This window comes from Streptomyces malaysiensis subsp. malaysiensis, assembly GCF_040653035.1.
Lineage (GTDB): Bacteria > Actinomycetota > Actinomycetes > Streptomycetales > Streptomycetaceae > Streptomyces > Streptomyces malaysiensis.
In genome coordinates this window covers 114,177-169,760 of sequence record NZ_JBEZNG010000022.1, presented here as the reverse complement: position 1 = coordinate 169,760, position 55,584 = coordinate 114,177, and the positions used below count along the sequence as shown (strand labels likewise).

The following is a 55,584-nucleotide window of genomic DNA, read 5'->3' as shown; positions in this document are numbered from 1 at the left end:
CTGCCCTACGGGTGACGATCTTCATCGGCGAGAACGACACCTGGCACCACAAGCCCCACTTCTCCGAGATCGTGCACCGGGCACACCAAGCGGGCCTTGCCGGGGCCAGCGTGTTCCGCGGCGTCGAGGGCGACAAGAAGGAGGGCGCGTGAACTGGCTGCTCGTCATGGTCGGCGCGGCCGTCGGGGCCCCGCTGCGCTACCTCACCGACCGCACCGTGCAGTCAAGGCACGACACCGTCTTCCCGTGGGGCACCTTTACCGTCAACGTGGTCGGCTGCCTCATCCTCGGCCTGGTCACCGGGGCGGTCGTCGCCGGCGGGCTCTCCTCCGACGTCCAGCTGCTGATCGGCACCGGGCTGTGCGGAGCGCTGACCACGTACTCCACACTCTCCTACGAGACGCTGCGGCTCACGGAGGAAGGCGCCCGATTCTTCGCCGCGGCCAACACGATCGCCGGCATCGCCGCCGGGCTCGGAGCGGCCTTCACCGGAGCGGCGCTCGCCCAGGCCATTTGGTCCTGAGGGCCCGCGGTTCCCGCTGGTCTTGTTGTCCGCTTCGGAGCGGGCCAGACGACGCCGGTGGGCCGCGAACGTCTCCACGGCCAAACGCCCCGAGACCATCCCTCAACGCAAGCAATCAGCTCAGGTCGGCTCGGCGATCACACATAGTCGGCCAGGACCTGGCCCTGCAAGCGTGTGGCGTCCTGGCCGGGCGGCACGCCGAACAGCCGACGGTACTCCCGGCTGAACTGGGACGGGCTGGAGTAGCCGACGGCGTGTCCCACCTCCGCGATGTCCCGGGCACCGGCCACCAGCCGCATCCGGGCCTGCTGGAGCCGCAGTTGCTTCTGGTATTGCAGCGGGCTCATGGCGGTGGCCGCCCGGAAGTGCCGGTTGAGCGCCGGAGCGCTGAGCCCGACGTGGTCGGCGAGGTCGCTGATCCGGATCGGCTGGTCGTAGCGGGCCTGGAGCCATTCGACGGCGCGCGCGACGAGCGCGAGGCCGCTGTTGGCGAGGCCGACCTGCCGGACGGTGGCACCGTGCGGTCCGGTCAGCAGCCGCCAGTGGATCTCCCGCTCGACGGCCGCGCCCAGAACCCTGACGTCGTCGGGGCGGTCCATGAGCCTGAGCAGGCGCACGATCGGATCGAGCAACAGCTCGTCGGCGTCGCTCATCACGACCCCGGCGCCGCCACCCTGCCGGGACCTGCGCGAAGGCACCTGGAGCAGGAGTTCGACGATCACCGACGGCTTGAGCGCGAGCCCGAACGCGAGGAACGGCTCGGCGGTGCTCGCCCGGGTGATCTGGCTGGTCACCGGCACATCGACGGTGACCACGAGGTACTGCCCGGCGCGGTAGTCGAAGACGCGGTCCCCGACCACGGTGCGTTTGGCCCCCTGGGCGACGACCGCGAGCGCCGGGCGGACGATGTCGCCGAGCGGCCGTGTCGTGCGGTCGGCCGAGAACACCTTGGCGCCTTCGACCGGCAGGGACCCGGGCCCGCGTGCGGTCAGCCGCGTGATCTCGGAACACAGGTCGTCCAGCGTGGCCATGGTCCCAGTCGAGCACGCGGGGCAACCGGGGGCAACCGATCCGCGCCGGCGGGAGCGGATCGTGCAAGGGTGGGATCGCATCGGTCTAGGTGTGCGGTGATCGCCGGTGTGGGATGAAGGAGTCCTTGAGAACGACGCGCCCGACGGCGCACGACACACATGAGGAGCCACCGCCGTGCCTCTCGATTCCTACGTGACACTCCCCCGCTGCGGACTGCGTGTCAGCCCGCTGACCCTCGGCACGATGACCTTCGGCGACGACGCCGGCTGGGGCACCGGCGAGGAGGAGTCCACCGCGATCCTGGCGAACTACCTGGAACTGGGCGGGAACTCGGTCGACACCGCCAACATCTACACCAACGGCCACTCCGAGAAGATCATCGGTGACTTCTTCGCCGGCCGGAACGCCCTGCGCGACCGCACCGTGATCGGCACCAAATTCTTCGGCAACCTCCACCTCGGCGACCCCAACGGTGGCGGCACCGGCCGGAAGGCGCTGCACCGGCAGCTCGAAGAGTCGCTGCGGCGGCTGCGCATGGACTACGTCGACATCCTCTGGATCCACAACTGGGACCAGGGCACCCCGGTCGAGGAGACGCTGCGCGCCCTCGACGACCTGGTGAGCGCCGGGAAGATCCGCTACGTCGGCTTCTCCGACCTGCCCGCGTGGAAGGCCGCCGAAGCACAGACCATCGCCCTGCTGCGCGGCTGGTCGCCCGCCGTGGCGCTGCAAATCGAGTACTCGCTCATCGAACGAACCGGCGAAGGCGAGTTGCTCCCGTTCGCCCGGTCCGCCGGGCTCGCCGTCATGCCGTGGAGCCCGCTGCGCCGCGGCGTACTGAGCGGTAAATACACCCGCGACAACCGTGACCGGCCCCGCGACGACGGCCTTCCCGCCCCTGACGACAGGGAACTCGACATCGTCGAAACGCTCATCCGCGTGGCCGCCGAGACCGGCGCGACCCCCGCGGCGACCGCGCTGGCCTGGGTGGCGTCCCGGCCCGGTGTGTCCTCCACCATCATCGGCGCCCGCCGCCCCTCACAGTTCGAGGACAACATCGCCGCCCTCGACGTCCAACTCACCGACGACCAGCTCGCCGCCCTGGACCGGGCATCGGCCCCGTCGTTGAACTTCCCCGCCGAGAACAACACGATGCTGGCCCCGATGCTCCAGTACGCCGGAGCCACCGTCGACGGACAGGACCACGTCCCGTTTCCCCAGCTGACGGCCAGCAGCACACGCTACTGACCCCGGCGGCGCCGGGCGCGCGCGGTGACGGCGCCCCATGGCCGGGCGAGCCTCTCACGCCGTGATGGGTTCCTCTCTCAGAGCGCCCGCAGTCCGTGTTCCCGGAACCGCTCGCGCACCCGCTCCGTCAGGTCCGGGTGCGGCGTGGGTGTGTCGCGCAGGGGGAAGGGAATCCCCAGTGCGTCGTACTTGTGGGCCCCCAGCTTGTGGAACGGCAGGATGTCCACCCGGTCGACGTTGCCCAGACCGGCGAGGAACCCGCCGAGCCCGTCGACGGCCAACGGGTCGTCGGTCCAGCCGGGCACGAGGACGTAGCACCCTCACTCCGTCCGCGGAACTCCGCCGCTTCGCATGCTCGTCGCTCGCGATGCCCGTCCGGAGGGCCTCGCGGCGCACCTGTGGGGCGCCACCCGTCCCTCTCGTGCCGGGCCGTAGGTCCCTGTCAGGACGGCCCCCTTCCCGACGCCTGTCCCAAGGACACGCCCATGGGCTGCCCTGGCCCATGCCGACGCCACGCGCGCGCGGTGGACGTCGGCCTGTTTCCCTGGACGGCCGGCGGTGCCCGCATCAGGCCGTCGGCACCAGGACCACCGGGCAGTGGGAGTGGTGCAACAGGGTGTGCGCGACCAGACCGAGCCGTCCCGCGCGGTGGTGCGCGCCGATGACCACGACACCGGCCCCACGGGTAGCCGCCAGCAGGGCGTGGGCCAGACCGGTGCGGACCGTGCGGCTGTCGACGTCGACCTCGGGGTACTCCTGCCGCGGTCGGGCGATGCCGAACCGCGCGACGGCTTCATCCGCCCGGTCGTCGCGCGCCTTGCGCTGCCGATCGAGACTCGTCACGGCTACCGGCGAGGTCGGTTCGGGTGTGATGTGCCGGTGCGTTGCCGAGTGCAGGACGCGCAGCCGGGTCCCGCGACGCCCGGCCTCCTCGAAGGCGTAGGCGGCCGCGGCCGCGTCGGCGTCGGCGTCGCCCTCCAGGCCGAGCAGTACCTCGCGCCCGCCGGCGCAGGGGTGGTCCCCGCGGACGACGAGCAGCGGGCCGTGCGTGTGCGCGGCCAGCCGCAGACTCACCGAGCCGACCAGCAGGCCGGTGACACCGCCGAGCCCCCTGGTGCCCACGACGGTGAGGACGGCCCGCTCGCTCTCCCGCGCCATCGCCCGCACGGTGCCGTCCTCCACGGCCCGGGTCTCCACCGGAAGACCGGGACGACGCTCGTGGACCCGTGCGGCGGCCGATGCCAGAACCGGCCCGGCCTCGTCGCGGTCAGTCACGGCGTACACGATGCGCAACGCGGTGCCGCGGCGCAACGCTTCCTCGGTGGCCCAGTCCAGCGCCCGTACAGCGACTACCGAGCCGTCGACACCGACGGCCACATGACGGAGAGTCACGGTCTTGCTCCCTTCGAGCGTCAGTCGTGCGCGACCACGGCGACGGGTGCGGTGACGTGGTGCGGCACCGCGTGGGTGACAGCGCCGATGTGGGCGCCGAAGGGGTTGCGGCGCACCACGGACTGTCCTACGGATCCGACGCGGAATCCGCCGAGCCCGCTCGGCGCGCGGGAGCCGAGCACCAGCAGATCGGCGTCGCGGGCGGCCTCCACGAGGACGTCGGCCGGGGCTCCGGCCCGCTGTTCGGTGGACACCTCGACTCCCGGATGACGCTGTATCAGGTCCTCGGCGGCCTCGCGGGGGACCCGCTCGGTCCAGTGCCGGTAGGTCCGCCGCACGGCGGTGTTCGGCGCAGCCATCCGTTGCCACGGACGAACGGGAGCCGGGCCCAAAGCCGTCCGGTTCCGGCGGAAAGCTGGCAGATGGGTGCCCGCGCCGCGGTGGGAGTGCCCGTGCACGGCCATGATGGTGATCCCTTCAGGGACTGTCCGGGGTGGTTCCCGACACCACTCACTCTGGTACAGGAACCGATCGCGCGCCGGGGGCCGGCGGGCCGCGATCGCTGGCCGAACAGGCCCTTCGCAGAGGGACGTTCGGCCACACCCGGGGGCCGTGGCCGTCCGGACCCTCGCCAGGCCGTGGAGCCCCTCGTAGACGCACCGGTGCTTGCCTCGTCCGGACGGGCTCACAACTCCCCCAGGGGGTCGTCCAGCCGCAGCAGGCTCAGTCGTGGGGGACGACGGCGACGGGGCAGCCGACGTGGTGCAGGACCGCGTGCACGACGGGACCGGCGTGGGCACCGATCCCGTGCCCGTTCCTGCGACGGCCCACCACGAGCAGCCCGGCGTCCCGCGCCGCGTGCACCAGCGTGGCGGCGGCCCGGCCCTCGGTGACCGTCTCGGTCACGGGGACGGTCGGATACCGCTCCCGCCAGGGGCGCAGCACCGCTGTCAGGATGCCCTTCACGTCGGCAGGCGCCCGCGCCGGCGGCTGCGGGTCGGATGCCGGAGCTTCGGGGGCCGCGAGCCGAAGGGGCACCGACGGACCGGGGGTGGGCCGGAGCGGTGTCCGGACGGCATGGATCACCCGCAGACCGGTACCGCGCCGCCGGGCGGTGTCGAAGGCGAACTCGATCAGTTCGTCGCAGGGATGCCCGATGTGCAGCCCCAGGACGACCTCACGGTAAGGCGTTCCGGGGATCTCCTCCGGAGCGATGCCGTCCACGGCCGGCAAGTGCTCGTCGGCGGCGCTCCGCCCCGCCCGTACCAGGACCACGGGGTGGGCGGACCGGGCGACAACGCGCTGGGACACGGACCCCGTCACAAACCCGCCCACCGGCCCCAGCCCGAGTGAGCCGAGGACCAGCATGTCGGCATCGGCCGCGGCGGCGACCAGCGCGGCAACCGTCGCCTCGCGCACAAGGCGCTCGGTGATTCGCAGACCGGGATGGGCCGAGCGAACGCTGCGCACGGCCTCCGCGAGGGTCAGCTCGGCCCAGTCGTGCTCGGTGCGGTGCGAAGGAACGTATGGGGCGGGGCGGGCGGGGCGGTGCCAGGCGCGCACCACACTGAGCCCGGTGCCCCGCCGTTGGGCTTCCTGGGCCGCCCAGTGGGCGGCCGCGAGGCTCGTGGGCGATCCGTCGACCCCCACCGCGATGGCATGCGGCATGACGCGTCCCCTCCCGAGTCCGTGGACTTCCAGATGTCTTCGAGCATCCCGTCGGCATGCGGGAAGGCACAGGGGCCGTCCAGCTCAGGTACGAGGCCCTCCGGCCCCGCGGGTACGGAGGGCACACACCAGGGCCGACCGGGACCCCGGGAGCGACTGGCGACGCTACAGCCCCCCGTGGCCGGGCCCCGTGGCCCCTGCTGTCAGGGCCGGATGGGTCCTGGAAGCAGGGCAGTGCGCACAGCAGCCTTGAGGCATCGTCGGAACGATCACAAGGAGTCGGACACATGACCGCCGAGGACATCGACATCGAGGGTGTCGGCGCAGCCGTGCGGGTGCGGACCGAGGGCGATGTGGAAGAGGAGTCGCTCGCGTACCTGCGAGAGAAGGTCGGCGCCGTACTCGGCCGTCCCGGACTTCCGCCCGTCAGCGGTGAGGTGCACCTCACCAGGGCGGCAGCCCACCACGTCGAGTTTCCCTGGGCCGCCGTCGCCGAGATCCAGATGGGCGCCGACCTCGTCGTCGTGCACGCCCGCGAGGCGAGCGCCCGGGAACTCGCCGACCGGCTGCACGACCGGCTGCGCGGCCGCATGGAACGCGCTCGGCGCCGCCGGAACACTGCCCACAGGACGGCCGCGCCACCCCCGTGGCGCGGCGGCCCGCAGCAGTAGTGGAAGCGCCCGGTCTCCGCACCCGATCCGGCGGGGAGCGGGGCCGGTCCGATCCCCGTTCCCCACCGCACTGGTGAAGTGACCCACTCGACGGCGGGACGCGGCAAGTTGCCGGCGTCCGGCGTGGGCCCAACGGCCCGACCCCGGTGGTGAGTCGGTCCCCGGTCGGCCTTCCCCCGATGGCTGGTCGACCCATGTGAGAACTCACTCCCGACTGTCACCTTCGTGAACGTCACGACGAGGACGGAGGGCGGATCGATGGACGGCGGCAGACCTGCGACGAAGCGGCTCTGGAGATGGCGCGACAACCCGCTGCGACGGCGCGACGACATCCTCGAAGCCTGGATCATGCTGGCCGTGTGGGCGGTTATCGCGGTGGGCGGTACCGTCATCGGACTGGTGACGGCGCACGCGGCCGACGAGGTGTTCGCCCGGCAGCGCGCCGAGCGCCATTCCGTGCGCGCTGTCCTCCTCGACGACGTACCCCGGAATGTCACGGGAGACGGCGCCGCCGGTGACCGGATCACGGCGCGAGTTCGCTGAACAGGCCCCGAAGGCTCCACCCACACCGACGAGGCCCTGGTGGAATCCGGGCTGAAAGCCGGCACCAGGACCGTCATCTGGACGGATGGCCGGGACGAGATCACCGCCGAGCCACTGACTCCGATGGAAGCGTCCATCGAGGCCGGCGCCCTGGCCACCGTGGCCGCTCTCGCCTTCGCCGGCATCGCCTTCGGCGCCGGAACCCTCGCACGGTGGAGGCTCGACCGGCGGCGCATCGACCAGTGGGGCACGGACTGGGACCTGGTCGGCCCGCGATGGGGGCACAGGACCGGGTGACACCCGCGCGTTGCGGCGCCAAGCCGTTCGAGCACCCCGCTGGTTCCGCCTCCATGGTCGTGTCCGCCGACTCCACGGCGATCCGTGTGGCAAGGGGTTTGCCGTCCAGGGTTCGACACGACGCCGCTGCTTCCGTCGCGCGAGCGTTTTCGTGGGCCCCGGACGTCGTGCCGGGCGGCCCGGCCACGGGGCCGGGTGGCCCATCGCCCGGCACGGGGCACCGGAGCACGTTGGACGTGGCAGATTCGTACGCCCTGACTGGAGGCACGTCATGAACGCTCCCGCCACGGCCGGCATGCTCCAGGCGCTGCCGGCCGAGCACCGCCACCGGCTGATGCGTTTCGCCCGAGAGGTGTCGTTCCCGCAGGGCACCCGGCTCTTCGAGGAAGGCGGCAAGGCGGATCGATTCTGGATCATCCGTACCGGCAGCGTCACCCTCGACATGCACGTGCCCGGCCGCCGGGCCGCCGTCATCGAAACCCTCCGGCACAACGAACTCATCGGATGTTCCTGGTTGTTCACCCCGCACAGCTGGCACATGGGCGCCGAGACGACGAGCCCGCTACGTGCCTACGAGTTCGACGCCACCGCGATCCGCTCGATGTGCCGGGACGACCCCGCGCTCGGCGCGAGCGTCACCCAGTGGGTGGGCGATGTCCTCGCCCACCGCCTGCGCTCGGCCCGGACCCGGCTGCTCGCCCTCTACGCCCCGCATGGCGGCGGCCTCCTGTGACCGAGCCGGCGTCGAGCCGGGAGGGCGGGCCTTCACCACCATGCCCTGCCCCGTACCGCCCGCGATGTCACCGCGCGGCCTCGCCGGGACGGCACGGTGAAGGGCGAACAGCAACGGCCGTGCGATCAGCGCCACGGACGCGCAGATCGCGGCGGCCGCCGGCGCCGCCGCCCTCCCCCGAGATGAAACCCATTGCCGGAACTTGACCCGAGCGCCGACGCTCACGAGGCAACACCCGGGCACCCATCCCCCCTTCCCCGGCGGCGACTTGACAGGGAGGCCACATCTCGGAAAACCTCATCAAGCGAACATGACATTCACATTCACCTGGAGGTGATGCACGGCCATGCGCATCGCGTTCGTCGGCAAGGGCGGGAGCGGAAAGACCACCCTCTCCGGCCTCTTCGCCCGGCATCTGGCTCGTTCCGGCGCCCCGGTCGTCGCCATAGACGCCGATATCAATCAGCATCTGGGGACCGCCCTCGGGCTGGACGAGGACGAGCTGCGCGAGACCGTCCCGCTCAGCACACGCCTCACCGAGATCAAGGAGTACCTGCGCGGCGACAACCCCCGCATCCCCTCCGCCGAGGCCATGGTCAAGACCACTCCGCCGGGCACCGGCTCCCGTCTGCTGCGCCCGCTCGGCACCGATCCGGTGCACACCCGCCACATCCGGGAAGTCGCCGGAGTCGGGCTGCTGACCACCGGTGTGTTCACCGAGGAGGATCTCGGCGTCGCGTGCTATCACTCCAAGCTCGGTGCCGTCGAGCTGTATTTGAACCATCTGGTGGACGACGCCGGGGAGTACGTCGTCGTCGACATGACCGCCGGGGCCGACTCCTTCGCCTCCGGGCTCTTCACACGCTTCGACATGACCTTCCTGGTCGCCGAGCCCACCCGCAAGGGCGTGTCCGTCTACCACCAGTACAGGGATCACGCCACCGAGTTCGGCGTGCCCTTGGCCGTGGTCGGCAACAAGGTGACCGGCGAGGACGACCGGCTCTTCCTCAAGGAGCACATCGGCGACGACCTGCTGGTCTGCTTCGGCCACTCCGACTGGGTCCGCGCCCGCGAGCAAGGCCGCCACACCGGCGTCCTCGAGCCCGAACACCGCCTGGCGCTCGATGAGCTGCGGACCGCCGTGGACTCGCGCACCAAGGACTGGGAGACCTTCCAGCGGCAGGCGATCGAGTTCCACCTGCGCAACGCTCACGCCTGGGCGAACCGCTCCACGGGCCAGGACCTGAGCACCCAGATCGACCCGGACTTCCGGCACGGGCCGACCGCACTGCCCGGAAATCACACACCAGGGGCCCACGCCGGGACCCCCGGCTGAGCACCACGCTTCATCACCCCGTAACCGACCGATGGGACACCGATCCGCCATGTCGCTGAACGTCACGCCGGAACTCCTCGCCCAGGCCGAGCAGGGCGAGATCCGTGAACAGGACTTCGTCGCCACCGTCCGGGAATCGCTGCCGTACGCCTACGAGCTCATCGCCGGACTGGCGGGCTCGCTCCGCGAGGGTGACGCCGAGTTCGCGGACAACCAGACGCCGCCCCCGTCCGAGGCCGAGCGTGGCCAGCTACTGCGCGCGCTCGCCAGCGACGCCATCCGCGGCAGCCTGGAACGCCACTTCGGCGTCACCCTGGCCTTCATGAACTGCCACCGGGTGGCCGTCTTCCGTCCGGGCACCGAGGAAGGTCCGACCTACACGAGGTTCACCTCGACACGGTCCCAGATCCTCAACCAGTCCCCCGAGTTCCGCGACTGCTGACCTGCATGACGAGACGACCGGCACCCCGGTGGAGCGTGACCCCGCCGAGGTCACGCTGCACGTGGGCGTTCGAGGCCAAGGGCGACTACACACTCACCTTCCAGGCCACCGGGACGCTCACGGATGGCACGACGGTGAACTCCGGGGCCGTGGACCACCACTTCACCGTCGGCTGACAGCCGCATCCCCGGCCCGCACCGTTCCACCCCGGGGGTGATCGCGGCAGCCGCTCGTCCTATCGCCTCCCCGCGGCTGCCGCACATGGGGCCGGGTCACGAAGTACTCACGTGACCCGGCCCCACCATGCGCTCGGTCGAGCGCCCGCACAGAGCAGGGGCCGGCGGCGGGTCGGAGGGCCGAGCCCGTCAGCCGCGCCGCCCGCCCGCAGCGGTCATCGATCCTGTGCGTTCGCGTTCTCAGCGGCGGAAGCCGCCGGACGGCCCTTGCGCTGCCGCGCCGCAACGACGGCCAGGAGGGCCAGCACGACCACCGCGATGCCCCCGCCCACCGACCAGGCCACCACCGACAACGAGCCGGACCCCTTCTCGTCCGCGGCAGCGGCCCTCTCCGCGCCTGCCACCTTCAGCACGGGAACGCCTCCTTCGGCAATCACCTCTCCGCGGGCGTCAGTGACAGAGGCCATGATCTGGGCGCCATTCCATTCAGCGGGTACGGTGCGCTCCATCGTCACCCCGCGGGCATGGGCGACCTTGGTGAAGGGGTTCTCCGCGTTCTGGCGGACGTACCACGAGATGGAGTAGTCCTTCCCCGCGCCCTTCACCTTCGCGGTGAACTCCGCCTTTTCACCGGCCCTGAGCGTGTCGGCGCCCTGGACCTCGACAGCGGCCGACGAGTCACCGCTCTCCTGCCCCACGGACAGGGTGACCGGCGCGGACTCCGCGAGTACCGCGTGGTCCGCGTTGAAGAGGCGGGCGACGATCTGCGCGCCGTCGAGGTCGGCCGTCACGGGCAGTTCCTGGTCCGCGAGCCGGGATTCCTCGATCCACTCGAAGGCGCTCTCGCCCCGCCGCTTCAGGTACCAGTGGTAGTGCTCGTCGTCAGTCTCAGGGCTCTGCTCGGACACAAAGCGAGCGGTGTCTCCCACCTCATACGTCCCGCGGTCCGACTTGACACCGAGCCGCGTAGTGGGCTCGAGGGCCCGTACGTGCACAGTGGTCGGCTTCGAGGTCTGGACGGCCTTACCGCCCCGCAGGAGTTGCGCGTACACCCGCGCACCGTCGAGCGCGCGGTCCGGCTTCGTGGTGTAGGTCGCGGTGTCCTGCTCGGGATCCTGGGCGAAGGCCCTTTCGCCCTTCTTCTTCAGGAACCAGCGGTAGCGGGTGTCCTCGTCGGCCATGCCCGAGGCGGCCGTGACGTTGATCGTCTGTCCTACGAAGTACTCCCCGTCCACCTTGTCCGGCGTCAGCAGAAGGCCATCCGCGTCCTTGCTGTAGTGCCTGACCTTCTGAGGAGTGGGCGCGTTCTGTTCCGCGGGGACCGGGCCGACGATGAAGCGTACGGTGGCGGTGTCTTCGAGAGCTTTGCCGTTGGCGAGGGTGACGTGGACGGTGAAGTCGATGTCGTACGTCCCCTGGTCAGTGAAGATCCAGTTGGCGTGAGTATGCGACCCGACCTCCCCCGACACATGTGTGAACGCCGAGCCGGGCACGATCAGTTGGCTGACCTTCTTGTTCCCGAACCCCCCGGGCTGAGTGACGGCGAACGTCGGGGATTTCGCGTCGCCCGCGTAGGAGAAGCCCGCGAAATCCATGCCGACCGTCCCCTTGAGCGTTCCCTGAGGAATGCCCTCGAAGGACCAGCCGGGCCAGACCACGGACATGTCCTGGGTCTGTGAACTCATCCACGCGTCCGAGCCCGGCTCATCGAGGAAGGCGTACTCCTCCGGCAAGGTGATGCGCGAGGTCTTGGTGTCGGGTATGTGCAGGGCCAGCTCGTCGGGATCGGCTTCGCCGTCATCCGTCAGCGAACGGATGTCCAGGTCACCGTCCTTGATGACGGGGTAGACGGCGTCGACATGTTCACCGGCGCCCAGCAGGCCGCGATGGTCGGCCGGCCCGGATGCCGCGTGGGCCGGCGCGGCGACCGCGAGAGCGAGCACACCCCCCAACGAGAGCAGTGAAAGAGCATGACGGGCGCGTAGAGCGATGCGCCCCGGAGACAGTGCCATGGGTTCCTTCCGAAAGGCGGTCCCTCCACACGAACGGACCGCAGCGATGGAGTAATGGTGATCGTTTTCAATAATTGACGGCGGACAGGACCATGAGCAGGCCCGGCGTCACCGCGATATCGCTCATCGCGGGCCCAAGTCGGTGCACCGGCGTCATCCGGCCGGAGTCCGCTCGACCAGCGCCGTATTGTCCGTCGGCTGCGCCGTGGCCGCCGCCACGTCGTCGGGTGCCAGTGCGTGTCCGCGGCGATGTGTCCTGGCCGTGAGGAGACCGTGTCGCGGAGCGAGAAGCCAGCACACGATGAACACCCCGGTGACGACGAGGACGATGAGCCCGCCCGCGGCGAGGTTGTAGGCGTACGACAGGTAGAGGCCCAGCACCGCGGAGCCGGCGCCGATGGCCGGTGCGAGGGCCATCATGACGCCGATCCTGTCGGTGAGCAGTCGCGCACACGCCGCAGGGGTGATCAGCAGGGCCAGGACCAGGATGTTCCCGACCGCTTGGAGGGAGATCACCACCGTGACCGTGACGAGTGCGTAGAGCACGACGTCCAGGGCGAAGACCGGCAGACCCATCGCCGTCGCCGTCTCCCGGTCCAGGCTCACTGTGACCAGTTCCTTGTGTACCGCCCCGGCGATCAGCAAAAGGATCAGGCCCATGACGGCTACGGTGACGACATCGCCGTCGCTGATGCCGAGGATCTGTCCGAACAGGAACGACTCGAGCGAACCGCTGTAGCCGGGCGCGGTGCTGAGGATGACGATGCCCAGCCCGAACGCGGCGGCGAAGAACACGCCGATGACGGTGTCCTCTTTCAGCCGTCGGTTCTGGGAGAACACCGCGACCGCGAGTGCGGTGAGGAGCCCGGCGACGGCACCGCCGAGGACCAGGTTGAACTGGAACACGAAGGCGATCGCCACTCCGGGGAAGACCGAATGGGAGACGGCGTCCCCGATGAAGGCCATCCCCCGCAGAACGACATGCGCACCGACGACACCCGAGACGATGCCGCACATGACGGCCACCGCGAAGGCCCGCCGCATGAACAGGTGCTCCCATGGGCCGGTCAGGAAGTCCACGACACTGTTCATCGGGTCACCCCCAAAGAGGTCAACAGCTGGTCGGACTTGGCCACGCCGAACGCGCGCAGCCAGACGGCGGGGTCTCGCAAGGTGTCCGGAGGCCCCTCGGCGATGACGGTCTTGTTGAGCAGACACAGCCGGGTGGCCAAGTCCGCGGCTGCGGGCAGGTCATGGGTGGTCATCAGCAGCGCCTTGCCTTCGTCGCTCAGCTGTGAGAAGAGGGAGGTCAGAAGCTCCTGGGTGGGGACGTCCAGGCCCGTGAACGGCTCGTCGAGCAGGAGCAGCCTCGGCCGCAGGGCCAGGGCGCGGGCGACCAGGACACGCTGGCGCTGTCCCCCGGACAGCTCGCCGATGGGCCGGTGGCGCAACTCGGTCATGGCCACGCGTTCCAGCGCCTCGTCGACGGCCTCGCGGTCGGCCGCGCGGGGGCGGCGCAGCCATCCGATGCGGTGGGTGCGGCCGGTCAGTACGGCCTTGGCCACCGGGAGCGGGAAGTCCCAGGCGAACTCATGACGCTGGGGGACGTAGCCGACCGTGCCACGGCTGCGGTCGGCGGGCTGTCCGTCGAGGTGGATGGAGCCGGTGCGGGGGGTGAGGAGGCCCAGGATCGCGCGCAGCAGCGTGGTTTTCCCGGCGCCGTTGGGCCCGATCAGTCCTACGAGATCGCCGACACGCACCGTGAGGTCGATGTCCTTCAGGGCGAGACGGCCGCCCAGATCAACGGCGACGGAGCGTACGTCCAGCACCGGGGTTTCGCTCGTGGCCGTGTCGGTCACTGCCCCTCCCCTTCCTCGCGGGCGGCGTTCTCGGCTCGGGAGGGTGCGGTCCGTCCTCTGTTTCGGCCGCGACGCCACGTCAGGGTGGCGGCGACAGCCACCACCGCGGCGGCGGCGGCGCCCGCACCCCACCACAGGGGCGCGGCTGAATCGTTGGTGTCCGATGGCTCCGCCGTGTCGGCGTCGATCGGCGGTGTGGTCCTCTTCTCCGCGGGCGACTTGGCGACGAATGCCCGCCGCGGGTCCTGAGGTCCGACGGAGAACCGCAGCGTGCGCTCGCTCCGGTGGCTCTTTCCGTCCTTCGTCTTCGCCGACATCCTCACGCCGAGGAGATATGTGCCGGGCTCGGTGAAGGCCCAGTTGCCGTGGACGTGGCTGTTGGCCTCGATGCCGGTCTCTTGCGGGAGTTCCTTCCGTCCATCGAAGAGGATCTTCGGGGTGCCGAAGCTGCCGTTGAGGAACAGCACGAAGTCCCCGGGCCCCTTGACGCTGGTGAGCCGCCAGTTCACCTCCCGGTCGACGGAGGCGGCGACCTCGGGTTCCTGGCTGTTCCAGCCGGGCCACAGCACGCCGGCCTGTTGAACCTGCGGCAGGAGCCACACCGGGTCACCCGGTGCGCCGAGGAAGCCGAACTCCTTGCTCTCGGGGACTTCGATCTTCGCCGTGTCCTTGACATGAAGAACGACATCAGCGGCCTCCCGCCACGTCGCGGGCTTGGTCGTGTCGTCGCGGATCTGCACGGTCCAGCGACCGTGGTCGAATCGCGGGCCGATATCGACGTGGCCGTCCGCGATGACCGTCCGCCCCGTGCCGGTGTCCGGCATGGCCTCGGCCCCCGCCCCCGGGGCCGGAGACTCGGCGGCCGCGGAAAGTGCCGGGGTCCATGCCACCAGGAGCGCCAGAGCCGAGGCCCTGGCACCCGTGCGCATCGTGGTGGTGTTCACTTCTTCGTGCCTCCGAGGCAGGAGCGAAGCTCGTCGGCGTTGTGCCGCATCATGTCGGTGTAGTGCCGGATGTCCTTGTCGAAGGCGTCGCCGTAGAGTGTGCAGACCCTCACGTGCTGGTCCCGGGCCACCTGAGTGAGCACTGTCGCGCGCTGGACCAGGTTGGGTTCCATGAACACGGCGGGGACCTTGAGGTTCTTGATCGTGCGGGACAGCTTCTCCACATCGTCCGCGCTGGGTTCCTGCGCCGGGTTGGGCACGACGAACCCCGCCACCTTCATGCCGTAGGCGTCGGCGAGGTATCCGAAGGCGTCGTGGGTGGTGATCAACTGCCGTTTGTGCGCGGGGATCTGCCCTATCCGAGCGCGGACGTAGTCATCCAGCCGATCCAGTTCCTGCTCATAGACCCGGCTGTTGCGGTCATAGATCCGCGCGCCCTTGGGATCCTCCTTTTTCAGGGTGTCACGGATCAACTGCGTGTATGCCTTGGCGTTCTGTACGTCCTGCCACAGGTGCGGGTCGATCTCACCGTGCACATGCTTGCCCAGGACGGCCTGCGGCAGTTGATAGATCTCCGACCCCGGTTCGCCGAGGAAGGCGAACCGCTTCCCGGCAGGGACCTTCTCCAGGGCCCGGTTCGGCACGTCGATGACGACATCGCCGGAAGGTATCTCCTCCTGCTTCCCGCCCTTGGCGCGCAGGTCGGTGAATGCCGATATCTCGCCGGAGTCGATGTTGACCGTCAGGTCGGTGTGTCCGTCGTCGAGGATGGTGTCCCCGGGACCGGCCGCGGTGTGCGGGTCGACGCCCACGGCGAAGGTGAACGTGCCCGTGCCGATCGGCTGGGGGGCTTTGCCGCCGGGATTCCGCAGTTTCGCCTCAAGGCTCAGCTTGTACACACCGGGCTTGGTGAACGCCCAGTTCAGATGGGTGTGCGCGGCCGGCGGCAGACTGGTGGTGTCCTTGGTGGTGAGGCCGTCCGCCGAATTGAAGTAGACGTTCGGCTGGCCGAGGGACTCCGTCAGATAGGCCACCAGCTCACCGGGTCCCTGCACATCGGTGGCCGACATCAGGATGTCCGAGGAACGGGTAGCGCCCCGCGCTTCACCTTCACCGCGCACGCGCAGACCCAGCCAGAGCACGTCCAGGCCGACGTCCTCGACCAGGGGAATGACGTTGGCACCGTAGGTTTCCGACGCTTCGGCGAGTGAGACGTTCGGGGTGCCCTTACGGGCGTTGGAATCCACCGTCTTGATCAGCGCGTGCTCTTCGAGAAGCAGATGGTTGGTGAACGTGACGTCGGCCTTGGAGACCGCGTTCGCATCCGCCGGGGTGGGCTCGTAGGAATGCGGGTCGCCGCCGGGTGGCACGATCGAGTTGACTTGTACGCGGTCGCCACCGACCTCTCGTACCAGGTCGGCGAGGACTTCTGTGGTGGTCACCACTCGCAGTGCCGCGTCCGGGTTCTCGGGTTCGGCGGCGGGGCGGGCGTTGCCCTTGCACCCTGCCACCGCTACACCGAGAACAGCGGTGGCGGCCAGCGTCCGTAGGGCGGATCCGGCTGTACGCATGATGAAGAAACTCCCAGCGAGCAGGGGGCGGCGCCGGGCCGGAGAACCCGGCCCGGCGGAGGGAACGGAGTGTTCGCGCCGCGAGACACGGCACCGCGAACGCTCCGTTCCGTTACCGGTGGTCTTTGCCGGCGGGCGCCATACGGCGCCTGCCGCGGCTGATCCCGACCGCGGCCGCGCCGCCCAGTACGAGGACACCGGCGCTCAGGGCAAGAGGAATCGCCGCCGCGCCGCCGGTGTGGGCGAGGCTGCCGCCGGGACGGTCACCGCCGCCAGTCGCCGCCGAGCCGCCACCGCTGCTGCCCGAACCGGTCGAACCACTGTCCGCGCGAGACCCGGAGTCACTTCCACCATCGGCATCGCCGGTCCCACCGGGAGAACCGCCATCGCGGTCACCGCCTCCCGGAGTGACGGCCCCCGGATCGATGTCACCGACCGCGAACGTGTACGTCCGCGTGTCGGACGTGGTCCGCCCGTTCGGCAAAGTACCGCTGAGCTGGAAGGTCACCGAGTAGACACCCTCCGCTCCGAAGCCCCAGTTGGCGTGGGCGTGCACACCGAGGTCGACCTTCCGGGTGTCGGGCAGCCCGTCCTCGCTGCTGTAGAGGACATGCGCGCCGCCCAGTCCGGCGGTCTCCCAGATCGCCAGCGGACCCGGGCCATCGACCTTGGTGAGCTTCATATCGACCGGCCCCTTGAGGTCACCGGAACCCAGAGCCTCGGTGTTCCATCCTGCCCAGACCACACCCTGCTTCTGTACCTGAGGGATGAGCCAGAAGTCGCTTCCCGTCTTCCCCAGGAAGGAGTAGGCACGGCCGGCGGGGACCTTCTCCTTCGCCTTCGGATTGACGTGCAGCACGACGGAGGACGGTTCGCGCCAGATGACGTCGGCCGGGTTGCGGCTGTCCTTGAACAGGGTTCGTAGCTTGCCGCTCACCATCTTCCCGGCGATCGCGTCAACATGACCACCATCGATGACGATGCGCTCGTCGAGTACGTCACCGGCCGCGGCTTCCGCCGCCGAGGCGGGTCCACTTTCGGCGACGGCCCCCACCGAGACGAGCCCGGTCGCAACCAGGGCCAGCACCCCCACCACACCCGCAGATCGCGTAACTGATCTCATTGCCCCTCATCCGCTGTTGTGGCCGCCCTCATCGGTCGGGCGCCAAGAATCGGCCTTTCCTCCGTCCCCCGCACGCGGCCACGTGATCGTCGGCGGAACGCTCATACGCAGCGCCGCGGGTAGGGCAACACGACCCCTGGCCTCGGCATGACCACGGCAACCCTAGATGAGATGGTAATCATTTTCAATAGTGATGGCCCGCGGGTGGCGACCGTGGCCGATACGCCGGGCCGATGGCGTTCACCGCCGGGGCAGCGGGGCCAGGCGCACGTCCGGTCTGCCGTCCGGCCCTTGGGTCACGGTGGCGTGGACTCGGTAGACGCGTTCCAGGAGGCGCGGGGTGAGCACCGTGGTGGGAGGGCCGGCCGCGACCACGCGGCCGGCGTCGAGAAGTACCAAGTGGTCGCAGTAGCGGGCGGCCAGGTCGAGTTCGTGGAGCGCCGCGACGACCGTGGCATCGGTGCGCGAGAGCATCTGCATGAGGTCGAGCCGGTGGCTGATGTCCAGGTGGTTGGTGGGTTCGTCGAGCAGCAGGGCGGGGGTCCGCTGGGCCAATGCCCGGGCGATGTTCACCCGTTGCCGTTCGCCGCCGGAGAGGGTGCCCCACGACCGTTCGGCGAGCGCCGTGACGTCCATCGCCGCCATGGCCTGTCCGACCGCCCGGACGTCCTCCTCGGTCGTGGCCGAGCGTCCGCGGTGCGGGGCCCGGCCCAGCATGACGACCTGCGACACGGTCGTGTCGAGGTCCGGGGCGGTCTCCTGGGTGACGAAGGCCAGTCGGCGGGCGACGTCGCGCCGTTTCAGGGCCGTGACGTCGGACCCGTCCAGCAGCGCCTGCCCGGACGAGGGGCGGCGCAGACCGGCGAGGAGGCGCAGCACGGTGGACTTGCCCGAGCCGTTCGGCCCGATCAGAGCGGTGAAGCGCCCGGGCGGCACGGCGAAGGTGACGCCGTCGACGACCGCGCGGCCGCTTGCCGTCCACTCCAGGGAGCGGGCGGCGTGCGCGGTGCCGGGGCCCGTCATGGCGTGGCCGTTCGTCTGCGCAGCAGCACCGCGAAGGCCGGAACGCCGATGAGCGCGGTGAGCACGCCGACCGGCATCTCCTGGGCGCCGAAGGCGCTGCGGGCGGCCGTGTCCGCCCATATCAGGAAGACCGCGCCGAGCAGGGCCGAGGACGGCAGCAGTATCCGGTGGGACGCTCGCGTGAGCATCCGTGCCGCGTGCGGGACCAGCAGGCCGACGAAGCCGATGGCGCCGCTCGCCGCGACGAGTGCGCCGGTGACGACGGCGGTCGTCCCGTACAGCGCCATCTCGGTGCGGCGCGGCGAGAAGCCCAGGGTCGAGGCGGTCTCCCGGTCGAAGGCGAGTGCGTCGAGATGGCGGGCGTACCGCAGGCAGACCAGCAGACCGGCGGCGGTGGTGGCGGCGCACACTCCCACCGAGGTCCAGTCGGCCGAGGCGAGCGAGCCGAGCAGCCAGAAGGTCACCGCCCTGGTGCGTTCGGCGTCGCCGGAGCGGACGACGACGAGGCTGGTGAGCGCGCTGAACAGCTGGGACGCGACGACACCCGACAGCACCACCTTGGTCGCCGAGCCGAGCGAGCGGCCGAGCAGGAGCAGGACACAGCCGAAGGCCGCCATCGCACCGGTGAAGGCTCCGAGGGGCAGGCCGAGGGAGCCGACGCCGAGCACCAGGACCAGGACCGCTCCGGTGGACGCTCCGGCCGAAACGCCGAGGAGATAGGGGTCGGCCAGCGGGTTGCGGGTCACGGCTTGAAGGACCGTGCCGCTCACCGCGAGTCCCGCCCCCACCAGCGCGGCCAACAGGACGCGCGGCAGCCGCAGGTTCCACACGATGCTGTCGCGCAGCGGCGGCATCGCCTCCCATGGCGCCCCGAGGTGGGCGCCTATGGTGCGGGCCACGTCCAGCGGCGGTATGTCGGCGCTGCCCGTGCCGACGGCGACGAGCACGGACAAGGGCAGCAGAGCGGCGCAGCAGACGAGGACGAGCGTGCTCCGGGCGAGCATGCCCCGCCGATCCCCTGCCCTCGTGGTGGCAGTTGTCATCGGCGGGCGAAAACCACGTAGTCGTCGAGGTACTGCCATACCGTCCCCACCTCGGCGAAGCCCGCGGTGCGCAGGGCCGAGAGGTGGAAGTGGAGCGGGGCCAGCGGCTGCGGCGGGCGGTCCGTGAACCGCCGCTCGCGTTCGGCGGCGAGCGGGGGCATGCCCGGCTGGGCCACCGCGAGTTCGTACCAGGCGTCCCAGGTGTCGGCCCCGGCGGCGAACGCCGTGCGCCGCACCTCGGCGTCGTGCCGGTCGGACAGGGCGCCCAGGGTCTCGTTCCCGGGCCCGTAGCGCAGGTGGTCGGCGTTGAGGAAGATCGCGCCCGGCGGCAGCAGGCCGGCCAGCGCGGTGTGGACACGCAGCAGTTGGGACGGGGACAGCCAGTGCAGGGCCGTCGAGGAGACGACGGCGTCGATCCTCTCCCCGGCCAGCGGGTCGGCCCAGTCGGCCCGTACGAGGTCGGTGTCCACGACGGTGGCCCGGTCGCCGTACTCCGCGAGCACGTCACCGGCGAGCCGTAGCAGCACGGGGTCGTAGTCGACGGCCGTCACCCGCGCCTGGGGGAAGGCACGCAGGACGCGGTCGGCCAGGGAACCGGGGCCGCAGGCGAGGTCGAGCACATGGAACGACTCGGGCAGGCCGAGGCGCAGTACGTCCAGCATCGCCTGGAAGCGCAGCTCCCGGTGGGCGACGTAGGCGCTTTGCTGGGCGTCCCAGCGCTCCAGGAGAGCGCGCGGGGGCAGAGCGGCGGTGTCGGTCATGCGGGTGTCCTTCGATCGGTGGGAGTGGGTGGCGTCAGCCGTAGAGTGCGGTCAGTCCCTTGCTGAGCGCCTCCGCCAGGCCGACGCTGCGAATGGAAGGGTCCATGGCCGAACCGGGGACCACGATGAAGCGGTTGTTGCGCACGGCGTCGAGCCGTGAGGTGACCGGGTTGGCGCGCAGGAACCGCTTCTTCGCCTCGGCGCTGTCCCCGTCCCCTCCACGGGTCAGATCCGCCAGCACGATGACGTCGGGGTCGCGCTCGGCTATCTTCTCCCAGTTGCCCGCCGGCCACTTCTGGTGGATGTCGTCGAAGGCGTTGTCCACCCCTGCCAGCTCGCTGACCGTCGAGGGCAGTCCGCCGTGTCCGGCGATGTAGGGCGTGGCGGTGCCGGAGTAGTACCACATCAGCTTCGCGCCGGTGTTCTTCGGTGCCTCGCGCACCGCTCGGTCGAGCCGGGCGCGCAGGTCCTTGACGGTCTTCTCCCCGCGCGGCCCGACGCCGAAGACGGCGGCGATGTCCTTGATCTCGTCGAAGACGGCGTCGAAACGCACCTCGTCGGGTGTCAGTCCGGGGGATTCGCAGTCGTGGGCGGAGAGGTAGGCCGGCACGCCGAGCTTCTTCCAGTCGGCCCGGGGGCCCGCCGCCTCGTCGGCGTATGCCGAGGAGAGCGTGGAGTAGAGGAAGTCCGGCTCCTTGGCGAGGACGGCCTCGTGGTCGGGGTATTGCTTCGCGAGCACCGGGACCTTCCTGTACTCCCTGGCCAGCGAGGGGAGCACGGGATCCGTCTGGTAGGAGGTGCCGATCATCCGGTCGGCCAGCCCCAGGCTGAGCATGATCTCCGTCGCGTTCTGTTCCAGGGAGATCGCCCGCTCGGGGGGAGCGTGCACTCTCGTCTCCAGGCCGCAGCTGGTCACGACCGCGCCGGACGGCCGCGCCGTGTCCCGGGCCCCGGACGCGGCCGTTCCGCTCGCGCCGCAGGCGGCGAGGCCGGGGAGCAGCAGGCAGACACCCAGCAGCCCCTTGATGCGAATGGTTTTCATATTCAGGACGATACCCGCGGCAAGGAGCCACCGGATCACCCGGGCGGCCCACCCGTACGGGCGTCACAGGTCTCCCCGACGTGCCGTCAGCTGCCCTCTCCCATCGGAGCGTTGACGGACCCGCGCCCCTGGGACTGGAGCCTCCGGAGCCGGAGCCGCCGACCGGAATGTGTGCAACATCACTCAGCTTCGACGCGATGAAACGGTGTCCCGCCAAGTGGTGTCGCGGCGCTCTCCGGATGGCCCCTGCCATGGGGCGGCCATCGCGCAACTCTCCGAGTGGCGAAGCTCGTTGCGGTCCGCGCCCGCCGCCTCTCACCGTTCGAGGACGACATCACCGCGCTCGACGCCCATCCCACGGACGCCCGGCACGCCGACCTCGTCCATCCAGTGCCGCGACTGTTGACGTACCCAGGCCGTAGCCGGTAACTGTTTACGAGTCATCTTCAAACCGGTTTAGACGTCGGCGTGCACCAAGCCGAAGCCGTGACCGAATCAGCACCCGGAAGACCTCGTCAACCGACACACACCCCCCACGGCAACGTTGTCAGGATCTGAGTGCGCCCAAAGGAGTCCGCATGACAGAAAACGGAGTCGTACCCCTCCCCGATCGACGTCGCGTCCTGCTGGGGGGCCTCGGGCTCGCCGCCGGTGTCGCCGGGCTGACGCTGTCAGTGCCGGCTCTCGCGCGGGCTGCCGAAGCCGGTGGGAGTCAAGCGGTGACGGATGACATTCAGCTCATCATCGAACGCCTGCAACAGCGGTTCCTTGCCCAGGGTGACCAGGTGAGGATCGCCAATGGCATCTTCCTCGCCCGTACGTCCGAGGCCCTGGCCTATGTCGAGTCCCTGCGCGCCGACGGCTCGTGGCCCAATGTGGACTACGCCGACACCACCAGTTCCGCCAACGGCCGGGTCTGGTCGCCGTATCACGCGCTGTACCGCATGATCGCCATGGCTCATGCCTACCGTGATCCGAATGCCGCGGGCTACGGCAAACCGGAGCTGATCGAGGCCCTGAACCGCGCGCTTCTCTACTGGGACAGTGTCAAACCGACCAGCACGAACTGGTGGGAAGTCGAGATCGGCAAGTCGATGGCCATGGGCCGGGTGTCGATCTTCGTCGGCGACGAACTCAGCGCCGAGGCGCGGGAGGTGACCTACGCCCACAACACCGGCCGTCTGGACCCGGTCGGGGCGAACGGCTCCTGGAGAACCGAGAACTACCTCTATGAGGCCGTCGCGAAGCACGCGACCGCCGACATCGAGCAGGGCTACGCCACCATGTCGCGGACGATCGCCGTCGACAGCAGCGGTGAGGTCACCGAGTCCGTGCAGGTCGACTCGTCCTTCTGGGCACATGGGGCGCAGCTCTACAGCGAGGGCTACGGCATGGCCCTGTTCACCATCGTCGCGGCCTGGGCCGATGTCGCGCGCGGCACCGGCTTCGCCTTCTCGTCCAAGGACATCGACGCCATCGCCTTCTACATCCTCGGCGGGACCCGCTGGCTGATCCGCGGGGAGATCGGGATGATGTACCTCGGGTACCGTCCCCCCAACACCATCGATGGCATTACGAGTTACGCGGCCGACTTCCTCGAGCCGCTCGACCGGATGGTCCGGGCCGATGAGAGAAACTCGGCGGCGTATCAGCGGCTCGCCGACAATATCCGCGGGAAGAGCCGGGAGAACGGCGTCACCGGGCATAAGTACTTCTGGCGCTCGGAGTTCTCCTCGCATCTGCGGGACGAGTACGGAATCTTCACCAGGGTCAATTCCCCTCGGATGAAGGGCAGCGAGTACCGCTCCACCTTCCGGCCCGAAGTCGGCAACGAGATCGACTGGAACGCCGCGGGAGCCACTTCGATCCAGGTCACGAACCGGGAATACGACGACCTCGTGCCCGCCTTCGACTGGTTCCACTACCCGGGTGTCACCGCGCCTTACACCAAGGTGACGACGCAGTCGAGCCCCGCCAACCGCGGCAGCTTCACCGGCGGTGTCTCCGACGGGCGCTACGGGGCGAGCGTCTTCACCCTCGACCGGTTCTCGACCACCGGGCGCAAGAGCTACTTCTACTTCGACGATGAGGTGGTCGCGCTCGGTGCCGGGATCAGTTCCACCTCACAGCATGCCGTCCATACGACGGTCAATCAGGGAGCGGCCAGGTCCAATGCCTCCGTCGGCGGCAAGGCCGTACGCCCGGGGACGGATTCCGCCGCCACCGGCGCCTCATGGGCGTACAACGACGAGATCGGCTATGTCTTCCCGGAGGGCGGGCCGTTGAAGGTCTCGAACAAGGAGCAGACCGGGAACTGGCTCGACCGTGATCCGGTGAAGCGAAATGCCTTCACCCTCTTCTTCGACCACGGCATCACCCCGGACGGAGCCAAATATGCCTACGTCCTCCTGCCCGGCGCGGCGCCCGAGAAGGTCCGCTCTTACGCGGCCGAGCCGGTCGTCCGGATCCTGCGCAACGACGAGCAGGTCCAAGCGGTCCGCCACCCGCGGCTGCGGCTGACGATGGCGACCTTCCACGCCGCGGGCTCCCTCGACCTGGGGTCGGGCCGCACGCTGCGGGTCGATCAGCCCTCCATCGTCATGCTCAAGGAGGACGGCGGTTCCGCCGTGGTGAGCGTCGCCAACCCCGACCAGCCCGGTCTGACGGTCTCCGTCACCCTCGCCGCACCCGGCCGCACCCGTCGCGCCGCCTTCCCGCTGGGCTCCGGCCCGAACCTCGGCAAGACGGTGACACAGCCCCTCAGATGACAGCACAGGCGTGAACCGGCTTGCGGCCGGCGGCTTCTCGCCGCCGGCCGCAAGCCGTGCCGTGCGTGGGGACCGTACACCCGCGACTGCGAAGAGCCGGTTCAGGTCGGAGGCGTCAGTCCGCGGTCCGCTCCAGAGCGGCCACGCCGATCGCGCTGTCCGCCATCCCGTAGAACACATGGACGGTCCCCGCGATGCGCTCGATGGCGGTCGGGAAGACAACGTTGCCAAGCGTTCCTACGGTCTCCTCGCGGATCTCCGGAGACAGCCACGGCTCCTGCGAGCGCGCCAGCACCCGCGCCGGATCGTCCAGGTCCAGCAGCATGCCCCCGGCCCGATAGACGGCGCCATGGCTGAGCTCGAAGCCCCTCGCGACCGGGCCCGTCACCCCGTGGTGGATGAGCAGCCAGCCCTCGGGCACCCGCAGCGGCGGCGGACCCGCACCGATCTTCGCCGCCTCGAACGGCATCTCCGGAGCGGCCACCGGAGCGGAGTGCCGCAGCGAGGTCAGCGCCGAAAGATCGCGGCGGGCCGCCTCGGCGTCCACGTACGCGATCCAGATCGACGGGCGGCCGTCGGCCACCCCGGCCGGGGCCGGGGCGCCCTCGCCCGGGCGCAGCCAGTCCAGGTCCCACATCGGCCGGTGCAGCATCGCGAAGCTCGGACGGCCGTCGGGGCCGGGCACGATCTCGGGGAAGAAGACCAGGTCCTTATTGGGGAAGAAGTTCAAGTCGGTGGACAGGTGTGACTGATAGGTGAAGTGCAGTGGGCCCAGACGGCGCCAGCTGACCGTGTCCGTGGAGACGGCCAACGCGGGCCGCGGGCCGAGCGGACCGTAGGCGACGTACGTCATGACGTGCACGCCCAGGTCGGGGATGAAGGTGATGCGGGGGTCCTCCACGCCGGCATTGTGCGCACCCCGCTCGAAGCCCTCGTCCGGGGACAGCACCACACCCTGGCGCTCGACGCCGACCGGTACGCCGTCCTCGATCACGACACGGGCGCGGCCGATCCGGGAGACATTGCCGGCCGCGACCATGCGGGGAAAGAGATAGAGCTCGCCGTCGGGTCCCCAGGCGGTGGCCGGATTGAGGACGCCCTCGGCCTCCAGGGGGTCGGTGGGATCGGCGTTCATGAGCACGCCGACCCGCTTGAGTGCGTACGGGAGCGCGGTTTCGGTGTTGCGCTGGGTCATACCTAGCCTTTGATCGCGGATCCGAGGTTGGCAGAGGTGAAGTGGCGCTGGAAGAGCAGGAAGAGGACGACGGCCGGCACCGCCAGCACGCAGGCACCGGCGAGCACAGCGCCCATGGGGTTGGCCTGGAAGGTGGAGTTGGCCTGGGAGTAGTTCGCCAGGCTGACCGCGAGGGGCTGCATCCCCTGGTCCTTGGTCACCAGGAACGGCCAGAGGAACTCGTTCCACGGGCCGATGAAGGTCACCAGCATGGCCGTGAGAATCGCCGGGCGCACCAGTGGCACCGCCACCGAGCGCAGGATGCGCAGCTCGCTCGCTCCGTCCATACGCGCAGCGTCGAAGATCTCGCGCGGGATCTGGAGGAAGTACTGGCGGAAGATGAGCACGGCGACGGAGTTGATGGCGAACGGCAGGATCATTCCGGCGTAGCTGTCGGCGAGGCCGAAGTAGCGCACCACCATCACGTAGAGCGGGATCATCAGCAGCTGGAACGGGATCGCCTGGACCAGCAGGACGAGCGCGAACACTATGCCACGGCCGCGGAAGCGCAGGATCGCCAGCGCGTATCCGGCCAACAGGCCGAAGACCAGCGTGCAGACCACCACCCCGACCGTCATGATCAGCGAGTTGGCCAGGGCGCCCAGCAGGCTGAACGAGTCGTCGATACCGGCGAGGTTGTCCAGGGTCAGGTTGCCCGGCTTCGGCAGCAGGCCGCCGAGGCTGGTGTCGCGCTTCTTCTGCAACGCCCCGATGAGCATGTAGTAGAACGGCAGCAGCGCGGCGATGGCGCCGAGGCCGAGCGCGGCGTAGCGCAGGATGCGGGTGATACGCGGGATGCGGGCCATATCAGTCCCTCTCCATGACGCGCCGGGCGACGGTCGCGATGATGAGCACGCCGGTGACCAGGATCAGTCCGATGGCGGCCGCGGCATCCGGCTCGCCCTGCTCGATGCCCCGCTGGTAGACCAGCAGCGCGGGGGTGAGCGAGGCGCCGCTCGGGCCGCCGCCGGTGAGCAGGAACGGCTCGGTGAAGATCTGCCCGGCGGTGATGATCGACAGCAGGATGACGAGCGAGGTGACGGGCCGGACGGCCGGCAGGGTGACGGCCCGGAACGCCTGCCAGCGCCCGGCTCCGTCGGTCACCGCCGCCTCGTGCAGCTCCTTGGGCACGTTCTGTAGCGCGGCGAGGTAGAGCAGGACGTAGAACCCGAGCTGCTTCCAGGTGACGTAGACGGCGATGAGCGGCATCACCAGGTGCTTGTTCGCCAGCCAGGACGGGTCCGGGGCCCAGGGGCCGAGAACGTTGTTGACGGCGCCGGAGCCATTGAACAGAAACAGCCAGACCGCCAGGGTGGCGACCGAGGCCGTCACATACGGCACGTAGTACGCCACCCGGAAGAATCCGCGCCAGTGGGTCGCGGCATTCAGCGCCGAGGCCAGCGTGAGCGCCAGCACCACGGTCAGCGGAATGTTGATCGCCATGAACAACCCGAGGTTGGCGAAGGCGCGCCGGGTCCTCTCCTCGCCGAGGACCTCGGTGAAGTTGTCGAACCCGACGAACGGGTGCGGCACGGAGACGCCGGGCGCGGTGAAGAAGTAGTCGTGGAAGGCCATCCATACGCCGACCCCGAACGGGATGATGAACACGACCAGGACGTAGGCGGTGTACGGCGCGGTCAGGACGAGCCCGAGCGGGCTGTTGCCCAGCCGGCGCTCGAGCCGCGAGATGCCGGGCCGGCGACCCGGGCTACGGCGTTCGGGCGCGGCTGCCGGCGGTGCGTGCTGGTGGGTCGATGGCCGGGGGTGCCGGCCACGGGGCGGATCACCTGCGGGTTTGGTCCCATCGCGGCTGTCGCGGAGTGATGTCACGGTGCGCCTCGTCAGCCGGCGGTCTGGTCGTCGATCTGCTGCGCGGCCTTGTCAAAGGTCGACTTCACATCGCCCTTCCCGGGCAGCACCGCGTCTTCCCAGGCCGTGCGGAACGTCTTCCACACCTCGGTCGAGCCGGCGATGTTCGGCACGTCCACCGCCCGCGGCACCGCGTCGGCGAAGGGCTGGTAGAAGGGGTTGTCCTTGAGATAGCCGCCCGCGACGGCGGACACGTCATCGCGGGTGGGGAACTGCCCCGTTTCCTTGAGCAGTGCCGCGTCGTTCTTCGCGCTCATGGAGAACTTGGTGAATTTCCAGGCGGTCTGCTTGTGCTTGCACGAGGTGAACATGCCGACGTTCTTGGAGTCCGCGAACGTCGATGTCTTGTCCGCCGGTATTCCCGCGGCCGTGGGCAGCGGCACCACGCCGTACTTCACCTTGCCGTCGAACTGTCCCTTGCCCCACGGCCCGGCGATACCCATGGCGGCCACCTCGTCGGCGAACGGGCCCGCCCACATATCGCCGCTGTACGCCTCCGGGGACGAGTAGCCGCCTGCGTACATCCGCTGCCAGAAGCCGAGGGTCTGCTGTCCCGCCTGGGAAGTGAAGGTGGCCTTCTTGTCCTTGACCAGCTGCTTGCCGCCGGAGTTGGCCAGGTACATCGGATAGAAGTCGAACAGCGCATTGGTGTAGTCGCTGGTCGCCGGCGGATAGAGGGCGAACTTCGCCGCCTTGCTGCTCTTGATCTTCTTCGCCGCGGCCAGCACATCGTCGTACGTGCTCAGCTTCGGATTCTCGGCGTCCAGGCCGGCCTTTTTGAAGACGTCCTTGTTGTAATAGAGCATGAACGGGTTGGTTTTCCACGGCACTTGATACAACTTGCCGTCCGGGGAACGGAAGCCGTCCACGGCACCGCCGGAGCGCTGCTTGATGAAGGACTCGGCATCGCCGAAGGTGTCCGAGAGATTCACCAGGCCGCCCTGCTTCTGGAACGCGGCGACCGCCGCCGGAGCGGTGTTGTAGACCAGGCACGGGGTGTTGCCCGCGGTGATCGCGGCCCCGATGACGTCTTCGGTGGACTTGCCCGACGGCACCGCCTTGGCGGTGACCTTCTCCTTGGGGTGATCGGCGTTCCAGGCGGCCACTGTGGCCTTGGCCCAGGCTTGCTCCTGCTCATTCGTCGAGTACCAGATGTCGATCGGTCCCGAGGTCGGCTTGCCGCCGGCGTCGCCCGAACCGCAGGCGGACAATGGCAGGACGACCGCCGCGGCGGCGGCCAGCACCGTAACGCGCGGAAAACGCCTCATTGTGCCCAACTCCCTTCCATGCGGGTGATTGAGGGTCCGAAGCGACTCCCCTCCCGTCGCCGCCGGCCCGACCCCGTCAGAATGATCACCGCGGGGTTACGAGCGTCATCAAACCGGTTTAATATCTAAGCGTCAAGGACAGCTGCGAAACGTTTTCGGTAGCCTGGGTGGCGCACTCCTGCCATCCAGGGGCCGTACATCGTCACGAATCGATGGAAGGCGAGGCGGTATGGTGCGGGGCCAGGACAGAGCGGGTGGATCGGCGGGCGGTTCCCGCCAGGCGATGGCTCAGCCGCCACGCCGGGGCGGGGGCGGTCGGCCCACGATCGGTGATGTCGCCGCACTGGCCCAGGTCTCCAAGGCGACGGTCTCCTTCGTCATCAACGACCGCCCCGGGGTCAGCCCGCAAGCGCGTCAGCGGGTCCTGGACGCGATCGACCAGTTGGGCTGGCAGCCCAACGCCGGCGCCCGGGCGCTCTCCACCAAGCGGTCCCAGACCCTCGGCCTGGTGATGCGCCGACCGCCGGAACTGCTGAGTACCGATCCGTTCTTCCCGCAGTTCGTCGCCGGCATCGAGACCGGCCTCGCGCCGCTCGGCTACGCGCTTGTGCTCCAGGTCGTCCCCGATGAGGAAACCGAACGGCAGGCGTACGAGCGGCTGGCCCGTGACGGCCGGGTCGACGGCGTGTTCCTCACCGATCTGCGCACCGACGACCCGCGGCCCGCACTCGTGACGGAGCTGGGCATCGACGCACTGATCGTCGGACCGCCGCGGCACGGCGGCCGGGTGCCGGCCCTCGGGGTCGACGACGGCAGCGGGGTGCGGCGTGCGGTCAGCCATCTGCGCTCGCTCGGCCACCGGTGGATCGGACACGTCTGCGGCGCCGCGGGGTATGTGCACACCGAGGCCCGGTGCAACGCCTGGCGCGGTGCGCTCGCGGACGCCGGCCTGCCCGAGATCCCGCCCGTGGCGGCGGACTTCACCGGCGCGGCCGGCGCCCAGGCCACGCATCAGCTGCTGGACCTGGACCGGCCGCCGACCGCCATCGTGTACGCCAACGACCTGATGGCCATCGCCGGGATCACCGCCGCGACCAGCCGCGGGCTGCGGGTCCCCGAGGACCTGTCGGTGGTGGGCTTCGACGACATCCCGCTCGCCGACTGCATCGCGCCGCCGCTGACGACGGTACGCCAGGACGTGCTGGCCTGGGGGCGCGCCGCCGCGCAGGCACTGGTTTCGCTCACCGAGGGAGCAGAGTTCCAGGCGGCCGAGCTCCCGCCGGTGGAATTCGTGGTGCGGGCGAGCACCGCGCCACCGCGGACGTGAGCTCGGAGCCATGAGCGGGGGCGGGGGCGGGGGTGGGGCGTGGGCTCCCGGCTTCGGTCGGCCGCTCCCCTACCAGCCCCCACCCCGGACGAGCCGGTGCCACTGGCCGGCCGGCCAGTGGCCCGCGCACTGAGGGTCGTCAGATGCCGCAGTTGGGTGCGGACCAGTACGGCGACGGGTCGAGGGCCACGTGGGCGTGGTCGTTGTGGTCGGGGTAGCCCGGACCGAGGATCTCCGAGAAGCCGTGCACCCGCGCCTCCTTGGCGAGTGTGCAGAAGCTCGGCGAGCCGGTCAGGTCGGCGGCGTCGCCGTACAGGTGACGGCTGGTGGACGCGCCGCCCACCGCGCTGTTGCAGGCGTAGGAGCGGAAGCCGCTGGAGATGGTGATCGGCACGTCGCCGAGCGCGTGCCGCATCGCCTCCAGCTTCCACATGGTCTTCAGAGCGTTCGCCTTGGCGGTCGCCGCCGAGACCGCACCGCCGGACCAGTCGGAGTTGCACTTGTTCAGCTCGGAATAGGCGAAGTGGACCGGCGTGCAGTCGGCGTCCTGGAGCGCGTAGATCTTGCTGAAGGTCTGCGAGCCCGCGACGCCATCGGCCGGCAGACCGTACGCGGACTGGAACTTCTTGACCGCGGCGGCGGTCCGCGCGCCGTACACGCCGTCGTACGAGAGCCGCTCGCCCGAGGTCACCCAGCCGGCGACGCGGATCTGTAGCTGCGTCACATCGGCGCCGGAGGAGCCCTCGGAGAGGGTGCGGTTCCAGGTGTAGCACCCGGCGGCGTGCGCGGTGCCCGAGGTGGCGCCCACCCCGACGATGGCGCCTGTCATGACTATGACAGACATCAGCATTCGTACTGCCCGTCTGAGCATTCCGGCCTCCCCGACCGTAGAACTCGAATGGTGGTGACACGCCGCCACGCGAACAGCGGCCGCGCCCAGAGTGAGGCCCCGACGCTACGCGCGTCAACTGCTTCCGGCGTACGAAAGGTCGGGCTTGTCACAGGAACTCGTCCGAGGTTCGGGCGACGGCCCCACGGCGGCGGGCGATGGCGGACAGGCGGCCGACGATCAGCTCGATGTCGCCCCGAGTGGTGCGGTAGTTGGTCACACAAGCCCGCATCCCCCGGCGGCCGTCCAGGTGGGCAGGGCCGAGGAGCGCGGTGCCCTCACCGATCAGCTCGGCGAGTACGGCGGTGTGATCCGCCTCGGACGCGCCCTTGATCCGGAAGCAGACGGCAGTGAGGGACACAGGCGCCATGAGCTCCAGCCACGGGGTCGCCTCGATGAGATCGGCCATGTATCGCGCGAGATCGAGGGTGTGATCCACCGCCTGGCGGAAGGCGTCGACGCCGAAGGTCCGCAAGGCGCTCCAGACTTTGAGGGCCTTGAAGCTGCGGGAAAGCTGGGGGCCGTAGTCCATGTAGTCGAGCATCAGCGGGTCCTCTTCGACGGTGAGGTACGAAGCGGAGAAGGCGTACGCCTTCGCCAGCAGGCCGCGATCCCGCACCAGCAGACAGCCTGCCTCGAGTGGGGTGAAGAGCAGCTTGTGCGGGTCCAGGGCGATGGAGTCCGCCCGGGCGCACGCGGCGAACTCTTCGCGCTTGCGTTCCGACAACACGAACAGCGCGCCGTACGCACCGTCGAGGTGCAGCCACAGTTCCTCCCGCTCGCATACGTCCGCGATGTCACCGATCGGGTCGATGGAGCCGCTGGTGACCGTCCCCGGGGTGGCGACAACGCAGAACGGTTCCCTACCAGCCGCCCGATCTGCGCGGATAGCCGCCTCCAATGCCTCGACACGCATGCGGTACCGGCCATCGGTGGGGATGTGGCGGACATTGTCCGTGCCGATACCCAGGAGAGCGGCCGCCTTGTCGACACACCGGTGGGCCTCGGCGGAGGTATAGACCACCAGCCGCGGCGCCGGGGTCTGAAGGCCCTGTTCTCGGAAGCCGGGGCGGCGTGCGTGCAGGGCCGTGGTCAGTGCGTTGAGGGTCGCGATCGAACCGCCGCCGGTGAGAATGCCACCCGCCCGCTCGTCGTAGCCGAAGAGCCCGCCCAGCCAGGTGATCACGGACCGCTCGACCACGCTCGCGGCCGGCGAGAGCTGCCAGAAGTTGCAGTTCTGGCGACAGCTGGAGAGCAGCGGTGTGATCACGGGCTACCATGCGTCGGTCGATCCAGCCGCCATCGGCCGCGGGTTCCACGTGCTCGTGCATGTGGAAATGGCGGTGCAGGACAGAAGCACGATCGAGGCGTTCGAGGCCGCCATCGCGGATCTCGATGAGGTGGTGCACTGCCTGCGACTGTTCGGACAGCCCGACTACGTCCTCTGGGTCGCCGTACCCGACATCGAGAAGTACGAGCGCTTCTACCTGGCCCAACTCACCGGCCTGCCGGGAGTGGCGCGAACCAACTCGCAGTTCACCATGAAGACGGTCAAGAGCACTCCGGGACTGCCCGTGCCGGCTTTCTGATCTCGCCGCAGCGCGGTCATCGGCCTGGCGGCGGACCTCCTCAAAGCGGTCGAGCTCCCGGTACACCCGCTCCATGAACGTCCACTTGTGCCGGTGCTCGGCTTGCAGCTCCGAGCCCGATAGATGCCGGAAGGACTCGATCCCCTTATCCGTCGTGCGCCGCTGCTTGTCAAGCGCCTCCTTGTGGCTAGTGCTGTGATCGGGATGGTTCACCGTGGTCGGGAGACGGCTCACGGGACGAGCGCGGTCCGCGAGGCGAGTGGTATTACTGATGCATGCAGGAAGAGACCGCGCGGTCCGCGATCGACACGTTCATCTCCGCGTTCAACGCCTCGGACGACAGCTATGTGACTGCACTGCTCTCCCAGGCCCTAACCTCGGACGTGGTCTTCTGGGGGCCGTTGGGCCGCAGTGAGGGGGTCGAGGCGGTCGAGCGGTTCGTGCTGGACATCCGGCGCCACCCCGCGGGGACCGGCACGATGGTGCGCTGTTCGGCGGTGGACATGCCGGGCGAGTGGGCCCGGTACCAGTGGGTCTTCACGACGCCGGATGGAGGCCCCCGCCTGGCGGGAACGGACGTCGTCCATCTGCGGCGGAGCCTCATCGACCAGGTCATCGTCTTCGCGGGGGAGATCGAGCCGTCCGCCTCCTGAGTCATTCTCCTCTGGCGCCGTCCTTCTCCTGAACCGGCCCCGTTCGGGGCTCCGGGTCTGCCCAGCCGAGATCGTCTTCACAACGCCTCGGTCGTCCGCGCTTGGCCACGAGCGGACCGATGATGCGCTGTGGCTGTGTAAGTTCGCGGTTGGTCAGGCTGCGGGGTTGAGGGGCGTCCACCCCAACGGATGCCCTTCTCGCTTCGGATGCGGGCGCGTTCCTTGCGTTCGGTGCTTTGTGGCCCATTCGCCTCGCGGCCGGGGTCGGGGTCGGGGTCGGGGTCGGGGTCGGTGGATTCCTTCCAGGTCTTGGTGCGCTGGAAGGTGACTCCACGGCGGGCGAGCAGGCCGCGTAACGCCTCACGGCCGATACGGATCACTCGGCCGTGGACTGTGCGCAGGTAGGCGACGAGTTTGCGTAGCGACCAGCGAGTGAAAGGCTGGCCGAGCTTCCGACCCGGTGAACGAGATCTTCTCGACGAGCGGGTGGGTCACCAGCGCCTCACCGGTGGTCGCCCCGGCCCCGGTGACCACGTTCAAGGTGCCCTCGGGAAGCCCCGCCTCAAGGGCGAGCTCGGCCAGGCGCTCGGCCGACAGCGAGGTCAGCTCCGGGGGCTTGAGCACCGCCGCGTTCCCCGCCGCCAGCGCGGGTGCGAGCTTGATCGCGGCCTGGCACAGGGGGAAGTTCCAGGGCGTGATGTCGGCGCGGCGTTTCAGAAGCGCAAGTCGCCATTTACGGCATGGTCAAGATCTGAAACCGCGAGATCCGAGCCCTGGAGGACCGCTTTGCGCGCAGACCGCGGGAGTGACGGCCGGTCCGGGAAGCGGCTCGGCATCGCGGTTGCGGCGGGGAGGAGACGGCCGCGTACTTGGCCGCGGTCCTCCGCCCTGAGATGCTCATGAGCGCGGATGCCCCGGCACTGGCCCATCGACCGCCGGGCTTCGCGCGCCGATCGTCGGACCGCACGCCCACGCCCATCACCAAGCGCAGTTGATCAAGGCCGGGCATATCGAGCCGTACCGGACCTTTCACCCCTTCCAGTCGCGCGACACCAGTAAGTTGCTCGTCGCGGTGTTCGCCACAGCCGTCTCCTGGAGGACCGTTGTCCCAGATACCTGCCAGCGACGTCGATCTCTACACCGAATCGGCGCGCACCGACCCGTACGAGATCTATGCCCGGCTTCGGGATCTCGGGCCCGTGGTGCACCTGTCCCGCTACGACCTCTACGCGTTGCCCCGCTACGACGAGGTGCGCACGGCACTGATGGATTGGCAGACGTTCTCGTCAGCGCGTGGAGTGTTCGTGGATCCGGACGTGAACGCCCAACTGGAGGGGATCACGCTGTGCAGCGATCCGCCCGAGCACACGGCGATGCGTTCGGTGCTGGGGCGGCCGCTGCGGCCGGATCGGATGCGCGAGGTGACTCCGCGGATCGAGGCCGAGGCCGACCAGGTCGTCGAACGGGTCGTCGGCCGGGGCCGGTTCGAGGTCGTCACCGAACTGGCGGAGTACCTGCCCATGACCGTGGTGTCGGACCTGGTCGGGCTTCCCGATCACGGACGGGAAAAGATGCTGGAGTGGGCCGCGGCCATCTGGAACACCCAGGGACCCGCCGACGGCCGGGCGGCCGCGGCGGGACCGGCCGTCGAGGAGTTCATGGCATTCGCCATACATGACGCCGTGCCGGGAAGCATCGACCCCGACGGCTGGGCGGCGCAGCTCTACAAGGCCGCCGACCGTGGCGAGATCCCGCACGACAAGTGCCCGGTGATGATGCTCGACTACGTCACTCCCAGCCTGGACACGACAATCCTCGCGATCGCCAACGCGGTCGCGTTGTTCGCCCTCCACCCGGACCAGTGGGATCTGCTGCGCGAGGACCGCTCGTTGATTCCGCACGCGATCAACGAGTCGTTACGCCTGGAATCCCCGGTGCCCCAGTTCAGCCGGGTGCTCACCGAAGACCACGAGATCGGCGGAGTTCCGCTGGCGGCCGGCTCACGGGTCGCGCTGCTCTATGCCTCCGCCAACCGCGACGAGCGCCATTACCCGAACCCGACGCGCTTCGACATCACCCGCCGCCCTTCGGACCACCTTGCCTTCGGGCGGGGCGAGCACGTGTGCGTCGGGATGCACCTCGCCAGGCTGGAAATGAGCACGTTGCTGGAAAGGCTCGCCGACCGGGTCGCCCGCTTCGAAATCCTCGAACGCCGACCGTTGATCAACAACGGGCTGCGCGGTCTCGACTACCTGGACGTGGCGGTCGAACCCGCGGCCTGACACTCCGTTACACCGACCTCAGCCGATGTCTTGGCCGCCGGTTCAGAGGTAGCTGATGCCGGTCAGTTCTTCGGCCGCCGCCCAGAGCTGTTTGCCGACGGCGGGGTCGGCCGCCTCCCGGCTGAGCCGGGCCTCGGTGACCCGGCCCCTCGTCTCCCAGAGCGCGGACGGCCCGAAGAACTGGCCGCCCCGCAGGCCAGGTTCGGTCGCGGCGCGCAACTGCGGCAGCGCGCCCTGCTCCACGGACTGGGTGGCCAGGAGGCCGACCCGCGCGATCAGCTGCCCGAACCGGCCGCGGTGCTCCCAGGCACGCGGGGTCAGATTGGTGCGGGTGAGACCGGGGTGGGCCAGCGTGCTGACGATCGGCGATCCGGCGACGCGCAGGCGGCGGTCCAGTTCGACGCCGAAGATCGTCGTGGCGAGCTTGGACCGGCCGTAGGCGGGAGCGGCCCGGTAGTCACGCTCGAACATCAGATCGTCGAAGTCGAGATGCGCGTTCTTGTGGGTGATCGAGCTGAGGTTGACCACCCGGGGTTCCCGCGCCGCGGCCAGCTTGCCGAGCAGCAGGCCGGTCAGCGCGAAGTGGCCCAGCATGTTGGTGCCGAGCTGCAACTCGAAGCCGTCGACGGAGGTGCGGCGCGGGCCGAGCAACACCACGCCGGCATTGTTGACCAGCAGGTCGATCGCCGGGTGGTCGGCGGCCGGCCCCGCGGCGAACGCCCGTACCGAACCGAGGGAGGCCAGATCCAGCTCGCGCACCTCGACATCGCCGCCGATCCGGCGGGCGGCCTCCTCACCGGCGGCGGTGTCGCGGACGGCGAGCACGACGTGGGCGCCGTGGCGGGCCAGCTCGGTGGCGGTGACCAGGCCGAGGCCCGAGTTCGCGCCGGTCACGACGGCGATCCGGCCGTGCTGGTCGGGAATGCGGTCGGCGGTCCATGCGGTCATCCGCTGCTCCTGAGGGTGTCGGTGCGGTACACCGACGACGCTAGGAGCGGTGCGCGCCGGATCGGTCGTTCCCGGTTGCCTAGGTCCGCGGGACCTACCTTGGCTGTCCGGCGACGCGGCAGACTTGGGGCATGAGCCATCCCTACGCTCGTGAGCTCGGAGATTTCCTGCGCGCCCGGCGCGGCAGGCTGCGTCCGCACGACGTCGGCCTGGAACCCGGCGGCCGGCGCAAGGTCACCGGGCTACGGCGCGAGGAGCTGGCCCTGCTGGCCGGGCTGAGCACCGACTACTACCAGCGGATGGAGCAGGGCCGGGAGGTACGGCCGTCCGACGACGTCCTGGACGCGCTCGCCCACGCGCTCGGACTCGACGACGAGGAGCGCCGGCACCTGTTCACCCTGGCGCACGCCGCCCGCCGGCCCGTGCCCGCCCAGGTGGACCACGGTCCGGAAAGGGTGCCGGACAGCACCCGGCGGCTGCTGCGGGTGATGGACACCCCGGCGCTCGTACTCGGCCGCCACCTCGATCTGCTCGCCTGGAACCCGATGGCGGAGGCGCTGCTCGGCAGCCCTGGCGCCCACCCGTCCGACCGGCTCAACATGCTCCTGCTGATGTTCGACGACACGCTGACCGGCGAGCGGAGCTGCCCGCACTGGGAGCGGCAGGCCCTGGACTACATCGGCATGATGCGCGCCGCCGTCGCCACCGACCCCACCCATCCGCGCGCCACCGCGATCGTGGGTGAGCTGAGCATCCGCAGCGCCGAGTTCCGGCGGCTGTGGGCCCGGCACGACGTACGCGCGTCGGTCAGCGGCTCCAAGACCTTCCGGATCCCCGAGGTCGGCGACATCGTCCTGGACTGGGACACCTATCCGCTGCCGGGCAGACCCGGCCCGGTCATGCTGGCCTTCACCGTCGAACCGGGCAGCCCCGACGCGGACCGGCTCCAGCTTCTGGCGTCGTTGCACGCGACCCGCTCGGCACGCGCCGACAAGCACTCCGTCCAGAAGACGAGCGGTGCGCCATTGCGCACGTCGGCATGCACCCCACCTCCGGGGTCAATGGGCTCACGGTGATTGCCCGGCGTGGGGTGGCCGAGCGGATGTTCGGCGGAGAAAGCGGTTGGGGCGGAGAAAGCCCACGTCGGTGTAGGGGGTCTCGCCCACCGCGAGTTGGGCCAGTACCTCGCCGATGCCTGCGGCGTGCTTGAAGCCGTGGCCCGAGTCGCCACCGGCGACGATCAGGCGCGGGTCGTCATGGGGCCGCCCGACGACGAACTGGTGGTCCGGGGTTGTGGTGATCATGCAGGGGGCGGCGCTGGTCGGCACCGGGTCGATGCCGGGGAACGCGTCGGAGACCCACTCGGACAGCTGGGCGATGTCCGTGGCCGGGTGGATGGTCCGGTCGAGTGCGTCCGGGTCGGTGTCGGTGAAGTTGTGTCCCTGGTCCGCCATGCCGATCTTGATGCCGAACCCCTGATGGCCGTCCGAGCCATGCCCCCACAGAACCCGGCCATCAGGGAGTTCCCGGATGAAGGCCGGGAACCGCTCCAGGGCGAACCTCTCGTCCCGCGGGTCACGGGCCTGGAACCAGAACAGAGGGACGCGGCGCGGTTGCAGCGGCAGTCCGGAGACGAGCTTGCCCAGCCAGGCCCCGGCGGTGACAACGGCCTGCCGAGCGACCACACGCGTGGTGGAGGTATGCGCGACGACACCGTCAGCGGTGAGTTCGAGACTCAGCACCCGCGTGTCCGGGTAGACCACCGCCCCATGCCCCGCCGCCGCCCGCACATGGGCGCGCACGGCACGTTCGGGAAAGCAAATCCCGGCCTCCGGGTCGAAGACCGCCTCGTCGGAGGCTCCCAGATGGGCATGCTGGGGATAGCGGGCGGCGAGTTCGTCATGTCCCAGACGGATGACCGGGAGGTCGGCGGCCCCGGCGGCGGCGAGGGTTCCGGCGATCGGGGTCGATGTGGGCGAGCCGACGCTCAGGCATCCGCTCTGTCTCACCAGTTCGTGCCGGTACCGGCCGCCGAGTTCCTGCCACAGGTCGCGGGTCCTGCCGGCGATCGGGGAAAGCCCGGGATGTTCCTGGCAGGCGACCCGGAACAGACGGGTGACGCCATGTGAGGAGCCGAATGGGTGCCCCACCCCGAAACGCTCGATGCCTACGGCACGGACCCCGCGCTCGGCGAGGCGCCACAGAGCGGCCGAGCCGAACGCGCCGAGGCCGATCACCACGACATCCGTGCGTACGGGCTCGAAGGACTCGGCCGCCGTACCGCTGTTGCCGGTCATAGCTCGGACGAGGCGACCCAGGGATTGACCCCGGCCTCGGTGGCGTGTTCGTCGATCTGGGCGAGTTCCTCTTCGGTGAAGGAGAGATCTGCCAATGTGCTCAGGTTGTCACGGAGCTGCTCGACACTGGTCGCGCCGACCACGGCGGTTGTGACCCGGGGGTCACGCAGTACCCAGGCGAGGGCGAGCTGGGCCAGCGTCTGGCCACGGCGCTCGGCGATCGCGTTCAGGGCCCGCAGCTTGGCGAGCGTCGCGTCGGTCAGCGCCGCCTCCGGCAGCGTAGGACGCGTGCCGCTGCGTCGCACACCGTCGAAGCCGCCCAAGTAGCGGTCGGTGAGCAGCCCCTGGGCCAGCGGTGTGAACACGGCGGCCCCGAGCCCGGCCTCTTCCAGCGTGCCGAGCAGCTTCGCCTCGATCCACCGGTTCAGCAGCGAGTACGACGGCTGGTGGACGGTCAGCGGCGTGCCGAGGCGCCGCGCGACGGCGATCGCCTCCTCGGTGCGCTCGGCCGAGTAGGAGGAGATGCCCACGTACCGGGCCTTGCCGGCGCGTACGGCGGCGTGGAGCGCACCGATGGTCTCCTCCAGCGGGGTGTCCGGGTCGTAGCGGTGGGAGTAGAAGATGTCGACGTGGTCGACGCCGAGCCGCTCCAACGACTCGTCGAGGCTTGTGAGCAGGTACTTGGCCGAGCCGAGGCGGCCGTAGGGACCGGGCCACATCGGCCAGCCGGCCTTGGTCGTGATGACCAGTTCGTTGCGGTAGGGACGAAGGTCCTTGCGCAGCACCCGTCCGAAGTTCTCCTCGGTGGCGCCCGGTGGCGGGCCGTAGTTGTTGGCCAGGTCGAAGTGGGTGACTCCGTGGTCGAAGGCGCAGCGGATCACGTCCCGCTGGGTCTGGAACGCCCGGTCGTCCCCGTATCCGTACCAGAGGCCGAGGCTGATCGGGGGCAGCAGAAGGCCGCTGCGGCCCGCGCGCCGGTACTCGACGCCGGCGGCGCGGCGCGGGTCGGCGCGGAAGACGTCATGCGGGTCGGGACGCTCGTCGTTGAAGGTGGCGGTGTTCGACATGGTTCTCCGCGAGGGATGGGGATGGGTGAGCAGGCGTGGTGCGTGGAGTGGAGCGGCCGTCCTGTGGGGTGACCGGGGCGACATGGTCAGCTGATGTCGCTCGCTGCGATGTTCTCGTGGGTCTGCCGCACGAGTGCCGCACCGGCGGATGCGTACTTCCAGCCGTTCGGGTCGTGCAGGGTGTGGGTGCGGGCGTTGCGCCAGTGCCGGTGCAGATTGTGCCGGTCGTCGGTGGCGCTGGTGCCGGTCCAGGTGAACAGTTCACTCGACACCTGGACCGCGACGTCCGCGGCGAACGCCTTCGCCTGGTCGAGGACGAGGCGCGCGTCACGGACGTCCGCGTCGTCATCGCCGGCCCAGGCCAGGTCGATGGCGCGGGCCGCGTCGGCCAGCAGCAGCCGTGCCGCACGGGCGCGGGTGGCGGCTACGCCGACGCCGTGCTGGACCAGCGGATCGTCGCCAGGGGTGTCGAAGGGCAGTCCTGGGGAGACCCGCGCCCGTGCGGCCAGATAGGCGAGCCCGTCGGCGAGGGCATTCTCCGCGATGCCGACGTCGATGGCGGTGTGCGCGAGCCGTCCGGCGAGCCACCAGCCACGGCGCGCCGCGGGCTGGGCCCACGGTCTGATCACTCGGTGGGCGGCCACGGGTACGTCGTCGAACCGGGCGGTGCCGCTTCCGGTGGCGCGCTGTCCCATGCCGGTCCAGTCGTCCAGCAGACGTACACCAGGAGTGTCGCCGGGCACGAAGACTATGGCGAGTTCGTCGTCGAGAAGGGCGTAGACGGCGATCCACTCGGCGCCGAGCGCCCCGGTGGCGTAGTGCTTGGTGCCCTGAAGCCGCAGACCGTCCGCGGTTTCGAGGACCCGGGTACGGAAGTCGGCGGCGGTCCTGCCGCCCCGCTCGCTGGCGGCATTCCCGACCCGGGCGCCGGCGAGCACCGCGCCGAACACCTCACGCCGCAGTTCCTCCGCGCCGGCGACGAGGAGCGCGTCGACGAAGGCGAAGTGGCTCTGCGGAATCTGTGCCAGGGCGCCGTCCGCGGCCGCGAGGATGCGGAAGACTTCGGCGACGGTTCGCTGGTCCACGCCCGCGCCTCCGTACTCGGCGGGAACGCGGATGCCGAGCAGCCCCGACCTCGACAGCAACTGTGCCGCCCGGTACGGGAAGCCTCCCTCCCGGTCTCGCGCCGAGGCATCCGCCGCGAGTTCGGCGGCGAGGCTGTGAGCTGCCCGGACGGCCTCGGAGGCCGATGCCAGGACGGGTGCGGGTACGGGTACGGGTACGGGTACGGGTGCGGGTGCGGGTACGGGTGCGGAACTCATGCCGGAACCTCCCGGAAAGCCGCGGCGGGATGGGTGGCGGCCACCCGGTCGCCGGCGCCGAGCAGACGGTGGCGGTGGCTGCCGGGCTCGTACGCGGTGCGGTACAGGCCCCGCCGTTGCAGGATCGGGACGACGGATTCGATGAACTCGGTGAAGTCGTCAGGGGTGACGAACTCATGCAGGTTGAAGCCGTCGACTCCGGTCGTCTCCGCGATCCGGCTGATGCCGTCGGCGATCTGTGCGGGTGTGCCGACCAGGGTCTCCGAGTACGGACTGAGGTCGGTCAGCCGGCGGACGACGTCCTCCACCCTGTCGGGAGCCGGCTTCTCCCGGGTGAACCGCGCGGCCTCGGACTGGGAGTGTTCGCCCGGCGCGGGACTGAGCCGCTCCTGCCCGGAGGCGGTGGAAAGGTCGATGCCGCTGGCACCGCCGAACCCGGCCAGGGCGCCTTCGACCGACTGGGAACGCCGCACCAGGTCCGCCTTGTGCCGCGCCTCCTCCTCGGTCCGGCCGATGACCACCGACAGGTCGGTGACCACCCTCAGGTCGTCGCGACGGCGCCCCGCGGCCGCGGCCGCGTCACGGATCGTGGTGATCGCCGCGGCCAGGGCGTCGGGGTTGGTGCCGTTGACGAAGACGGCCTCGGCATGGCGGCCGGCGAAGGCACGTCCCCGCTCGGAGGCCCCGGCCTGGTAGATCACCGGGGTGCGCTGCGGCGACGGCGGTACCAGCGAGGGTCCCTGCACATCGAACAGCTGCCCATGGTGGTCGATCCGCCGGACCTTCGCCGGGTCGGCGTAGACGGTGTTCTCCTTGTCGTAGAGCACCGCGTCGTCGAGCCAGCTGCCCTCCCAGAGCTTGTAGGAGACCTCCAGGAACTCCTCAGCGCGGGCGTAGCGCGCCGTGTGCCCCGGCATCTCGGAGAGACCGAAGTTGCGGGCGGCGTTCGGCAGGTAGGACGTCACGACGTTCCAGCCGATACGGCCACCGGTGAGGTGGTCGAGACTCGCGAATCGGCGCGCGTGGGGATACGGATGCTCGTACGTGGTCGAGACGGTGACCGCGAACCCGAGGTGCCGGGTCACGGCGGCCATGGCCGGGATGACGGTCACCGGGTCCAGCAGGGGGAAGTCGACGGCGTTGCGGATCGCGGGGTCGGCGGACTGCCGATAGACGTCGTAGACCCCGAGCACGTCCGCGAAGAACACCGCGTCGAACAGGCCCTCCTCGAACTGGCGGGCGCGCTCCAGCCAGAACGCGAGGTCGGTGAAGCCTTCCCGTCGGCTGCGGGGGTGGGTCCAAGTGCCGTGCGCGTAGTAGCCGACGCCGGTCATCTCGAATGCGTTGAAGATCAGGGGGCGGTCACGTCCCGGAATGGTGTGCTCCTTGGATGTCATCGAATACCGCTGGTCGAGGACGAGGCGATGAGCCGGCGCTGGGTGAACAGCAGCAGGATCGCCGGAATGACGATGAGGACGAGAACCTCGGCGAACGCCTGCTGCGTGTTGGACGACAGGGGCCCGAAGTTCGAGGCGATCGCCACGCTCGCCGTGACGTTGTCGCTGTCGGAGATGATCAGGAGGGGCCACAGATAGGAGTCCCACTGCGACACGAAGAGGATCATTCCCGAACCGATCAGTGCGGGGCGGCTCAGCGGGAGATACAGGTGCCAGAACCGGCGTAGGTGTCCGGCGCCGTCCATGTACTGCGCCTCGGCCAGCTCGAGCGGGACGTTCAGGAATGCCTGGCGCAGGTTGAACACCGCCAGCCCGTTGCCGAGCGCCGGCAGGATCAGCGCGGGCAGCCCATCGGACAGGCCCAGGTCGGAGAAGACCGACACCAGCGGGACCGACAGCGTCTCGAACGGCAGCAGGAAGCTGGCGACGACCACCGCGAACAGCACCTTGGACAGCCGGGTCCGCACCGCGACGAATCCGTACGCGGCGAGGGACGATACGACCAGCCCGCCCACGACCGTGCCGACCGCCGCCGCGAGCGAGATGCCCACGGCGCGGAGGTAGCCGTCCTCGACCGCCGACCGGAAACCGTCCAGCGAGAAGGACCGGGGGATCAGCGTGTCGAGGACCGACGTGCTGCTGAGCGCCTCCGTCGGGTCCCGGAACGCCGCGACGACGAGCCACCAGATCGGGACGAGGAAGACGAGCCCGCTGAGCGCGCCGAGTGCGGTCAGGCCGAGTCGCCGTACCCGTCTCTGCGCCCGGGCCGTCATTCCCGCTCCCCGAGCAGGGCGAACTGCGCGGCGACCGTGGCGCCCAGCAGCACCAGCAGGACCACCATCTGGGCCATTGCCTGCTGCTGGTTGGAGTAGACCGTCGCGGTGCGGACGGTGTCGAACATCAGGGTCGACGTCGCCCCCGAGGGGCCGCCGCTCGTGAGCACCTGGATCGGGGCGTAGATCTGGAACACCCAGACCGTGTTGGCGACCAGAACGAACAACAGAGGCCGGCGCAGCAGAGGCACAACCACGGAAAAGAACTCCTGCCACGCCGATGCCCCGTCCATCCGCGCGGCGTCGAGAATCTCACGCGGGATGTCCAGGAGGCCGGCGATGAGGAAGACCATCCAGTAGCCGACGCCGCCCCAGGCAGTGATCAATGCGATGGTCGGCAGGGCCTGTGCCGCGGAGCTGTAGAAGCCCTGAGCGGGCAGACCGAGCCCTTCGAGGGCCCTGTTCACCACCCCGGTGGGTTTCAGCGCCACTCCCCACATCACGGTCAGCCCCAGGCTGGGAATGGCGCTGGGCAGGAACGCCACCGTGCGCCAGAGCCCCCGCATCGGCATCGTTCTGGTGTAGATCCAGGCCAGGTAGAGCGACCCCACCACGATGACGGGGCTCGCCAGGACCACGAACCACACCGTCACCCCGAGCACTTGCCAGAACGCGGGGCTTGTGAACAGCTGCCGGAAGTTGTCCCACCCCGCGAACGTCCGCGAGCCGTCATCGAACGGATCGACCTTCTCGAGGGACGCGAACAGCGAAAGGGCCTCGGGAGCGAGCCTGGTGAGGACCAGCACGGCCAGGGCCGGACCGGTGAAAGCCAGCAGCACACCGGCCCGGGCCCCGCGCCGTACTCCGTACGTACGACCGCTCACCTGTACTTCTCCAGTGCCGCGTCCGCTGTCGACTGCGCCGACTTCAGGGACTTCTCCACGTCCTCACCGTTGGTGATGGACAGCAGCGCCGAGGACAGCGCCGCGCTCAACTCGTTCCAGCCGACGGTGGACACCCGCTCCTTGGCGATACCGTGGGACAGCTGGTGGTTCACGATCCTCCGGGCGTCGGCCGCACGCGGGTCCTGGAACGCCTTCTGCTCCCAGTACAGCTTCTTGCCTTCGTCGTTGGCCGGCGGCGAGCTGGTCTCGGGGTTGTACGCGGCCGCTCCGGAACCCTTGAACACCATCGCGTTGATGAACGTCAGGGCCGCGTTCTTGTTCTTCGACCCCATGTAGAGACCCAGGCCCACTCCACCGGCGTTCGAGACGGGCTCGCCGTCGGTGAACCTGGGCATCGGCGCGATGCCGTAGTCCAAATCCTTGTTCTTGTTCAGCTCGGCGATGTCCCAGTCGCCGCCGATGTGGAACGCCGACTTCCCGGAGGCGAACAGGCTCGTGTAGACGCTGTTGGCGTCGCCTTGCGGGCTGACCTTGTCCTTGTAGAGGCCGGCGTACCACCTCAACGCCTTCACCGCCGCCGCGCTGTCCAGCCTCGGGGTCAGGTTGCCCGAGCCGTCGGCTCCGTATCCCCCACCGAGTCCCTGCGGAAGGATCCACTGGTAGTACCAGTTGGCGATGCGCTCCCAGGTGATGCCGTGCTCCGCCCCGGCCTTCTGAGCCTTCTTGGCATCCGAGGTGATCCGCTCCCACGTCGTGGGCTTCGAGGGGGCGGACGACGGCACCGAGACACCCGCCCTTTTGAGGAGTTCCTTGTTGTAGAAGAGGAATGAAGTGTCCGACTGCTCCGGCGCGTTGTAGAGCTTTCCCTTGATCGTCGAGCCGGCGAGGGACGCATCGTCCAGGGCGTCGAACTCGCTCTTGAACACGGAGGTGATGTCGGACAGGTAGTCGGCCGCCACGTAGCGGGCCGTCAGCTGCTGGTCGACAGTGATGACATCGATCTTTCCCGACTTCAAACGAGAAGGCAGCACCGTTTCGAAGTCGGCGTACGGAACCGGCTCGTACTTGATCTCGATGTTCGGGTATTCAGCCTCGAACTTCTTGATGACCGAGCCCACGTTCACATTTGTATTGGCTGCGTCCAGCCATGTCACTGTCACCTTCCGGTCCGGATTTCCCAGCTCGGAAAGGGACGGCAGCGCGGCCTTGGACGAGGAGCCCCGGGAATCGCTCGCACAGCCGGAAACGGATGCGATACATCCCGTGACGACGACCATTGCCACCGCGCGAGAAACGCCCCTTGACAGCCAATCCGACATCAAGCCTCCCAGGGATAGCGGACCGTGGAGTCCAGGCAGGATCGTAGCCCCTGACCAGGCACTTCTCGTAGACGGTTTCACAGTCTGGAATGCGCGCCAGTCCGCCGACAAGATTCCTTGAGAACACTGGGGTGCGGTGGTGATTACGCGGTAATGCGCGGTGCCGATTCCAAGCTCGCACCGATCCACAAGAAGGGCGTACTGGCTGGCTCCCGGAGCAACGGAAGGCGTTCGGGCCAGATCAAGCGGGGCCGAGATCAGCTGACGCGATGAGCGACCTCGGTGAATTCAAGGAAGTTCGCACTTGCCGGGAAGTACGCATGCGACACTTCGACAAGTGTACCGGCAGAGTCGGATAGGCGTCGCTCGAAACGGAATACCGGCTTCCCGGCGTCGATGTGAATGAGCGTGGCCAATTGACGGTCACTCTCGACCACTTCGGCCGTGATGGCCACATTGCCGAGCGCGGCTCCGTAAGCCTCAGTGAAGTACTCTCCGAGGGGTTGGCTGGCCTGCCAGCGCTGGCGGTCCTGTGAATACATCGCAGACAGCCTGGCGTGCAGTCCACTGTCGATGACTCGGGAGAAAGTGATCTCGAAGCAGAGCGAGTCGCCATGACCCAACAGACGCTCGACCACCACCGCCTCGGTCGCGAGGGGTCCCGCGTCGAACAGTCCGGGCGGAGTGGGGCAGGTGGTGATCTCCAGCACGACCGTCGTGGAGTCAAGGTTGCGCACATGGAACAGCTGTCCGACGTCCACACGGCTCGGGCCGCGCATCACCACCGTGCCGCGGCGCGGCGCTCGTTCGACCAGATGGTCGTCTCGTAGCCGTTGCAGCGCGGCGCGGACGGCATCACGCGGAGCGGAAAGCATACGGCCGAGGTTGCCCTCGTCCAACCGCGAGCCGGAAGGCAGTCGGCCGTCTCGTATGCCCGAACGCAATGCTCCGTAGATACGCTGAGTGACGGGCATTGGGGCCTCCGCTCTTGCTCGATGGTCGATCCGGGTAACCTGTTTTCCCAGCTACCAAGACATTGAGCCTACACGTCGACTGGTGTCGTGAGTCAGTTATCCAGCAGATATGGCAATGGTCTCAGCGCATGCGGATACAGGGTTATCGACGACCTCACGCCGCGCATTATGAACACTATGTTTCAGTTTTCTCGAGCTTACTCATTCATGGATATGATGAATTGGGTCGAGCGATGGGTTCCGGGCGGATGCGGGTCAAGAGAGTTTCGGTGGTGGCCGATGGTTCGGTCACTTCTCGTGGCGTGCCGTGATCTCCGCCGCGTTGGCACGGATCCATTGCAGCAGCGGGTCCAGTGCCGCCGCCGCGCCGCGGCCCAGCTCGGTGACCGAATACGTCACCGATGGCGGCTGTCCCGTGCCGACCTGGCGGTGCACCAGGCCGTCCTGCTGGAGCGACCGGAGTGTGGCCGCGAGGCTCTTGTCGCTGATTCCCTCGACCACCATGCGTAGCTCGTGATAGCGGCGCGGTTCGGCCAGCAGTGCTGTGAGGACCAGGATCGTCCACCGGCCGGCGAGGTGCCCCAACACCTCGCGCGCCGGGCAGTCCTTGTGGAACACATCACCCATCACATCTCTCCCGGGCTCTTGGACTGCGCGCTCACCACCAGGTGAGCACCGCACCGCGTGGTGAGCGCCTTCCGCCGCACCTGCGCTCTCCCTAGGTTAGTGACCTGCTCACGACCGAGGAGGAAACGTGCCATCGACCACACTCGTCACCGGAGCCGCCCGTGGCCTGGGGGCGGCCATCGCGCGGCAATTCGGAACGCGCGGGCACCACGTGATCGTCAACTACCGCACCGGTGCCGCCGACGCGGCCGATATCGTGCGTGACATCGAGGCCACCGGTGGCAACGCGTCGAGTGCCAGGGCCGACGTCACCGACCCGCTCGCCGTCGATCAGATGGTGACCGGGATCCTCGCCACCCACGGTCGGATCGACACGGTCGTCGTCAACGCCAACACCGCCCCGCCGCCGTTCGCCGCGCTGGCCGACCTGTCGTGGACGGCCTTCGCGTCCAAGGTCACCGGTGAGCTGGCCGGTGCCTTCCACCTCACCAAGCGGGTCCTGGAACCGATGCGGGCGCAGGGTGCGGGCCGGATCATCTACATCGGCAGCACCGCCGCGGACTATGTCGGCGAAGGCCGACTCGCGCATGGCACGGCGAAATCCGCGCTGGCCACCTTCGCCCGCCACGTCGCCGCGGAGAGCGCGCGCGACGGCGTCAGCGTGCTCGTCGTCGCCCCCGGGGCAGTCCGGACACCGGCCACCGCCGAAGTCCTGGCCGGCGAGCGCGGCGCCGTCCTCGCCCGAGAGTCCGTGCTGGGCCGGGTGCTCGAGCCCGAAGACGTCGCCGCCGCGGTGGCGCTGGCCGCCGACCCCGCGCTCCGCGCGGCCACCGGCACGACCCTGCGGATCGACGGCGGCTGGTCGGTCCTCGTCGGCGGCCCGTCCAGCTGAGCACTCACGCCAGGATCGAACGGCCCCTCCGGGCCTGGGCAGCGGCGGGGTAGCCGGGCATTGGTATCCGGGCGTTGGTATCCGGGCTTTTCACATGCGGGGGTGGCCCGCGGGAGGGTGTCCTTGCCATCATCGTTCGGTGACCGATGACCAACGCACACCCCCCTCGAAGGTGGCCGACGACCGTGCGTCGCTCACCTCGTTCCTCGACTACCAGCGGGCCACCCTGGCCATGAAGTGCCGGGGGCTGACCGGCGAGCAGCTGAAACAGAGGGCGATCCCGACCTCACGGCTCACACTTTTGGGCCTGGTACGCCACGCGGCCTCCATCGAGCGAAGCTGGTTCCGCTTCGCCCTGAACGCCGAGGACATCAAGTCGCTGTGGCCCGGCCAGGTCGACGGCGCGGCCGCCGAGTTCCACGTCGAGGACGCCGATGTGGACGAGGCGTTCGAGGTCTGGCGCGAGGAGTGCGTCCGTGCCCGCGCGGTCGCTTCTTCCTTCGCTTCCCTCGACGACACCGTCAACTGCGGAGGCGTGTCCATCTCGCTCCGCTACGTCCTCACCCACATGATCGAGGAGTATGCGCGGCACAACGGCCACGCCGACCTACTGCGCGAAGCGATAGACGGAGCCGTCGGCGAGTAAGCGCTGTCCAGTAAATGATCCACGACTTCACGGACACGCCTCAGCCCACGGTGGCCACCTTCTTCGCGATGGCCCGCAGGAGGTCATGGCGGATCATGCCGCTGCCCGCGCGCATGAAGCCCCAGTACAGGGCGAAGGCGCGGCGGGTGGCGGGGTCGGTGTTCAGGACCCGGGTCTCGGTGGACAGCAGGGTGCCGTATCCCTCGGGAGTGAGCCGGAAGTTCATCACCACCTTCGACCAGCCCGCTTCGTCGAAGTGTGCGAACGCCTCCGGATCGCCTCGTTCGACGTCCGGGCGTACGGGGCGCAGCGCGGTGTAGCGGGCGATATCGCCGAGCACCACCTCCCGGGGCGGGTCCGCGGCCATCTCCCGGGGGGCCATCGACTCCAGGACCCGTAGGTCCATGCCCTGGTGGGCGCCGGTGTCAACGCCGTTGACCCAGGTCTTGGGGCCACCGCGCACCCGCATCAGGCCGAGGGTCACGGCGAGTTCGCCGACCCGCAGGTCCATGAGTTCGTGCCAGACCCGCTCCGGCGGGGCGTCGATCCGGCGGCTGTGGTGTTCACGCTTGTCGAAGGTCGGCAGCAGTCGTTCCAGCGTCCAGTTCATCGCTTGTCCTCGTGTCCTGGCTCCGCAGGGCCAGCAGATCGTGTGTGCGTTCCACGTATGACAACGCCGACAGCAACTCCGCGCTGCCGACGGTGTGTTCGCGTGTCCCACCGGTGATACCCCGGATGGGCATCGAGCCGACGGATGCCCAGCGCAGCCGCCCCGCCTCGTCGATATAGCCGCGGGAGCGTCCGTGGTTGTCGGAGTGCAGGCAGTACGGCACATCGAGATAGCCCTTGGCGAAGGCGCGCACCAGGGCCTGACCGATGTCCGGGTGGAGGCCGAGTACGGCCTCGATGAGCTGCCGGGCCTCCGCGGCGATACCGGTGTCCGGGGCCGGGGCCGGAGCCGCGTCCGGGGGTGTCCGAGTGGCTTCGGCCGCCGCGGCGGCGCCCGCGAACTCCAGCGCCTCGACGTTCTCCTCGATGGTGGGGATGCGGTACGACTCGGCCGGTGTCTTGACGATGAGCCGGGTGGCGCCCGTGCGGACGGCGAGTTCGGCGGCCGCGCGCAGCACGAGCAGGGCACCGCCATGGGTACGCGGATACTTGCCCATGTACGCGTACACCACGATGTGCCAGTCGGTGTCGTCCGGCAGGAACGCGGTGGCCAGCGACCGCAGCGCGGCCACCGCCTCCTCGTCCTGCCGGCTGTCGGTCTGCTGGGCGTAGCTGAGCGAGATGCTGCGCAGCCCGTGCCGGTGGAAGAAGAGCCCTTCGAGCACGGTGATGGCGATGAGCAGTCCGGGCGGACACATCTGGCCCATCATGCACCCGCCGAAGCTCTCCAGATGGGGCTCGACGCCCCGGTCCCGCAGCTCCGCGAACCGCTCGCAGGAGCGTGCCCAGCTCACGGTGGCCTCGCGCAGCGGCACCCGGCTGTAGGGCAGGCAGTACGAGACGGGCCCGCCCTCGGTGGCATCAAGCCCGGCCGCGACCAGGGCGGCGATGATGTCGTCCGGCAGCGCGGAACCGTGTCTGACCTGGACCGGGAAGTCGGGGCCCTGAATGCCGTCGAGCACGGCACGGGTGGTGTCCGGGCCATGGGTGACCAGCGGATAGCCGTTGAGCGGAAAGCCATCGGCCAGGGCGCGCTCGGCCGAGGCGTAGTCCTTCACCCGCGTATAGCTGTCCAGGGTGAGGGTGCCGACGGTGGCCGCCCGCGCCCGCCGGACGGCCTCCAGCCCCGCGCGCATCCGCCGTGGGCCGCTGAAGCCCATCCGGGGCTGGACCAGCGGCCCCGCCGAGCGCCGGCGGGCGGCGAGTCCGGCGAAGGAGCCGGATGTGCTCATGAGGTGGCGACCGGGTGGCGGGGGGCGGGGTGGTCCAGGGAGGCCAGGAACCGGCCGATCTCGGTCGGTTCTGCGTCGTCCTGGAACACGGCGCTGAAGCCCGCCGAGACGAGCCGCCGCGCCCTGTCGTCCGCCTCGGCGCCCCCGGTGATGCCCAGCTTGCCGCCGATCACCACCGGGGTGTCCCGGGTCCGCGGCTCGGACCGGAGCTTGCGGATCAGCCGCAGGCCGTCCACCTGCCCATGGCCATTGACCGTACTGATCACCACCAGGTCGGGACGGATCGCGGAGCACTCCTGGACCAGCAGTTCGTCCGCCACACACGCGCCGAGGTTGATGACACGGTGGCCCGTCTCCTCCAGCAGCAGCTGAAGGAAGACGAGGTTCCAGGTGTGGGAGTCCGAGGACACACTGCTGAGCAATATGGTGCGGCCGCGTGGGGCGACGGCCGCGTTGACGGGGTTCATGAGCATGGGATCTCTCTCCTGGCCTCAGCCGCAGCCGCCGGCGGAGTCGGAGTCGTAGGCGCCCACCCGCTCCCGCAGCGCGGCCGGCACCTCGTCGTCCGCGAACTCAGGATCGGCCACGTCCACCCCGGCCTTCCGCAGGGCCGGGATCAGCTCGTCGAGGAAGCCGTCGACCCGGTCCAGGCCCCAGAAGCGGTGGCGTCCGACCTTGAAGTACGGGATGCCGAACACATCGTCGTCGTAGGCGGCGGCGAGGGCGTCCACGCCTTCGGCGCGCAGTGCGGGGTCGTGGACGGCGGCCACCATCGCATCGCCGTCGAACCCGGCCGCCTCGGCCACCCGGTGCAGCACCGCGGCGTCGCAGATGTTCTCGCCACGTTCCCAGCGGGCCGCCGTCACCGCCGTGTAGAACTCGCGCTCACGGCCGAGGTGGCGCGCCTTCAGCCAGGCCAGATGCGGCACCTCCCACCACGGGTCGATGTCCACCGGCCAGGACATGGTGTATCCGAAGCGGGTGGAGAGCCGCTTGGTGTCCTGGAGGATGTAGAGGTGCTTGGCCTTGCTCATCTGGGTGTAGTGGAAGCCGGAGTCGCGCTCCTCCAGCGCGGCCCGGGTCTTCTCGTCCGGATCCCAGTACGGGTAGTACTCGATGACCTCGGGGGCCTGCGGGAAGCGCTCCTCGAGCCGCTTGAGCCCCATCCAGCTGAACGGGGAGCGCAGGTTGAAGTACAGGCGGGGCGGTCGCTTCATCGGGGGTCCCCCAGCAGCGCTGCGCGGGTCGTGTCGTCGAACTCGGCGAGGGTGCCGGCCAGTTCGCCGCGGCTGACGGCGTAGCCGTGCATGATGGTCCCGGTGGCGGTGTGCACCAGCCGTCCGTCGCGGTGGACATAGGTGTCGAAGGTGGCGGTGTACATCACGTCCTTGACGATCTCCTGGACGGTGAACACGGTGTGCAGGGTCTCTTCCATGAGGGCGTCGGCGAGCATGTGCACCCGGGCCCGGGACACCACTGGGATCCAGCCGCGTTCGACGAGCATGGTGCGGATGGAGATGCCGCGGTCCGCCAGGAAGCGGTCCACGACCTCCTCCATGGCCCGGACGTAGCCGGAGTGCTGGAGCCGGTCGGAGAAGTGGCAGTAGAAGTACGGGATTCGCCAGGACCACAGGAAGGCGCCTGAATCGGCCGGGGCGAGGACGGCGGGCAGGTCACTCTCGGCGACGGTCCTGGGCTCGTGGTCCGCCACGTCGGCGAGGGCGGCCACCTCGGGGACGGTGTAGGGCTCCAGATGGGCCGGGACGGGCTGGACGCCGGCGGGGGCGTCCTTCAGGGTGACCAGGGCGACCCGGACCCTGCCGGTGAGAACGGTGACGGTCGCGCCGTCCCGCTCGACGGTCAGCCGGACCTTGAACGGGGCGCCGTGGCCGGGCTTGGGCTTGCCCGGCTCCACGACGGCGGTCACCTCGTCGTCGATGCCGAGTGTGGCGGGCAGGCTGACCGAGTGGTCGACGATCTCCAGGCCGAGGCCGTAGGTGTGGTGGAGCGTCTCCGCGCCCACCCCGCGCTCGCGGAAGTACTGGAGGACCGCCTCCTCCGTCAGATACATGAAGTGCTTGAAGCCGATCCAGGTGCGGATGTTGGCGCCCTCGTAGCGGGGCCTGCCCACGGGGGTGGTGAGGGTGCCGTCCAGCAGCTCCGTCATGGTCATTCCTCTGCGGTGAGAAGGGTCGTGGCGAGGGGGGTGGTCGCCGGGAGGGCGGCGAGGCCGTCCAGGAAGCGGGCGATGTCCGCGCCGACGTCCCCGGGCTGCTCCGCATGGCAGAAGTGGGTGTAGCCGGGGCGTCTGCGGACGGTCGCCGCGGGCATGGCGGCGGCCAGGGCCGCCGCGCGGTCCTCGGACAGCGAGGCGTCGCCGTGTCCGGCCAGGACGAGGGTGGGCACGGTGACGGCGCCCAGGTCCAGTTCGGTGGTGCCGGTGAACTGGAGGAACAGGCTGAGGAATCCGACCGGGCCGATCCGCTCGACCGTGGTGTCGGCCATGGCGGCCAGCACCTCGGGGTCCAGGTCCCCGGCCCGCCTCCCCAGTCCGACGCGTACGCCGTCGGCGATGATCTGCCGGAAGCCCGCCAGCGCCGCGTCGTACAGGGGCCAGTCCACCCGGAGGGCTTCGGGGCGGTAGAACGGGGCGAGCAGCACCGCGGCACACGGCCGGGGCGCGCCGTCCCGGTCGGCCAGGTGCTCCAGGACCGCGTTGGCGCCGAAGGAGTGGCCGATCAGGACGTCGACGGGCTCGGGCACCAGGGCGAGCGCCTCGCGCAGCCAGTGCGCGGGGGTGCCGTGGTGCCGCCAGCGGTAGCGGTTGCCCGCGCGCCACGGCAGGTCGAGCGCGTAGATCCGGCAACGGCCCGCCAGCTCTCCGGCCAGCGGCTGCCATCCGGCCCACCCGCCTTCGAGACCGTGCACCAGGGCCGCCACGGGGAGGGCGGGGTGCGGTGCCGGGGACGGCGTCCCCAGCACGGCCAGCCGCTCCCGCGCCCCGCGGGCCTCGGCCACCGCTGTCCACCGGTCGGGCGGCGGTCCCGGGCGCGGCCCGTTCGGCTCCGCCATGTCAGCCTCCCCCCGCGAGGGCGGGGACGTCCGCCGGGTCGAGCCGCACCGAGGCGTAGCCGTCCTCGCCGTCGCCGCAGGTGATCAGCGCCCCGCCCGGTCCGGACGGCTGCCCGGAGCCCAACCAGGCGGCGGCCACGGCCAGTTGGACCACGCCGAGCGCTCCGTAGACCTCCCCCAGATGCGCGGTGAGGTCGATGCCGCCGCCGGCTCCCGGGGCCCCGGGGGCGGTGAGCCGGAGCGCGGCGGGCGGCGCGAGGTCGTCGGCGATGTCGTCCGGCCGGATGTGGCGGCGTACGTTCCCCAGCCGCGGCCCGGACCCGTCGTGCTCCAGTACGACGCAGGCGGCGGCCGCCCGGAGCGGGACCGGCAGCGTGGTGCCGGGCACGGCCGGGCGGAGGGCGGCCAGCCCGCGGGCCACCTCGTCATCGGGTTCGGCCCCGACCACCACGACCCGGCGGGCGCGCTCGCCGCGCAGCAGCAGGGCGCCCAGCCGGACGGCGTCCAGGCCGGAGGTGGCGCCGGAGCACACCATCAGATTGGGCCCGGTGAAGCCGTAGCGGATGGCGAGGGTACTGGCGATCACATTGCTGGAGGCGTTGGGGCCGTTCAGCGGGGAGACGTCGTGGGCGGAGCCGGCCCGCATCCCGGCCACGATGTCGCGGACGGTCCGGGCGTTGCCGACGTTGGAGCTGACGACGACGGCGGTGTGTTCCGCTCCGGGGAGCGGTTCGGTGAGCTTGCCCGGGGGCAGTCCGAAGGCACGGTGGACCGCGCACAGCGCCAGCCGGGTCGCGTCCTCCTTGAACAGCAACCCCTTGCGGCCCAGTACGGTGTGCGCCCGGTCCGGGCGGCAGGCCGGTTCCGGGGCCACGGAGGAGAAGAGGTCCCCCGCCGCGGTCGCCACGGAGCCGCCGATCGGGTCGGGCACATGGAGGGCGTGTGCGGTGACGGTCACCCCGTCGGGGTTCATGGTCATCGGTCCACCCCGATCACGCTGACGGCGTTGACTCCGCCGAATCCGAAGGCATTGACCTGGGCCACCCGGGCGTCGCAGGGCGCGGGGTCGCCGATGACCAGCCGCAGTCCGGCGGCCGCCTCGATCGGCTCGGCGAGCCCCGCCGTGGCGGGCACCGAACCGGAGCGCATCGCCCAGGCGGCGACGAGCAGGCTCATCAGCGCCGCGCTGCCGGAGGTGTGCCCGATGGCGCCCTTGATGCCGGTCACCAGCGGGCCCGGGGCGGCACCGGCGAAGACCGCGTCCAGAGCGGCGGATTCGGTCGGGTCGTTGAGCGCGGTGCCGGTGCCATGGGCGAGGACCAGGCCGATGTCGTGCGGGGTGACCTCGGCGCGGCGGTGGGCGTCCCGCATGGCCGCGACGATCCCGTCCACGTCCGGGGCGGTCTCGTGGTGGGCGTCGCAGGAGAGCCCGGTGGCGAGGACGGTGGCGAGCGCGCCGGGCCCGGCGTCGGCGGCGCGCCGCAGGACCACCGCCACCGCGCCCTCGCCCAGCAGCACACCGGCGCGGCCCTCCTGGAAGGGCCGGAGCGCGGGTGTGGGGGCGTCGGCCACCCGGCCGATCATGGTGAGCATGGATTCGCTCATCGCGTCGCAGCCCGCCGCCACGACCGCGTCGGCCTCGCCCGCCGCGAGCAGGTCCTGGGCGAGCGCGAGGGCATGGCCGGACGCGGAGCAGGCGTTGGACACCGTGATCACCTCGGTGACCTCCGGCAGCACCTCGCGCACCGCGGTGGTGAAGTGCAGATCCCGGCGGCGCACCGGGATCCCGTCCAGGGCCCAGCGCTCCATGGCCCGCAGTTCGCGCAGTCCGGTGCCGACGATGACGGACACCCGCTCGGCGGCCGGGTCCACCCCGGCCTGGCGGACGGCGCCGAGGACGCAGCGGGCGAGCCAGCGCCCGGCCCGCAGCGGCGGTTCGGACTCGGCGTCGGTGGAGTCCTCGACGTGATAGCCGCGGGTGACGTTGATGCGGTCGGTGTCGTAGAACCTCAGGTTCTGGCTGCCGTCGACGCCCTTCGCCAGGGCGGCGAAGGTGGAGTCGGTGC

The 55,584-nt window shown here is 69.8% G+C and carries 53 protein-coding genes and 5 pseudogenes (2 of these 58 running past the window's edge); 17 read left to right on the top strand and 41 right to left on the bottom strand.

All coding sequences use genetic code 11. The features are described from left to right. Together AB0E24_RS34260 and crcB are read left to right on the top strand one after the other, a co-directional pair. Positions 1–131, top strand: a pseudogene (locus tag AB0E24_RS34260) (DUF190 domain-containing protein) (its annotated part extends 19 nt beyond the left edge of the window); the annotation flags it as partial. Positions 132–148: 17 nt separating this feature from the next. Continuing rightward, a complete protein-coding gene (gene crcB, locus AB0E24_RS34255) occupies positions 149–523 on the top strand; it encodes a fluoride efflux transporter CrcB (protein WP_359382946.1) in 375 nt (124 codons plus the stop codon). A 137-nt stretch (positions 524–660) separates the two neighbouring features. Here crcB and AB0E24_RS34250 read toward each other — a convergent pair whose 3' ends face one another. Next, complete coding sequence (locus tag AB0E24_RS34250; protein ID WP_147965796.1) at positions 661–1,554, bottom strand: AraC family transcriptional regulator; 894 nt, start codon at positions 1,552–1,554, stop codon at positions 661–663. Positions 1,555–1,729: 175 nt separating this feature from the next. Between AB0E24_RS34250 and AB0E24_RS34245 the strand changes: the two genes are divergently transcribed. Continuing rightward, entirely contained in the window at positions 1,730–2,803 is a 1,074-nt protein-coding gene (locus AB0E24_RS34245) for an aldo/keto reductase (protein WP_232636372.1), read from the top strand. A 77-nt stretch (positions 2,804–2,880) separates the two neighbouring features. On the opposite strand, the pseudogene AB0E24_RS34240 reads toward AB0E24_RS34245, so the two are convergent. The 4 genes and pseudogenes from AB0E24_RS34240 to AB0E24_RS34225 all read right to left on the bottom strand — a co-directional run. Beyond that, positions 2,881–3,117: pseudogene (locus tag AB0E24_RS34240) on the bottom strand (pyruvate formate-lyase-activating protein); the annotation flags it as partial. Positions 3,118–3,370: 253 nt separating this feature from the next. Continuing rightward, positions 3,371–4,195 (bottom strand): universal stress protein, encoded by an 825-nt coding sequence (locus AB0E24_RS34235; protein WP_359382942.1) that lies wholly within the window; start codon positions 4,193–4,195, stop codon positions 3,371–3,373. Between the two features lie 113 nt (positions 4,196–4,308). Further along, positions 4,309–4,524: pseudogene (locus AB0E24_RS46060) on the bottom strand (universal stress protein); the annotation flags it as partial. A gap of 394 nt (positions 4,525–4,918) precedes the next feature. Beyond that, positions 4,919–5,863 (bottom strand): universal stress protein, encoded by a 945-nt coding sequence (locus AB0E24_RS34225; protein WP_359382940.1) that lies wholly within the window; start codon positions 5,861–5,863, stop codon positions 4,919–4,921. A 287-nt stretch (positions 5,864–6,150) separates the two neighbouring features. On the opposite strand from AB0E24_RS34225, the gene AB0E24_RS34220 reads away from it, so the two are divergent. The 6 genes and pseudogenes from AB0E24_RS34220 (at position 6,151) to AB0E24_RS34190 (ending at position 10,061) form a co-directional block, all read left to right on the top strand. After that, the gene (locus AB0E24_RS34220) at positions 6,151–6,534 is read left to right on the top strand and encodes a hypothetical protein (protein ID WP_347234145.1); all 384 of its coding nucleotides are present in this window, start codon (positions 6,151–6,153) and stop codon (positions 6,532–6,534) included. Between the two features lie 258 nt (positions 6,535–6,792). After that, positions 6,793–7,374: pseudogene (locus AB0E24_RS46055) on the top strand (Rv1733c family protein). Between the two features lie 271 nt (positions 7,375–7,645). Beyond that, a complete protein-coding gene (locus tag AB0E24_RS34205; protein ID WP_147967043.1) occupies positions 7,646–8,107 on the top strand; it encodes a Crp/Fnr family transcriptional regulator in 462 nt (153 codons plus the stop codon). 346 nt (positions 8,108–8,453) lie between these two features. Then, positions 8,454–9,443, top strand: a complete 990-nt coding sequence (locus tag AB0E24_RS34200) for an ATP-binding protein (protein WP_359382930.1) — start codon at positions 8,454–8,456, stop codon at positions 9,441–9,443. A 49-nt stretch (positions 9,444–9,492) separates the two neighbouring features. Continuing rightward, on the top strand, positions 9,493–9,885 hold the full coding sequence (locus tag AB0E24_RS34195) for an SCO5389 family protein (protein ID WP_069868111.1): 393 nt from the start codon (positions 9,493–9,495) through the stop codon (positions 9,883–9,885). Between the two features lie 5 nt (positions 9,886–9,890). Beyond that, positions 9,891–10,061 (top strand): TIGR03769 domain-containing protein, encoded by a 171-nt coding sequence (locus AB0E24_RS34190; RefSeq protein ID WP_359382928.1) that lies wholly within the window; start codon positions 9,891–9,893, stop codon positions 10,059–10,061. 215 nt (positions 10,062–10,276) lie between these two features. On the opposite strand, the gene AB0E24_RS34185 is transcribed toward AB0E24_RS34190, so the two are convergent. The 10 genes from AB0E24_RS34185 to AB0E24_RS34140 all read right to left on the bottom strand — a co-directional run bounded on the left by AB0E24_RS34185 (position 10,277) and on the right by AB0E24_RS34140 (position 21,439). Continuing rightward, positions 10,277–12,004, bottom strand: coding sequence for a choice-of-anchor M domain-containing protein (locus tag AB0E24_RS34185; protein ID WP_359382925.1), 1,728 nt, complete (start codon positions 12,002–12,004; stop codon positions 10,277–10,279). A 222-nt stretch (positions 12,005–12,226) separates the two neighbouring features. Further along, complete coding sequence (locus tag AB0E24_RS34180; RefSeq protein ID WP_250853745.1) at positions 12,227–13,165, bottom strand: anchored repeat-type ABC transporter permease subunit; 939 nt, start codon at positions 13,163–13,165, stop codon at positions 12,227–12,229. Further along, positions 13,162–13,932 (bottom strand): anchored repeat-type ABC transporter ATP-binding subunit, encoded by a 771-nt coding sequence (locus AB0E24_RS34175; RefSeq protein ID WP_069868113.1) that lies wholly within the window; start codon positions 13,930–13,932, stop codon positions 13,162–13,164. Before AB0E24_RS34175 ends, AB0E24_RS34180 begins: the two co-directional genes overlap by 4 nt. Next, complete coding sequence (locus AB0E24_RS34170; protein WP_359382920.1) at positions 13,929–14,876, bottom strand: TIGR03773 family transporter-associated surface protein; 948 nt, start codon at positions 14,874–14,876, stop codon at positions 13,929–13,931. Before AB0E24_RS34170 ends, AB0E24_RS34175 begins: the two co-directional genes overlap by 4 nt. After that, a complete protein-coding gene (locus tag AB0E24_RS34165; RefSeq protein WP_206334457.1) occupies positions 14,873–16,447 on the bottom strand; it encodes an anchored repeat ABC transporter, substrate-binding protein in 1,575 nt (524 codons plus the stop codon). Before AB0E24_RS34165 ends, AB0E24_RS34170 begins: the two co-directional genes overlap by 4 nt. Positions 16,448–16,559: 112 nt before the next feature. After that, on the bottom strand, positions 16,560–17,570 hold the full coding sequence (locus tag AB0E24_RS34160) for a choice-of-anchor M domain-containing protein (RefSeq protein ID WP_359382916.1): 1,011 nt from the start codon (positions 17,568–17,570) through the stop codon (positions 16,560–16,562). A gap of 240 nt (positions 17,571–17,810) precedes the next feature. Then, positions 17,811–18,593 (bottom strand): ABC transporter ATP-binding protein, encoded by a 783-nt coding sequence (locus tag AB0E24_RS34155; RefSeq protein WP_232636358.1) that lies wholly within the window; start codon positions 18,591–18,593, stop codon positions 17,811–17,813. Then, positions 18,590–19,597, bottom strand: a complete 1,008-nt coding sequence (locus AB0E24_RS34150; protein WP_102935980.1) for a FecCD family ABC transporter permease — start codon at positions 19,595–19,597, stop codon at positions 18,590–18,592. The genes AB0E24_RS34155 and AB0E24_RS34150 overlap by 4 nt, the downstream gene beginning before the upstream one ends. 35 nt (positions 19,598–19,632) lie before the next feature. Further along, complete coding sequence (locus AB0E24_RS34145) at positions 19,633–20,397, bottom strand: class I SAM-dependent methyltransferase (RefSeq protein WP_069868117.1); 765 nt, start codon at positions 20,395–20,397, stop codon at positions 19,633–19,635. A 34-nt stretch (positions 20,398–20,431) separates the two neighbouring features. Beyond that, the gene (locus AB0E24_RS34140; RefSeq protein WP_359382912.1) at positions 20,432–21,439 is read right to left on the bottom strand and encodes an ABC transporter substrate-binding protein; all 1,008 of its coding nucleotides are present in this window, start codon (positions 21,437–21,439) and stop codon (positions 20,432–20,434) included. A gap of 719 nt (positions 21,440–22,158) precedes the next feature. Between AB0E24_RS34140 and AB0E24_RS34135 the strand changes: the two genes are divergently transcribed. Further along, entirely contained in the window at positions 22,159–24,207 is a 2,049-nt protein-coding gene (locus tag AB0E24_RS34135; RefSeq protein WP_359382909.1) for a polysaccharide lyase family 8 super-sandwich domain-containing protein, read from the top strand. Between the two features lie 115 nt (positions 24,208–24,322). On the opposite strand, the gene AB0E24_RS34130 is transcribed toward AB0E24_RS34135, so the two are convergent. From AB0E24_RS34130 to AB0E24_RS34115, 4 genes are all read right to left on the bottom strand, one after another. After that, positions 24,323–25,402 (bottom strand): glycoside hydrolase family 130 protein, encoded by a 1,080-nt coding sequence (locus AB0E24_RS34130; protein ID WP_283881224.1) that lies wholly within the window; start codon positions 25,400–25,402, stop codon positions 24,323–24,325. A 2-nt stretch (positions 25,403–25,404) separates the two neighbouring features. Then, entirely contained in the window at positions 25,405–26,247 is an 843-nt protein-coding gene (locus tag AB0E24_RS34125; protein WP_435865354.1) for a carbohydrate ABC transporter permease, read from the bottom strand. 1 nt (position 26,248) lies between these two features. Further along, on the bottom strand, positions 26,249–27,130 hold the full coding sequence (locus AB0E24_RS34120; RefSeq protein ID WP_383137513.1) for a carbohydrate ABC transporter permease: 882 nt from the start codon (positions 27,128–27,130) through the stop codon (positions 26,249–26,251). 152 nt (positions 27,131–27,282) lie between these two features. Beyond that, entirely contained in the window at positions 27,283–28,578 is a 1,296-nt protein-coding gene (locus AB0E24_RS34115) for an extracellular solute-binding protein (RefSeq protein ID WP_359382905.1), read from the bottom strand. A 283-nt stretch (positions 28,579–28,861) separates the two neighbouring features. On the opposite strand from AB0E24_RS34115, the gene AB0E24_RS34110 reads away from it, so the two are divergent. Continuing rightward, entirely contained in the window at positions 28,862–29,905 is a 1,044-nt protein-coding gene (locus AB0E24_RS34110) for a LacI family DNA-binding transcriptional regulator (RefSeq protein WP_359382902.1), read from the top strand. Between the two features lie 139 nt (positions 29,906–30,044). Here AB0E24_RS34110 and AB0E24_RS34105 read toward each other — a convergent pair whose 3' ends face one another. Together AB0E24_RS34105 and AB0E24_RS34100 are read right to left on the bottom strand one after the other, a co-directional pair. Beyond that, a complete protein-coding gene (locus AB0E24_RS34105; RefSeq protein WP_069868121.1) occupies positions 30,045–30,776 on the bottom strand; it encodes a D-Ala-D-Ala carboxypeptidase family metallohydrolase in 732 nt (243 codons plus the stop codon). Positions 30,777–30,903: 127 nt separating this feature from the next. Beyond that, positions 30,904–32,064, bottom strand: a complete 1,161-nt coding sequence (locus AB0E24_RS34100; RefSeq protein WP_359382899.1) for a pyridoxal phosphate-dependent decarboxylase family protein — start codon at positions 32,062–32,064, stop codon at positions 30,904–30,906. Between AB0E24_RS34100 and AB0E24_RS34095 the strand changes: the two genes are divergently transcribed. Together AB0E24_RS34095 and AB0E24_RS34090 are read left to right on the top strand one after the other, a co-directional pair. Then, entirely contained in the window at positions 32,057–32,383 is a 327-nt protein-coding gene (locus tag AB0E24_RS34095; RefSeq protein WP_359382896.1) for an Lrp/AsnC family transcriptional regulator, read from the top strand. The genes AB0E24_RS34100 and AB0E24_RS34095 overlap by 8 nt on opposite strands. A gap of 275 nt (positions 32,384–32,658) precedes the next feature. Further along, positions 32,659–33,036: a nuclear transport factor 2 family protein gene (locus tag AB0E24_RS34090; protein WP_069868124.1), complete on the top strand. Its 378-nt coding sequence runs from the start codon at positions 32,659–32,661 to the stop codon at positions 33,034–33,036. Positions 33,037–33,299: 263 nt separating this feature from the next. Here the strand turns inward: AB0E24_RS34090 and AB0E24_RS46050 are convergent. Together AB0E24_RS46050 and AB0E24_RS34080 are read right to left on the bottom strand one after the other, a co-directional pair. Next, positions 33,300–33,488, bottom strand: a pseudogene (locus AB0E24_RS46050) (IS630 family transposase); the annotation flags it as partial. Beyond that, positions 33,397–33,681, bottom strand: a complete 285-nt coding sequence (locus AB0E24_RS34080; protein ID WP_359383011.1) for an aldehyde dehydrogenase family protein — start codon at positions 33,679–33,681, stop codon at positions 33,397–33,399. The gene AB0E24_RS34080 and the pseudogene AB0E24_RS46050, both read right to left, overlap by 92 nt. Before the next feature lie 458 nt (positions 33,682–34,139). On the opposite strand from AB0E24_RS34080, the gene AB0E24_RS34075 reads away from it, so the two are divergent. Continuing rightward, entirely contained in the window at positions 34,140–35,318 is a 1,179-nt protein-coding gene (locus AB0E24_RS34075) for a cytochrome P450 (RefSeq protein ID WP_232636352.1), read from the top strand. Between the two features lie 42 nt (positions 35,319–35,360). Here the strand turns inward: AB0E24_RS34075 and AB0E24_RS34070 are convergent, their stop codons facing one another. Next, positions 35,361–36,266, bottom strand: coding sequence for an oxidoreductase (locus AB0E24_RS34070; protein ID WP_359382893.1), 906 nt, complete (start codon positions 36,264–36,266; stop codon positions 35,361–35,363). 131 nt (positions 36,267–36,397) lie between these two features. Between AB0E24_RS34070 and AB0E24_RS34065 the strand changes: the two genes are divergently transcribed. After that, positions 36,398–37,342, top strand: a complete 945-nt coding sequence (locus AB0E24_RS34065) for a helix-turn-helix transcriptional regulator (RefSeq protein WP_359382890.1) — start codon at positions 36,398–36,400, stop codon at positions 37,340–37,342. On the opposite strand, the gene solA is transcribed toward AB0E24_RS34065, so the two are convergent. The 9 genes from solA to AB0E24_RS34020 form a co-directional block, all read right to left on the bottom strand. Continuing rightward, positions 37,334–38,563, bottom strand: a complete 1,230-nt coding sequence (gene solA / locus AB0E24_RS34060; RefSeq protein ID WP_359382887.1) for an N-methyl-L-tryptophan oxidase — start codon at positions 38,561–38,563, stop codon at positions 37,334–37,336. The two genes, AB0E24_RS34065 and solA, sit on opposite strands and share 9 nt — an antisense overlap. After that, complete coding sequence (locus AB0E24_RS34055) at positions 38,560–39,630, bottom strand: aldo/keto reductase (protein WP_359382885.1); 1,071 nt, start codon at positions 39,628–39,630, stop codon at positions 38,560–38,562. The genes solA and AB0E24_RS34055 overlap by 4 nt, the downstream gene beginning before the upstream one ends. A gap of 86 nt (positions 39,631–39,716) precedes the next feature. Next, positions 39,717–40,952 carry an acyl-CoA dehydrogenase family protein gene (locus tag AB0E24_RS34050; protein WP_359382883.1) on the bottom strand — a complete coding sequence of 412 codons (1,236 nt, stop codon included), beginning with the start codon at positions 40,950–40,952 and terminating at the stop codon, positions 39,717–39,719. Beyond that, complete coding sequence (locus AB0E24_RS34045; RefSeq protein ID WP_099016480.1) at positions 40,949–42,349, bottom strand: NtaA/DmoA family FMN-dependent monooxygenase; 1,401 nt, start codon at positions 42,347–42,349, stop codon at positions 40,949–40,951. Before AB0E24_RS34045 ends, AB0E24_RS34050 begins: the two co-directional genes overlap by 4 nt. Next, on the bottom strand, positions 42,346–43,182 hold the full coding sequence (locus tag AB0E24_RS34040; RefSeq protein ID WP_069868132.1) for a carbohydrate ABC transporter permease: 837 nt from the start codon (positions 43,180–43,182) through the stop codon (positions 42,346–42,348). Before AB0E24_RS34040 ends, AB0E24_RS34045 begins: the two co-directional genes overlap by 4 nt. Then, positions 43,179–44,066 carry a carbohydrate ABC transporter permease gene (locus AB0E24_RS34035; protein WP_359382880.1) on the bottom strand — a complete coding sequence of 296 codons (888 nt, stop codon included), beginning with the start codon at positions 44,064–44,066 and terminating at the stop codon, positions 43,179–43,181. The genes AB0E24_RS34040 and AB0E24_RS34035 overlap by 4 nt, the downstream gene beginning before the upstream one ends. After that, positions 44,063–45,205, bottom strand: a complete 1,143-nt coding sequence (locus AB0E24_RS34030) for an ABC transporter substrate-binding protein (protein ID WP_359382877.1) — start codon at positions 45,203–45,205, stop codon at positions 44,063–44,065. Before AB0E24_RS34030 ends, AB0E24_RS34035 begins: the two co-directional genes overlap by 4 nt. A gap of 458 nt (positions 45,206–45,663) precedes the next feature. Then, positions 45,664–46,380: a GntR family transcriptional regulator gene (locus AB0E24_RS34025; protein WP_093701613.1), complete on the bottom strand. Its 717-nt coding sequence runs from the start codon at positions 46,378–46,380 to the stop codon at positions 45,664–45,666. Between the two features lie 288 nt (positions 46,381–46,668). Further along, the gene (locus tag AB0E24_RS34020; RefSeq protein WP_069868136.1) at positions 46,669–47,007 is read right to left on the bottom strand and encodes a winged helix-turn-helix transcriptional regulator; all 339 of its coding nucleotides are present in this window, start codon (positions 47,005–47,007) and stop codon (positions 46,669–46,671) included. Between the two features lie 127 nt (positions 47,008–47,134). Here AB0E24_RS34020 and AB0E24_RS34015 point away from each other — a divergent pair, with 127 nt between their 5' ends. Together AB0E24_RS34015 and AB0E24_RS34010 are read left to right on the top strand one after the other, a co-directional pair. After that, positions 47,135–47,899 (top strand): SDR family oxidoreductase, encoded by a 765-nt coding sequence (locus AB0E24_RS34015; RefSeq protein ID WP_359382873.1) that lies wholly within the window; start codon positions 47,135–47,137, stop codon positions 47,897–47,899. Between the two features lie 139 nt (positions 47,900–48,038). Continuing rightward, positions 48,039–48,545, top strand: a complete 507-nt coding sequence (locus AB0E24_RS34010) for a DinB family protein (RefSeq protein ID WP_250853748.1) — start codon at positions 48,039–48,041, stop codon at positions 48,543–48,545. 40 nt (positions 48,546–48,585) lie between these two features. Here AB0E24_RS34010 and AB0E24_RS34005 read toward each other — a convergent pair whose 3' ends face one another. The 8 genes in view from AB0E24_RS34005 to AB0E24_RS33970 are tightly spaced (at most 18 nt apart) and all read right to left on the bottom strand, a layout consistent with a single transcriptional unit that may run on beyond the window. Then, entirely contained in the window at positions 48,586–49,155 is a 570-nt protein-coding gene (locus AB0E24_RS34005) for a hypothetical protein (RefSeq protein WP_359382870.1), read from the bottom strand. After that, positions 49,109–50,446: a methylaspartate mutase gene (locus tag AB0E24_RS34000; protein ID WP_359382867.1), complete on the bottom strand. Its 1,338-nt coding sequence runs from the start codon at positions 50,444–50,446 to the stop codon at positions 49,109–49,111. Before AB0E24_RS34000 ends, AB0E24_RS34005 begins: the two co-directional genes overlap by 47 nt. Next, complete coding sequence (locus AB0E24_RS33995) at positions 50,443–50,919, bottom strand: cobalamin B12-binding domain-containing protein (RefSeq protein WP_102936000.1); 477 nt, start codon at positions 50,917–50,919, stop codon at positions 50,443–50,445. The genes AB0E24_RS34000 and AB0E24_RS33995 overlap by 4 nt, the downstream gene beginning before the upstream one ends. An 18-nt stretch (positions 50,920–50,937) precedes the next feature. Further along, complete coding sequence (locus tag AB0E24_RS33990; RefSeq protein WP_283881265.1) at positions 50,938–51,663, bottom strand: DsbA family protein; 726 nt, start codon at positions 51,661–51,663, stop codon at positions 50,938–50,940. Further along, positions 51,660–52,613, bottom strand: a complete 954-nt coding sequence (locus tag AB0E24_RS33985; protein ID WP_359382862.1) for a thioesterase family protein — start codon at positions 52,611–52,613, stop codon at positions 51,660–51,662. The genes AB0E24_RS33990 and AB0E24_RS33985 overlap by 4 nt, the downstream gene beginning before the upstream one ends. Before the next feature lie 2 nt (positions 52,614–52,615). Then, the gene (locus tag AB0E24_RS33980; protein WP_359382859.1) at positions 52,616–53,518 is read right to left on the bottom strand and encodes an alpha/beta fold hydrolase; all 903 of its coding nucleotides are present in this window, start codon (positions 53,516–53,518) and stop codon (positions 52,616–52,618) included. A 1-nt stretch (position 53,519) separates the two neighbouring features. Further along, on the bottom strand, positions 53,520–54,497 hold the full coding sequence (locus AB0E24_RS33975) for a beta-ketoacyl synthase N-terminal-like domain-containing protein (protein WP_359382856.1): 978 nt from the start codon (positions 54,495–54,497) through the stop codon (positions 53,520–53,522). Continuing rightward, positions 54,494–55,584, bottom strand: partial view of a beta-ketoacyl synthase N-terminal-like domain-containing protein gene (locus tag AB0E24_RS33970; protein WP_359382853.1) — the 3' portion only. It continues 40 nt past the right edge of the window; 1,091 of the gene's 1,131 nt are visible here — the last part of the coding sequence; its start codon lies off the right edge, out of view; its stop codon occupies positions 54,494–54,496. Before AB0E24_RS33970 ends, AB0E24_RS33975 begins: the two co-directional genes overlap by 4 nt.

What these genes read in the sequence shown, in the direction of transcription:
- AB0E24_RS34250 (WP_147965796.1), bottom strand. Translation starts at nt 1,554, where the DNA reads ATGGCCACGCTGGACGACCTGTGTTCCGAGATCACGCGGCTGACCGCA.
- AB0E24_RS34225 (WP_359382940.1), bottom strand. Translation starts at nt 5,863, where the DNA reads ATGCCGCATGCCATCGCGGTGGGGGTCGACGGATCGCCCACGAGCCTC.
- AB0E24_RS34220 (WP_347234145.1), top strand. Translation starts at nt 6,151, where the DNA reads ATGACCGCCGAGGACATCGACATCGAGGGTGTCGGCGCAGCCGTGCGG.
- AB0E24_RS34205 (WP_147967043.1), top strand. Translation starts at nt 7,646, where the DNA reads ATGAACGCTCCCGCCACGGCCGGCATGCTCCAGGCGCTGCCGGCCGAG.
- AB0E24_RS34200 (WP_359382930.1), top strand. Translation starts at nt 8,454, where the DNA reads ATGCGCATCGCGTTCGTCGGCAAGGGCGGGAGCGGAAAGACCACCCTC.
- AB0E24_RS34195 (WP_069868111.1), top strand. Translation starts at nt 9,493, where the DNA reads ATGTCGCTGAACGTCACGCCGGAACTCCTCGCCCAGGCCGAGCAGGGC.
- AB0E24_RS34190 (WP_359382928.1), top strand. Translation starts at nt 9,891, where the DNA reads ATGACGAGACGACCGGCACCCCGGTGGAGCGTGACCCCGCCGAGGTCA.
- AB0E24_RS34180 (WP_250853745.1), bottom strand. Translation starts at nt 13,165, where the DNA reads ATGAACAGTGTCGTGGACTTCCTGACCGGCCCATGGGAGCACCTGTTC.
- AB0E24_RS34165 (WP_206334457.1), bottom strand. Translation starts at nt 16,447, where the DNA reads ATGCGTACAGCCGGATCCGCCCTACGGACGCTGGCCGCCACCGCTGTT.
- AB0E24_RS34160 (WP_359382916.1), bottom strand. Translation starts at nt 17,570, where the DNA reads ATGAGATCAGTTACGCGATCTGCGGGTGTGGTGGGGGTGCTGGCCCTG.
- AB0E24_RS34155 (WP_232636358.1), bottom strand. Translation starts at nt 18,593, where the DNA reads ATGACGGGCCCCGGCACCGCGCACGCCGCCCGCTCCCTGGAGTGGACG.
- AB0E24_RS34150 (WP_102935980.1), bottom strand. Translation starts at nt 19,597, where the DNA reads ATGCTCGCCCGGAGCACGCTCGTCCTCGTCTGCTGCGCCGCTCTGCTG.
- AB0E24_RS34145 (WP_069868117.1), bottom strand. Translation starts at nt 20,397, where the DNA reads ATGACCGACACCGCCGCTCTGCCCCCGCGCGCTCTCCTGGAGCGCTGG.
- AB0E24_RS34140 (WP_359382912.1), bottom strand. Translation starts at nt 21,439, where the DNA reads ATGAAAACCATTCGCATCAAGGGGCTGCTGGGTGTCTGCCTGCTGCTC.
- AB0E24_RS34130 (WP_283881224.1), bottom strand. Translation starts at nt 25,402, where the DNA reads ATGACCCAGCGCAACACCGAAACCGCGCTCCCGTACGCACTCAAGCGG.
- AB0E24_RS34125 (WP_435865354.1), bottom strand. Translation starts at nt 26,247, where the DNA reads ATGGCCCGCATCCCGCGTATCACCCGCATCCTGCGCTACGCCGCGCTC.
- AB0E24_RS34115 (WP_359382905.1), bottom strand. Translation starts at nt 28,578, where the DNA reads ATGAGGCGTTTTCCGCGCGTTACGGTGCTGGCCGCCGCCGCGGCGGTC.
- AB0E24_RS34110 (WP_359382902.1), top strand. Translation starts at nt 28,862, where the DNA reads ATGGCTCAGCCGCCACGCCGGGGCGGGGGCGGTCGGCCCACGATCGGT.
- AB0E24_RS34105 (WP_069868121.1), bottom strand. Translation starts at nt 30,776, where the DNA reads ATGCTCAGACGGGCAGTACGAATGCTGATGTCTGTCATAGTCATGACA.
- AB0E24_RS34090 (WP_069868124.1), top strand. Translation starts at nt 32,659, where the DNA reads ATGCAGGAAGAGACCGCGCGGTCCGCGATCGACACGTTCATCTCCGCG.
- AB0E24_RS34070 (WP_359382893.1), bottom strand. Translation starts at nt 36,266, where the DNA reads ATGACCGCATGGACCGCCGACCGCATTCCCGACCAGCACGGCCGGATC.
- AB0E24_RS34065 (WP_359382890.1), top strand. Translation starts at nt 36,398, where the DNA reads ATGAGCCATCCCTACGCTCGTGAGCTCGGAGATTTCCTGCGCGCCCGG.
- solA (WP_359382887.1), bottom strand. Translation starts at nt 38,563, where the DNA reads ATGACCGGCAACAGCGGTACGGCGGCCGAGTCCTTCGAGCCCGTACGC.
- AB0E24_RS34055 (WP_359382885.1), bottom strand. Translation starts at nt 39,630, where the DNA reads ATGTCGAACACCGCCACCTTCAACGACGAGCGTCCCGACCCGCATGAC.
- AB0E24_RS34050 (WP_359382883.1), bottom strand. Translation starts at nt 40,952, where the DNA reads ATGAGTTCCGCACCCGTACCCGCACCCGCACCCGTACCCGTACCCGTA.
- AB0E24_RS34045 (WP_099016480.1), bottom strand. Translation starts at nt 42,349, where the DNA reads ATGACATCCAAGGAGCACACCATTCCGGGACGTGACCGCCCCCTGATC.
- AB0E24_RS34040 (WP_069868132.1), bottom strand. Translation starts at nt 43,182, where the DNA reads ATGACGGCCCGGGCGCAGAGACGGGTACGGCGACTCGGCCTGACCGCA.
- AB0E24_RS34025 (WP_093701613.1), bottom strand. Translation starts at nt 46,380, where the DNA reads ATGCCCGTCACTCAGCGTATCTACGGAGCATTGCGTTCGGGCATACGA.
- AB0E24_RS34020 (WP_069868136.1), bottom strand. Translation starts at nt 47,007, where the DNA reads ATGGGTGATGTGTTCCACAAGGACTGCCCGGCGCGCGAGGTGTTGGGG.
- AB0E24_RS34005 (WP_359382870.1), bottom strand. Translation starts at nt 49,155, where the DNA reads ATGAACTGGACGCTGGAACGACTGCTGCCGACCTTCGACAAGCGTGAA.
- AB0E24_RS34000 (WP_359382867.1), bottom strand. Translation starts at nt 50,446, where the DNA reads ATGAGCACATCCGGCTCCTTCGCCGGACTCGCCGCCCGCCGGCGCTCG.
- AB0E24_RS33995 (WP_102936000.1), bottom strand. Translation starts at nt 50,919, where the DNA reads ATGCTCATGAACCCCGTCAACGCGGCCGTCGCCCCACGCGGCCGCACC.
- AB0E24_RS33990 (WP_283881265.1), bottom strand. Translation starts at nt 51,663, where the DNA reads ATGAAGCGACCGCCCCGCCTGTACTTCAACCTGCGCTCCCCGTTCAGC.
- AB0E24_RS33985 (WP_359382862.1), bottom strand. Translation starts at nt 52,613, where the DNA reads ATGACGGAGCTGCTGGACGGCACCCTCACCACCCCCGTGGGCAGGCCC.
- AB0E24_RS33980 (WP_359382859.1), bottom strand. Translation starts at nt 53,518, where the DNA reads ATGGCGGAGCCGAACGGGCCGCGCCCGGGACCGCCGCCCGACCGGTGG.
- AB0E24_RS33975 (WP_359382856.1), bottom strand. Translation starts at nt 54,497, where the DNA reads ATGACCATGAACCCCGACGGGGTGACCGTCACCGCACACGCCCTCCAT.